Origin of the sequence: Streptomyces ardesiacus, from assembly GCF_003112575.1 — a bacterium.
Classification (GTDB): Bacteria; Actinomycetota; Actinomycetes; order Streptomycetales; family Streptomycetaceae; genus Streptomyces; species Streptomyces ardesiacus.
Genome location: NZ_BEWC01000004.1, coordinates 227,080 through 280,806 on the forward strand (window position 1 = coordinate 227,080; position 53,727 = coordinate 280,806).

57 protein-coding genes and 3 pseudogenes (2 of these 60 cut by a window edge) are annotated in these 53,727 nt (G+C 73.6%); 24 read left to right on the plus strand and 36 right to left on the minus strand.

Features of this window, described 5'->3' with window-relative positions; genetic code table 11:
* A protein-coding gene (locus Sdi02f_RS15985; protein WP_108933526.1) for a carboxylesterase/lipase family protein crosses the window boundary here: on the plus strand, positions 1–1,284 show its 3' portion. 225 nt of this gene lie to the left of the window's left edge; only the last 1,284 of its 1,509 coding nucleotides appear in the window; its start codon lies beyond the left edge, outside the window; the stop codon is at positions 1,282–1,284.
* 36 nt (positions 1,285–1,320) lie between these two features.
* Here Sdi02f_RS15985 and Sdi02f_RS15990 read toward each other — a convergent pair.
* From Sdi02f_RS15990 to Sdi02f_RS16000, 3 genes and pseudogenes are all read right to left on the minus strand, one after another.
* Positions 1,321–2,301 (minus strand): annotated as a pseudogene (locus Sdi02f_RS15990) (ATP-binding cassette domain-containing protein); the annotation flags it as partial.
* Positions 2,302–2,487: 186 nt separating this feature from the next.
* The gene (locus Sdi02f_RS15995) at positions 2,488–3,711 is read right to left on the minus strand and encodes an MFS transporter (protein ID WP_108933527.1); all 1,224 of its coding nucleotides are present in this window, start codon (positions 3,709–3,711) and stop codon (positions 2,488–2,490) included.
* Between the two features lie 56 nt (positions 3,712–3,767).
* Complete coding sequence (locus tag Sdi02f_RS16000) at positions 3,768–4,343, minus strand: helix-turn-helix domain-containing protein (protein WP_053664713.1); 576 nt, start codon at positions 4,341–4,343, stop codon at positions 3,768–3,770.
* 172 nt (positions 4,344–4,515) lie between these two features.
* Between Sdi02f_RS16000 and Sdi02f_RS16005 the strand changes: the two genes are divergently transcribed.
* Together Sdi02f_RS16005 and Sdi02f_RS16010 are read left to right on the plus strand one after the other, a co-directional pair.
* Complete coding sequence (locus Sdi02f_RS16005) at positions 4,516–5,163, plus strand: FMN-binding negative transcriptional regulator (protein ID WP_108933528.1); 648 nt, start codon at positions 4,516–4,518, stop codon at positions 5,161–5,163.
* Between the two features lie 41 nt (positions 5,164–5,204).
* The gene (locus Sdi02f_RS16010; RefSeq protein WP_108933529.1) at positions 5,205–5,912 is read left to right on the plus strand and encodes a B3/B4 domain-containing protein; all 708 of its coding nucleotides are present in this window, start codon (positions 5,205–5,207) and stop codon (positions 5,910–5,912) included.
* 34 nt (positions 5,913–5,946) lie between these two features.
* Here the strand turns inward: Sdi02f_RS16010 and Sdi02f_RS36425 are convergent, their stop codons facing one another.
* From Sdi02f_RS36425 to Sdi02f_RS16020, 3 genes and pseudogenes are all read right to left on the minus strand, one after another.
* The gene (locus Sdi02f_RS36425) at positions 5,947–6,552 is read right to left on the minus strand and encodes a dihydrofolate reductase family protein (RefSeq protein WP_053639554.1); all 606 of its coding nucleotides are present in this window, start codon (positions 6,550–6,552) and stop codon (positions 5,947–5,949) included.
* Between the two features lie 177 nt (positions 6,553–6,729).
* Positions 6,730–6,984: pseudogene (locus Sdi02f_RS36865) on the minus strand (SDR family NAD(P)-dependent oxidoreductase); the annotation flags it as partial.
* On the minus strand, positions 6,917–7,933 hold the full coding sequence (locus Sdi02f_RS16020) for a zinc-dependent alcohol dehydrogenase family protein (RefSeq protein WP_031082324.1): 1,017 nt from the start codon (positions 7,931–7,933) through the stop codon (positions 6,917–6,919). The gene Sdi02f_RS16020 and the pseudogene Sdi02f_RS36865, both read right to left, overlap by 68 nt.
* A 211-nt stretch (positions 7,934–8,144) precedes the next feature.
* On the opposite strand from Sdi02f_RS16020, the gene Sdi02f_RS16025 reads away from it, so the two are divergent.
* A complete protein-coding gene (locus tag Sdi02f_RS16025; protein ID WP_030400483.1) occupies positions 8,145–9,017 on the plus strand; it encodes a helix-turn-helix transcriptional regulator in 873 nt (290 codons plus the stop codon).
* Between the two features lie 36 nt (positions 9,018–9,053).
* The gene (locus Sdi02f_RS16030) at positions 9,054–9,941 is read left to right on the plus strand and encodes an aminoglycoside phosphotransferase (RefSeq protein ID WP_245962200.1); all 888 of its coding nucleotides are present in this window, start codon (positions 9,054–9,056) and stop codon (positions 9,939–9,941) included.
* Between the two features lie 14 nt (positions 9,942–9,955).
* Here the strand turns inward: Sdi02f_RS16030 and Sdi02f_RS16035 are convergent, their stop codons facing one another.
* The 6 genes from Sdi02f_RS16035 to Sdi02f_RS16060 form a co-directional block, all read right to left on the minus strand.
* Complete coding sequence (locus tag Sdi02f_RS16035) at positions 9,956–11,713, minus strand: lysyl oxidase family protein (RefSeq protein ID WP_108933531.1); 1,758 nt, start codon at positions 11,711–11,713, stop codon at positions 9,956–9,958.
* 255 nt (positions 11,714–11,968) lie between these two features.
* A complete protein-coding gene (locus tag Sdi02f_RS16040) occupies positions 11,969–12,877 on the minus strand; it encodes a class I SAM-dependent methyltransferase (RefSeq protein ID WP_053639509.1) in 909 nt (302 codons plus the stop codon).
* A gap of 61 nt (positions 12,878–12,938) precedes the next feature.
* On the minus strand, positions 12,939–14,033 hold the full coding sequence (locus Sdi02f_RS16045; RefSeq protein ID WP_108933532.1) for an alcohol dehydrogenase catalytic domain-containing protein: 1,095 nt from the start codon (positions 14,031–14,033) through the stop codon (positions 12,939–12,941).
* A gap of 1 nt (position 14,034) precedes the next feature.
* A complete protein-coding gene (locus Sdi02f_RS16050) occupies positions 14,035–15,438 on the minus strand; it encodes an aldehyde dehydrogenase family protein (RefSeq protein ID WP_108933533.1) in 1,404 nt (467 codons plus the stop codon).
* A gap of 9 nt (positions 15,439–15,447) precedes the next feature.
* Positions 15,448–16,200, minus strand: a complete 753-nt coding sequence (locus Sdi02f_RS16055) for a (5-formylfuran-3-yl)methyl phosphate synthase (RefSeq protein ID WP_030400477.1) — start codon at positions 16,198–16,200, stop codon at positions 15,448–15,450.
* Between the two features lie 250 nt (positions 16,201–16,450).
* Complete coding sequence (locus Sdi02f_RS16060) at positions 16,451–16,960, minus strand: 2'-5' RNA ligase family protein (RefSeq protein WP_234342042.1); 510 nt, start codon at positions 16,958–16,960, stop codon at positions 16,451–16,453.
* Between the two features lie 201 nt (positions 16,961–17,161).
* Here Sdi02f_RS16060 and Sdi02f_RS16065 point away from each other — a divergent pair, with 201 nt between their 5' ends.
* Positions 17,162–17,881: a VOC family protein gene (locus Sdi02f_RS16065; RefSeq protein ID WP_030400475.1), complete on the plus strand. Its 720-nt coding sequence runs from the start codon at positions 17,162–17,164 to the stop codon at positions 17,879–17,881.
* Positions 17,882–17,920: 39 nt separating this feature from the next.
* Here Sdi02f_RS16065 and Sdi02f_RS16070 read toward each other — a convergent pair whose 3' ends face one another.
* Positions 17,921–18,478: a GNAT family N-acetyltransferase gene (locus tag Sdi02f_RS16070; protein ID WP_108933534.1), complete on the minus strand. Its 558-nt coding sequence runs from the start codon at positions 18,476–18,478 to the stop codon at positions 17,921–17,923.
* A 52-nt stretch (positions 18,479–18,530) separates the two neighbouring features.
* Here Sdi02f_RS16070 and Sdi02f_RS16075 point away from each other — a divergent pair.
* Positions 18,531–19,121 (plus strand): annotated as a pseudogene (locus tag Sdi02f_RS16075) (TetR/AcrR family transcriptional regulator); the annotation flags it as partial.
* A gap of 57 nt (positions 19,122–19,178) precedes the next feature.
* Here the strand turns inward: Sdi02f_RS16075 and Sdi02f_RS36435 are convergent.
* Positions 19,179–19,451, minus strand: coding sequence for a DUF4190 domain-containing protein (locus Sdi02f_RS36435; protein ID WP_037798692.1), 273 nt, complete (start codon positions 19,449–19,451; stop codon positions 19,179–19,181).
* A gap of 93 nt (positions 19,452–19,544) precedes the next feature.
* Entirely contained in the window at positions 19,545–20,711 is a 1,167-nt protein-coding gene (locus Sdi02f_RS16085; RefSeq protein WP_108933568.1) for a nuclear transport factor 2 family protein, read from the minus strand.
* Between the two features lie 94 nt (positions 20,712–20,805).
* Between Sdi02f_RS16085 and Sdi02f_RS16090 the strand changes: the two genes are divergently transcribed.
* Entirely contained in the window at positions 20,806–21,744 is a 939-nt protein-coding gene (locus Sdi02f_RS16090; protein WP_108933535.1) for a LysR family transcriptional regulator, read from the plus strand.
* Positions 21,745–21,760: 16 nt separating this feature from the next.
* Here Sdi02f_RS16090 and Sdi02f_RS16095 read toward each other — a convergent pair whose 3' ends face one another.
* A complete protein-coding gene (locus Sdi02f_RS16095) occupies positions 21,761–22,366 on the minus strand; it encodes a TetR family transcriptional regulator (RefSeq protein ID WP_245962201.1) in 606 nt (201 codons plus the stop codon).
* 49 nt (positions 22,367–22,415) lie between these two features.
* Between Sdi02f_RS16095 and Sdi02f_RS16100 the strand changes: the two genes are divergently transcribed.
* On the plus strand, positions 22,416–22,880 hold the full coding sequence (locus Sdi02f_RS16100) for an SRPBCC family protein (protein WP_030400469.1): 465 nt from the start codon (positions 22,416–22,418) through the stop codon (positions 22,878–22,880).
* 22 nt (positions 22,881–22,902) lie between these two features.
* Here Sdi02f_RS16100 and Sdi02f_RS16105 read toward each other — a convergent pair whose 3' ends face one another.
* Complete coding sequence (locus Sdi02f_RS16105; RefSeq protein ID WP_031082300.1) at positions 22,903–23,460, minus strand: TetR/AcrR family transcriptional regulator; 558 nt, start codon at positions 23,458–23,460, stop codon at positions 22,903–22,905.
* 125 nt (positions 23,461–23,585) lie between these two features.
* Here Sdi02f_RS16105 and Sdi02f_RS16110 point away from each other — a divergent pair, with 125 nt between their 5' ends.
* Entirely contained in the window at positions 23,586–24,833 is a 1,248-nt protein-coding gene (locus Sdi02f_RS16110) for an MFS transporter (RefSeq protein ID WP_108933537.1), read from the plus strand.
* Positions 24,834–24,941: 108 nt separating this feature from the next.
* Positions 24,942–25,484 (plus strand): MOSC domain-containing protein, encoded by a 543-nt coding sequence (locus tag Sdi02f_RS16115; protein WP_030400466.1) that lies wholly within the window; start codon positions 24,942–24,944, stop codon positions 25,482–25,484.
* Positions 25,485–25,666: 182 nt separating this feature from the next.
* On the opposite strand, the gene Sdi02f_RS16120 is transcribed toward Sdi02f_RS16115, so the two are convergent.
* From Sdi02f_RS16120 to Sdi02f_RS16155, 8 genes are all read right to left on the minus strand, one after another.
* Positions 25,667–26,470, minus strand: a complete 804-nt coding sequence (locus tag Sdi02f_RS16120; protein WP_030400465.1) for an SAM-dependent methyltransferase — start codon at positions 26,468–26,470, stop codon at positions 25,667–25,669.
* A gap of 67 nt (positions 26,471–26,537) precedes the next feature.
* A complete protein-coding gene (locus tag Sdi02f_RS16125; RefSeq protein ID WP_030400464.1) occupies positions 26,538–27,077 on the minus strand; it encodes a GNAT family N-acetyltransferase in 540 nt (179 codons plus the stop codon).
* A gap of 40 nt (positions 27,078–27,117) precedes the next feature.
* On the minus strand, positions 27,118–27,951 hold the full coding sequence (locus Sdi02f_RS16130; RefSeq protein WP_108933538.1) for a PIG-L family deacetylase: 834 nt from the start codon (positions 27,949–27,951) through the stop codon (positions 27,118–27,120).
* 145 nt (positions 27,952–28,096) lie between these two features.
* A complete protein-coding gene (locus tag Sdi02f_RS16135) occupies positions 28,097–28,759 on the minus strand; it encodes a histidine phosphatase family protein (protein WP_030400462.1) in 663 nt (220 codons plus the stop codon).
* A 67-nt stretch (positions 28,760–28,826) separates the two neighbouring features.
* Positions 28,827–30,068, minus strand: coding sequence for a D-mannonate dehydratase ManD (gene manD, locus Sdi02f_RS16140; protein WP_030400461.1), 1,242 nt, complete (start codon positions 30,066–30,068; stop codon positions 28,827–28,829).
* A 69-nt stretch (positions 30,069–30,137) separates the two neighbouring features.
* Positions 30,138–30,926, minus strand: coding sequence for a pyrimidine reductase family protein (locus Sdi02f_RS16145; protein WP_078869328.1), 789 nt, complete (start codon positions 30,924–30,926; stop codon positions 30,138–30,140).
* Positions 30,926–31,801 carry a dihydropteroate synthase gene (gene folP / locus Sdi02f_RS16150; protein ID WP_030400459.1) on the minus strand — a complete coding sequence of 292 codons (876 nt, stop codon included), beginning with the start codon at positions 31,799–31,801 and terminating at the stop codon, positions 30,926–30,928. Before folP ends, Sdi02f_RS16145 begins: the two co-directional genes overlap by 1 nt.
* A 234-nt stretch (positions 31,802–32,035) precedes the next feature.
* Positions 32,036–32,716 (minus strand): hypothetical protein, encoded by a 681-nt coding sequence (locus tag Sdi02f_RS16155; RefSeq protein WP_051849588.1) that lies wholly within the window; start codon positions 32,714–32,716, stop codon positions 32,036–32,038.
* 127 nt (positions 32,717–32,843) lie between these two features.
* Here Sdi02f_RS16155 and Sdi02f_RS16160 point away from each other — a divergent pair, with 127 nt between their 5' ends.
* From Sdi02f_RS16160 to Sdi02f_RS16175, 4 genes are all read left to right on the plus strand, one after another.
* Positions 32,844–33,281: an Hsp20/alpha crystallin family protein gene (locus tag Sdi02f_RS16160; protein ID WP_030400457.1), complete on the plus strand. Its 438-nt coding sequence runs from the start codon at positions 32,844–32,846 to the stop codon at positions 33,279–33,281.
* A 200-nt stretch (positions 33,282–33,481) separates the two neighbouring features.
* Positions 33,482–33,877, plus strand: coding sequence for a DUF2267 domain-containing protein (locus Sdi02f_RS16165; protein ID WP_051783299.1), 396 nt, complete (start codon positions 33,482–33,484; stop codon positions 33,875–33,877).
* Positions 33,878–34,166: 289 nt separating this feature from the next.
* The gene (locus Sdi02f_RS35900; RefSeq protein ID WP_030400455.1) at positions 34,167–34,454 is read left to right on the plus strand and encodes a DUF6355 family natural product biosynthesis protein; all 288 of its coding nucleotides are present in this window, start codon (positions 34,167–34,169) and stop codon (positions 34,452–34,454) included.
* A gap of 141 nt (positions 34,455–34,595) precedes the next feature.
* Complete coding sequence (locus Sdi02f_RS16175) at positions 34,596–35,513, plus strand: endo-beta-N-acetylglucosaminidase H (protein ID WP_108933539.1); 918 nt, start codon at positions 34,596–34,598, stop codon at positions 35,511–35,513.
* Between the two features lie 21 nt (positions 35,514–35,534).
* Here the strand turns inward: Sdi02f_RS16175 and Sdi02f_RS16180 are convergent, their stop codons facing one another.
* On the minus strand, positions 35,535–35,888 hold the full coding sequence (locus Sdi02f_RS16180; RefSeq protein WP_174843354.1) for a hypothetical protein: 354 nt from the start codon (positions 35,886–35,888) through the stop codon (positions 35,535–35,537).
* Positions 35,889–36,016: 128 nt separating this feature from the next.
* Between Sdi02f_RS16180 and Sdi02f_RS16185 the strand changes: the two genes are divergently transcribed.
* The 3 genes from Sdi02f_RS16185 to pntB all read left to right on the plus strand — a co-directional run bounded on the left by Sdi02f_RS16185 (position 36,017) and on the right by pntB (position 40,618).
* Positions 36,017–37,495 (plus strand): FAD-dependent monooxygenase, encoded by a 1,479-nt coding sequence (locus Sdi02f_RS16185; protein ID WP_108933540.1) that lies wholly within the window; start codon positions 36,017–36,019, stop codon positions 37,493–37,495.
* Between the two features lie 97 nt (positions 37,496–37,592).
* Positions 37,593–39,161, plus strand: coding sequence for a Re/Si-specific NAD(P)(+) transhydrogenase subunit alpha (locus Sdi02f_RS16190; protein WP_055469649.1), 1,569 nt, complete (start codon positions 37,593–37,595; stop codon positions 39,159–39,161).
* Positions 39,158–40,618, plus strand: coding sequence for a Re/Si-specific NAD(P)(+) transhydrogenase subunit beta (pntB, locus tag Sdi02f_RS16195; protein WP_030400450.1), 1,461 nt, complete (start codon positions 39,158–39,160; stop codon positions 40,616–40,618). Before Sdi02f_RS16190 ends, pntB begins: the two co-directional genes overlap by 4 nt.
* A 29-nt stretch (positions 40,619–40,647) precedes the next feature.
* Here the strand turns inward: pntB and Sdi02f_RS16200 are convergent, their stop codons facing one another.
* From Sdi02f_RS16200 to Sdi02f_RS16225, 6 genes are all read right to left on the minus strand, one after another.
* Positions 40,648–41,007: a DUF488 domain-containing protein gene (locus Sdi02f_RS16200; protein WP_053664696.1), complete on the minus strand. Its 360-nt coding sequence runs from the start codon at positions 41,005–41,007 to the stop codon at positions 40,648–40,650.
* The gene (locus Sdi02f_RS16205; protein ID WP_079007869.1) at positions 41,004–41,522 is read right to left on the minus strand and encodes an STAS domain-containing protein; all 519 of its coding nucleotides are present in this window, start codon (positions 41,520–41,522) and stop codon (positions 41,004–41,006) included. Before Sdi02f_RS16205 ends, Sdi02f_RS16200 begins: the two co-directional genes overlap by 4 nt.
* 80 nt (positions 41,523–41,602) lie before the next feature.
* Positions 41,603–42,361: an IclR family transcriptional regulator gene (locus tag Sdi02f_RS16210; protein ID WP_053664694.1), complete on the minus strand. Its 759-nt coding sequence runs from the start codon at positions 42,359–42,361 to the stop codon at positions 41,603–41,605.
* A 45-nt stretch (positions 42,362–42,406) separates the two neighbouring features.
* Positions 42,407–43,225: an SAM-dependent methyltransferase gene (locus tag Sdi02f_RS16215; protein WP_030400446.1), complete on the minus strand. Its 819-nt coding sequence runs from the start codon at positions 43,223–43,225 to the stop codon at positions 42,407–42,409.
* Entirely contained in the window at positions 43,222–43,491 is a 270-nt protein-coding gene (locus tag Sdi02f_RS16220) for a DUF397 domain-containing protein (protein WP_030400445.1), read from the minus strand. The genes Sdi02f_RS16215 and Sdi02f_RS16220 overlap by 4 nt, the downstream gene beginning before the upstream one ends.
* Complete coding sequence (locus Sdi02f_RS16225; protein ID WP_030400444.1) at positions 43,488–44,360, minus strand: Sco1979 family transcriptional regulator; 873 nt, start codon at positions 44,358–44,360, stop codon at positions 43,488–43,490. Before Sdi02f_RS16225 ends, Sdi02f_RS16220 begins: the two co-directional genes overlap by 4 nt.
* A gap of 225 nt (positions 44,361–44,585) precedes the next feature.
* Here Sdi02f_RS16225 and Sdi02f_RS16230 point away from each other — a divergent pair, with 225 nt between their 5' ends.
* From Sdi02f_RS16230 to Sdi02f_RS16240, 3 genes are all read left to right on the plus strand, one after another.
* A complete protein-coding gene (locus tag Sdi02f_RS16230; protein ID WP_051783265.1) occupies positions 44,586–45,029 on the plus strand; it encodes an ATP-binding protein in 444 nt (147 codons plus the stop codon).
* Positions 45,030–45,139: 110 nt separating this feature from the next.
* Positions 45,140–47,623: an SCO7613 C-terminal domain-containing membrane protein gene (locus Sdi02f_RS16235; RefSeq protein ID WP_108933541.1), complete on the plus strand. Its 2,484-nt coding sequence runs from the start codon at positions 45,140–45,142 to the stop codon at positions 47,621–47,623.
* A 153-nt stretch (positions 47,624–47,776) separates the two neighbouring features.
* Entirely contained in the window at positions 47,777–48,427 is a 651-nt protein-coding gene (locus Sdi02f_RS16240; RefSeq protein ID WP_030400441.1) for a YceI family protein, read from the plus strand.
* Between the two features lie 73 nt (positions 48,428–48,500).
* Here Sdi02f_RS16240 and Sdi02f_RS16245 read toward each other — a convergent pair whose 3' ends face one another.
* Positions 48,501–49,490: a helix-turn-helix transcriptional regulator gene (locus Sdi02f_RS16245; RefSeq protein WP_030400440.1), complete on the minus strand. Its 990-nt coding sequence runs from the start codon at positions 49,488–49,490 to the stop codon at positions 48,501–48,503.
* Between the two features lie 121 nt (positions 49,491–49,611).
* On the opposite strand from Sdi02f_RS16245, the gene Sdi02f_RS16250 reads away from it, so the two are divergent.
* On the plus strand, positions 49,612–50,298 hold the full coding sequence (locus Sdi02f_RS16250; protein WP_108933542.1) for an alpha/beta fold hydrolase: 687 nt from the start codon (positions 49,612–49,614) through the stop codon (positions 50,296–50,298).
* A gap of 72 nt (positions 50,299–50,370) precedes the next feature.
* Here Sdi02f_RS16250 and Sdi02f_RS16255 read toward each other — a convergent pair whose 3' ends face one another.
* Together Sdi02f_RS16255 and Sdi02f_RS16260 are read right to left on the minus strand one after the other, a co-directional pair.
* Positions 50,371–50,745, minus strand: coding sequence for a VOC family protein (locus tag Sdi02f_RS16255; protein ID WP_030400438.1), 375 nt, complete (start codon positions 50,743–50,745; stop codon positions 50,371–50,373).
* Between the two features lie 196 nt (positions 50,746–50,941).
* Complete coding sequence (locus Sdi02f_RS16260; RefSeq protein ID WP_234353276.1) at positions 50,942–51,742, minus strand: endonuclease/exonuclease/phosphatase family protein; 801 nt, start codon at positions 51,740–51,742, stop codon at positions 50,942–50,944.
* A 184-nt stretch (positions 51,743–51,926) separates the two neighbouring features.
* Here Sdi02f_RS16260 and Sdi02f_RS16265 point away from each other — a divergent pair, with 184 nt between their 5' ends.
* Entirely contained in the window at positions 51,927–52,898 is a 972-nt protein-coding gene (locus Sdi02f_RS16265) for a LysR family transcriptional regulator (RefSeq protein ID WP_051783297.1), read from the plus strand.
* Between the two features lie 31 nt (positions 52,899–52,929).
* Here the strand turns inward: Sdi02f_RS16265 and Sdi02f_RS16270 are convergent, their stop codons facing one another.
* Complete coding sequence (locus tag Sdi02f_RS16270; RefSeq protein WP_030400435.1) at positions 52,930–53,517, minus strand: TetR/AcrR family transcriptional regulator; 588 nt, start codon at positions 53,515–53,517, stop codon at positions 52,930–52,932.
* Positions 53,518–53,643: 126 nt separating this feature from the next.
* Between Sdi02f_RS16270 and Sdi02f_RS16275 the strand changes: the two genes are divergently transcribed.
* Positions 53,644–53,727, plus strand: partial view of an amidase gene (locus Sdi02f_RS16275; protein WP_108933543.1) — the 5' portion only. The gene runs 1,359 nt beyond the window's last position; 84 of the gene's 1,443 nt are visible here — the first part of the coding sequence; its start codon is at positions 53,644–53,646; the stop codon falls past the right edge of the window.

Below are 53,727 nucleotides of genomic sequence, written 5' to 3' on the forward strand. Positions count from 1 at the left end.
GACGAGGACATCCTCACCGTCAACGTGTGGACGCCGGCCTCGCGCAGTGGCCCCTTGCCGGTGCTGGTCTGGATACACGGCGGTGCCTACACCTTCGGCTCGTCCGCGCAGCCGGACTTCGACGGATCCGTGCTGGCGCGGGCCGGACTGGTCGTGGTCACGCTCAACTACCGCATCGGTTTCGAGGGCTTCGGCCACGTCCCGGCGGACGGGCCGGCCGCCTGCCCGGACAACCGGGGACTGCTCGACCAGGTCGCCGCTCTGCGGTGGGTGCGTGAGAACATCGCCGGCTTCGGCGGCGATCCCGGCAACGTCACCGTCGCCGGCCAGTCCTCCGGGGCGGCCTCGGTCGCCTGTCTGATGGTGATGGACCGCGCCCGCGGCCTGTTCCGCCGCGCCATCGCGCACAGCCCCGCCAGTCCCTGCTGCACGCGTGACATGGCGGTGGCGACCACGCGGGAGGTCGCTGCCGCCGCCGGCTGCCCGGCCACGGCCGCGGGTCTGCTGTCCGCCACTCCGCAGGCGCTGGTCGCCGCGGCCGACCGGGTGGTCGACGACTACCGGCGCGACCCCGCCTCCGGTTCCCGTCACTACGACCCCTCGCTCTACGCCCCCGTGCTCGACGGCGACGTCCTGCCCACCGACCCGCTCACGGGCATGGCGACCGGCGCGGCCCGGGACGTGGACCTGCTGGTCTGCCACACCACGCAGGAGTACTGGCTGCTGGACGCCGTCGGCAGCAGCGCCAAGGTCACCACCGAGGCACAACTCGCCCGGTTCGCCGAAGACTTCGGCCTGCCCGACGGCCTGGTCGCCGGTTACCGCGCCGACCTGCCCCAGGCTCCGGTGCTCGACGTCTACCTCGCCGTCTACGGCGATCTGCTCTTCGGTGAGTACAGCAACCGGCTCGCCGAACTCCACGCCCGGGCCGGCGGCCGGTCGTTCCTGTCCCGTTTCGACCGGCGGCGCACCGGCCCGCACGGTGTCGTGCGGGCCTGGCACTGTGCGGATGTTCCGTTCGCCTTCGGCAACCTGGACGACGAGCGCCTGTCCTTCCTCATCGGCGGGACGCCCACCCCTGCCGACCGGGCACTGGCACGCCGCATGGTGCGCGCCTGGGCCGACTTCGCGGCCACCGGCGACCCGGGCTGGTCACCGGTGGGCGACGCCACCGCCGAGGTCAGGACGTGGACGGCCGACGGCGACACCGATGCCGAGGACCGGTCCACCGCCGGGGTCCGGTCCCTGTGGGCCAAGGCCGACTTTCCGCTCCTGCGGCCGTGAGTCCGCCCGCGGCGGGCCCTCCTCCAGGGCCCGTGGTCACCCGGCTCGGACGCGCGCCGTCCCCGGCAGTTCCAAGTGCTCGCCCTCGAACCGGGACCGCAGCGCGCGATCGTGCGTGACCAGCACGATCGCCCCCGGAAACCCGGTCAGCGCCTCCTCCAGCTCCGAGACCAGCCGGGCCAGATCCACGCGGCGACGCTGGCCGTACGACAACTCGCCGATGCGCAGACGCAGTTCGGCCGGACGGAACAGGCCCAGGGCGAGCAGGGCGTCGGCGTGTTCGTCGGCGCAGCCCACCCGGCCCCGTCCGAACGCCTCGGTCACCCTGAGGTCCGCCGGCCAGGGAGTCTCCTCCTGGCGCAGATGACCCACCCGGCCCGGCACCCGCACCGCGCCCTCGTCCGGCCGTACTTCACCGGCGAGCAGCTTCAGCAGCGTCGTCTTGCCGGCGCCGTTGGGGCCAGTGACGAGAAGGCGTCCGCGACGGCCGAGGTCGAGGGAGCCCAGGCACAGGCGATCCCCCACGCGTACGCCCGACAGGTGGACGACGGGCGGCTCCGGGGAAGCGGTCCCGGTGCCCGCCGGGGTCTCCCCCGCCGTGGCGAGGCGTGCCGTGAAGGCAAGCGGATCCGGCGGCGGTGCCACCGGGTTCCCGGTGAGCCGCTCGACCCGCTCGCGGGCGTTGCGGATGCGGGACATCGCGCCGTGCGCGCGGCCTCGGGCCCGGAAACCGCCGTGGCCGAAGTTGGCCGGCGACGCCTTGCGCGGGACGGCGTGAAGGCGGACGGCGTGGCCGACGGCCAGCCGCTCGTTGCGCGCCAGCTCGCAGCGCCACTCCTCGTACTCCTGGAGCGGGCGGCGGCGCTCGGCCGCCTTCGCCGTGCGGTAGCCGTGGTAGCCGTCGCCGTAGCGGGTGACCTTTCCGGCCTCGGCCTCCAGGACGGTGGAGGTCAGGCGTTCCAGGAAGACCCGGTCGTGGGTGACCGCGAGCACCGTGCCGCGGTGCGCCCGCAGCCTGGCCGCGCCGGTCGACGGTCGGGCCGGATCGGGTGGACGGCTGCACGGCGGGGCGCGGCGACGGCGGAGCGGTGCTCCACGCCGTCGGCGCCGGTGATCTCACAGGGAACCCGTCTCGCCTTGTAGCCGGGCGGACGGACAGCCGGGCGGCCGGCGGGTGCCCACGGCTGCCGTGGGCGGGGCGGCCTACTGGGAGCGGACGTCGGAGCGCGCCCGCGGCGCCCCGGACGGCTGCGTGCGGGTGAGGGCGACCGCGAGGACCGCGACTCCCATCACCACGGACATCACGGTGAAGCCGGCGGCGAAGGTGGCGGCCTGCGCCGCCAGGCCCAGCGCCAGGGAGCCGAGCCCGGTGCCGGCGTCGTAGCCGATGTTCCACGCCACCGATGCCGCGTGCCGGTTCTCCGCGCCCGCGAGGTCGAACGACCGGACCAGGGTGAGGCTCTGGAGCCCTCCGTAGGCGGCCCCCAGCAGGAGCAGCCCGGCGAGCAGGGGGAGGGCGGCCGCGCCGTCCGGGCCGACGGCCAGGGCGGTCAGCGCCAGCCCCGCGCACGCGGTGGCGGCCAGGAGGGCGGTGATCGGCCGCTGGGCGATGCGGTCGGCGAGTTCCCCGCAGCCCCAGCGGGCCACGGCGGCGGTGGCGGTGAGGGCCAGCAGCCCCGTGGCCGCGAGCGCGGGGGTGTCCGTGAACTGCGGCGCGAAGGTGAGCACCGCCCCGCCCGCCGCGGTGACCAGGAGCAGGACGGTGAGCGGGAGGAGGATGCGCCGGAGCACCGTGGCCGTGCGGTCGGGGTGCTGGGCGGGGCCCTCCTGGGCGGGCGGGCCGTCCGTGCGGGCCTCGACGGCGCGGCCGAGGGCCCGGGTCCAGGGCAGCGCGAGGACGGGGAGAACACCGCAGGCGATGATCGCGGGGAGGGCGAAGGTCCCCATCAGCCAGGGCGCCGCCGGAGTGAGGACGACCTGGGGCAGCGCGACGGCGAGGCCGTAGAGGCCGATGGCCGCCCCCTGACGGCCGCGCGGGGCCAGGGCGGCCGCGGCGGTGGCACCGCAGACGGTGACGATGCCGAAGCCCGCTCCGCGCAGGGCGGTCGTCACCAGGATGGGCAGCAGGTGGTCGCTGAGGCTCTGCAGGAGGGCGGGCAGGCCGAGGAGGAGCGCGCCGAGGGCCAGGGTGCGGGGCCAGCCGATCGCGCGCAGCGTCGCCCTGACGCACAACTGGGCCAGTACGGTGGCGCCCATCAGGACGGCCGTGACGAGTCCGGCACCGAACTCGTCGGCGCCTCCGGCGACGGCCCAGGCCGGTGAGACGGGCAGCAGGAGGGCGAGGCCCGCGAAGCAGAAGCCTCCCACCGTCAGCAGGTGGGGTATGCCGGGGGTGCGCAGGACGGATTCCGTCGCTCGTTCAGACATGGATGTCGGCTGTCCTTGGTCGTCGGGGCTGTGGGGGCGCACGGGGAACGCGGCGGTCAGCCCGGGCCGGGCGGCAGCTGGACGGTCATGACCAGGTGGCAGGTCCGGTCGCCCGCGCCGCGGTAGGTGTGGCTCACGTCGCCGTCGAAGGTGGCGGTCTGCCCCGCTGCGACAGGGTGCTCGACGCCGTCGACGACCAGGACCATGCGCCCCTCGGTGACGCTGACGGTTTCGACCACCCCGGCCTGGTGGGGGTGGCTGGGGTACTCCTCCCCGGGCTGGAGCCTCCAGCGCCAGACCTCGACGGGAGCCGGGCCGGAGGTCGTCAGCATCAGCCGGGCCTCGCTGCCCCGCGGCCCCGCCCACAGCGGCATCACGGTGTCGCCGGACACGACCCGGACGCGCTCCTGCGCCGGCCCCTCCATCAGGGCGGACACCGAGACACCGAGGGTGTCGGCCAGCCTCACCAGGGTGGCGAAGTTCGGGTTCCCCTGCGCCTTCTCCAGCGCGACCAGGGACCCCTTGCTGACCTTGGCACGCCGGCCGAGTTCGTCCAGGGACAGTCCGGCGCGGGTGCGGGCCGCGCGGACGTTGTGCGCGAGCGTCCGCAAGGCCGCCTCGGTCTCGGCCATCGCTGTCACCCTCCCGGGGTCGGTCAGTGTGCTGCACCGCGCGGTCGTTCAGTTGACGCACTGCGGTCGGTGCGTTGTACGGTGCAGTCGTTCCGCTGATGGTAGGGGATGCGCCGTCCGTGACGGATCCGCCGCCGGCCCCGCCCGACTCCCGCGTCCGGAGGACCCTTCGATGTTCATCCAGCCCTGGGACGCCGCCCTGGACGACGCCGAGTGGCAGACCTGGATCGCCGACGGCCACGACTTCGGCCTGCTCGGCGTCAACGGCCCGGCCGGTGAGGCACCGGTCGTCGTGCCCACCCACTTCGCCGTCGAGGGTGCCTGCCTGCTCATCCACCTCGCCCGGCCCAACCCGGTCTGGAAGGCGGTCGAGGCCGCCCCGCACGTCACCTTCACGGTGATCGGCGACTACGCCTTCGTCCCCGGCCCCTGGCGCGCCAAGCCGGGCGTACCGCCCACCGAGGGCGTCCCCACCAGCTACTACGCCGCCGTCCAGTTCACCTGCCGGGCCACGATCGTCGACGATCCCGAGGCCAAGGCCGAACTGCTGCGGCGCCAGATCGCCCACTTCCAGCCCGAGGGCGACCACGCCCCCGTCGCCCCCGGCCGGCCGCCGTACGGGCGGATGCTGCCCGGTATCCGCGGCCTCCGCCTGGACGTGACCGACGTCCGGGCGAAGTTCAAGTACGACGACCACAAGCCCGTCGAGCAGCGCGCCGACACCGCCCGCCGGCTCACCGAGCGCGGCGCGGGCCTCGACGCGCCCACCGCGGCCCAGCAGCTCCGCCGCCTCGACCGCATCGGCCCCTGGCGGGCCTGACCCCGCACCCGCCCGCTCTTCCGGATCGGATCCCTCTCACGATGTGCACCTTCCGCCTCAGCCCCACCGTCGCCGACGCCTTTCCCGGCACCCTCGTCGCCGTCGTCACCGCCACCGGCCTGCGCGGCCGCGAGCCCTGGCCCGCCACCGGCACCGCCCTGGCGGATCTGGAGCAGCGGCTCGCCGAAGGCACCTGGGCCCCCGCCGACGAAAGCGACCCCCGCATCGAGGCATGGCACAGCGCCTACCGGAGCTTCGGCACCAACCCCCGTCGCGTCCGCCCCAGTGTGGACGCCCTCGGACGCCGCCTCGCGAAGAAGGGCACCCTGCCCCGGATCAACCCGGCCGTCGACTCGTACAACTCCGTCTCCGTCCGTCACGGTCTTCCCGCCGGCGCCTTCGACCTCGACCACGTCACCGGTGCCGTCGACATCCGCCACGCCGACGGCACGGAGACCTTCACGCCCCTCGGGGAACCCGGCACCGTCGAGCACCCGCGGGCGGGCGAGATCGTCTACACCGACGCCGCGGGCGTCCTCACCAGGCACTGGAACCACCGCGACGCCCACCGCACCCGCGTCACCGAGGACTCCGCACACGTCGCCTTCGTCCTCGAAACCCTCCGCGCCGCCTTTGACGCACACCTCGTCGAGACCGCCGCCGGTGAGCTGCGGGACCTGCTGATCCCGCACGCCGACCGGACCGAGGTGCACCTCCTCACCCCGGAACGGCCGCAGGCGGCCCTGTGAACCGAGGTCCGGTCCTCCGGGACCCTCCGGAGCCCTAGTAACTGTCGTACTCCGGCTCGCCGTTGGTCCGGTAGACGCCGATGACGGTGCCGCCCTTCGTCGTCGAGACACTGACCGGCTCCAGCGCGGTGGGAACGGCTCCGCCGGCGAACAGCCGCTTGCCGGTCCCGATGATCACCGGGTGGATGGTCAGCCGGTACTCGTCGACGAGGTGGTGCCGCATGAGGGTCTGGGCCAGGTCACCACTGCCGACGACGAAGACGTCGCCGCCGTCGGACGCCTTCAGCGCGCGTACGGCGTCGGCGGCGTCGCCCTCCAGCAGCGTGGAGTTCTGCCACTCGACGGACGTCAGCGTCCGGGAGGCCACGTACTTCCGCATGCCGTTCATCCGCGGGGTGAACGGGTTGCCGGGATCGGCGGTCGGCCAGTAGGACGCGAAGATCTCGTACGTCCTGCGGCCGAGGAGCATCGAGTCGCACTGCTCGTACCAGCCCGCGACGGCCGCACCCACCTCCTCGTCGTCGGTCGGCTTCTGCCAGCCGCCGTGCTCGAAGCCTCCCTCGCCGTCCTCGTCCGGCCCGCCCGGCGCCTGCATGACGCCGTCCAGTGTCAGGAACGTGCAGACGATGATCCTGCGCATGGTGTTCTCCCTCCGTAGCGTGTACGAGGGGGCAGACCGTACGACCGCGCGGAACTCATCGGTCGTCGGGCGTCCGCTCCACCGATGGCGCATGCGGCACCCCGCCCCGACGGGGCGGACACGCGCTACTGGGCGGTGCAGCCGCCGTCGACGCGAAGGGCGGCGCCGACTGAGGTCCCGCGCCGCTCGGTGCACCGCGGCCTCGTCCGCGTCGGCCAGGGCGACGGCGGCGCCGGAGGCGGCGAACGCCCGGGCCGCGGCCGGGCCCATGCCGGAGCCGGCCCCGGTGACGAAGGCGACGCGTCCGGAGAAGTCGTAGGTGGGGTCCACGGGTGCTCCGAGGGTGGGCGGAGAGGGGGGCGGCTCAGGGCTTGAGGAGGGTCTTGACAGCGCGGCGCTCGTCCATCGCCCGGTAGCCCTCGGCGACCTCACTCAGGGGCAGCGTGAGGTCGAAGACCCGGCCCGGATCGATCGCCCCGGTCAGGACGCGGTCGATGAGGTCGGGCAGGTAGCGGCGTACCGGGGCGGGGCCGCCGCGCAGGCCGACGTGGGAGAAGAACAGCTCCTGCCCGTCGACGGCGACCTCGTGCGGCACGCCGACGAAGCCGACGTTGCCGCCGGGGCGGGCGGAGTGCAGCGCCTGCCCCATGGCCTGGGCGGTGCCGACGCACTCCAGGACGCTGTCGGCGCCGATCCCGCCGGTCAGCTCCCTGATCCGGGCGACGCCCTCCTCGCCGCGCTCGGTGACGATGTCGGTGGCGCCGAAGGCACGGGCCAGCTTCTGGCGGGGCTCGTGGCGGCTCATGGCGATGATCCGCTCGGCGCCCCTCTCCTTGGCGGCGATCACCGCGCACAGGCCCACCGCGCCGTCCCCGACGACCACGGCGGTGGAGCCGGGCCCGACCTCGGCGGCCTCGGCCGCCCACCAGCCGGTGCCCATCACGTCGGAGACGGCGAGCAGGCCCGGCCACAGCTCCTCCTCCGGCACCCCGTCGGTGGCGACCAGGGTGCCCTGCGCGTTGGGGATGCGCACGTAGTCGGCCTGGCAGGTGGTCATGAACTCGCGGTGCAGGCAGTTCGACTGGAAGCCGTTCGCGCAGTTGGCGCAGGTGTTGTCCGAGGTGGCGAACGAGCCGACCACGAACTGGCCCGGCCGCACCGAGGTGACCTCGCTGCCGACCTCCTCGACGAACCCGACGTACTCGTGGCCCATGGGGTGCGGCTCGGCCGTCGGCTCCAGGCCGCGGTAGGGCCACAGGTCCGAACCGCACACGCAGGTCACCGCCGTACGGATGATCGCGTCGGTCGGGGCGAGGATCTTCGGGTCGTCCAGGGTCTCGAAGCGGATGTCGCCGGGGGCGTGGATCATGGCGCCGTGCATGGGGATGTCCTTCGTGTTCCGAGGCGGACCGCCGAGAGGCACGGCGGTCGCCGGGTGTGGAGCGGGGCGGTCTTCCGTCCGGCCGGCGGCGGCCGGGCGCAAGCTCCCCGCTCTCCAGGCAACCCGTTTCCCGCGCGCTCTGCGAGGCACCGTCGAAGGGTGTACCACCAGTACATCCCTGCGACCGCGCGCGGGACGTACGGTCGAAGGCGTGGACAACCAAGCAGAGGTCCGCGAGTTCCTCACCTCGCGGCGAGCCAGGATCACCCCCGAGCAGGCGGGACTGCCCGCCGGCAGCCGGCGCCGGGTGCCGGGGCTGCGCCGCAGCGAGGTCGCCGCGCTGGCCGACATGAGCGTGGAGTACTACGCGAAACTGGAGCGCGGCAACCTCGCGGGAGCCTCCCCCGCCGTTCTCGAAGCGCTGGCCCGCGCTCTCCGGCTCGACGAGGCCGAACGCGCCCACCTGCTCAACCTCGCCCATGCCGCGGACGGCTCGGACGTCCTCACGCGCCCGCGCCGCCGCACCCCGCAGTGGAAGGCGCACCGGAGCCTGCAGTGGGTCCTGGACGCCGTCACCGCCGGACCGGCCTTCGTCCGCAACGGCCGTATGGACGTGCTCGCCACGAACCGGCTGGCCCGCGCGCTGTACGACGACGTGTACGCCACGCCGCACAACCAGGCGAACCTGGCCCGCTTCAACTTCCTCGACCCCGCCTCGCGCCGCTTCTACCCGGACTGGGACACGGCCGCCGACATCGCCGTGTCGATCCTGCGTACGGAGGCGGGCCGCAATCCGCACGACAAGGACCTCCACGACCTCGTCGGGGAGCTGTGCACCCGCAGTGACGACTTCCGCACCCGCTGGGGTGCCCACAATGTCCGCCACCACGGCACCGGGAGCAAGCTCTTCCACCACCACGCCGTCGGCGATCTCACGCTCGCCTACGAAGGGCTGGAGATGGCCGCCGAACCGGGCCTCACCCTCACCGTCTACACCGCCGAGCCGGGCTCGCCCTCCGAGGAGGGCCTGCGTCTCCTCGCGACGTGGGCCGCCACCCGGGACGCCGTCGCGGCGGAAAAGTAGGTGCGCCCGGCACGGGAAGCCGTCAGGATGCCCGGTGTGACCGAGCTGCCGGGCGACACCGTCCCCTCCCGTGCCGTCCTCGACGCGTTCGGTGTCGAGGGGGTTCCTGTTCCGCTGCCGGGCGGGCAGGGGCGGAGCGTGCTCGTCGGCGGCGCCGTGTTCAAGCCCGCCGAGGGGTCCGACGACGAGGTCGAGTGGGCCTCCGCCCTGTTCGAGAGCCTGGCGCCGGACAGTGGCTTCCGGGTCCCGCTGCCGCTGCGGGCCGCGGACGGCCGGAGCGTCGTGGGCGGTTGGACGGCCAGTGAGTTCCTGACCGGAGAGCCCGGCCCGAGCGGGCACTGGGCGGGTGTGCTCGCGGCCGGCCGTGCCTTCCACGCCGCCCTTGGCGCGGTGCCCCGGCCCCCCTTCCTCAGCCGGGCCACGCATCCGTGGGCGGTGGGCGACCGGGTCGCGTGGGGCGAGCAGGACGTCGACGTGATCGACGATCTCGCCGCGCCGTTCTCGGTCCTCCGGGAGCTGCGGCGGCCGGTGCGGCAGGACGGCGCCCAGCTCGTTCACGGCGACCTCACCGGCAATGTGCTCTTCGCCGAGGGCGAAGCGCCCGCGGTGATCGACTTCTCGCCGTTCTGGCGGCCTCCGGCGTTCGCGGAGGCCGTCGTGGTCGTGGACGGGCTGCTGTGGTTCGATCTTCCGCCCGGCCTGCTGACCGGTGGCGGCGGCACACCCGACTGGCAGCAGATGCTGATCCGCGCGCTGATCTTCCGGCTCGTGGCGCAGAGCGAACTGACGGGGCCGTCGGCACCGGCTCGGCCCGGTGAGCGGGAGCGGTACGCGAGGGCGGTCGACGCCGTGGTGCGGGCCGGCGACCCGGCCGGGCCGGCGGTCACGGTGCGCGACCGCCGGCTCCTCCGCCCGGGGCGCTGACGCCCCGGGCGGGGTCAGTTGGCGTTCACCAGGTCGTGGGCCGGCACCGTCACGGTCCGGGCGTCCGGCTTGCCGCCGAGCACGATCTTCCGCAGCGCGCTGTTGTTGCCGAGGTCGGTCTCCTTGAGCCGCTTCTCGGGGTTGGCCAGCACCTGGATGTAGTAGGTGCCGTTGGGGACGTCCGTGATGTCGAAGGACTGGCCCGGCAGGTCCTGGGAGTACGTGTCGCCGGAGCCGACGTCGAGCACCTCGCGGACGGAGATGGAGTTCTCCTCGCCGCAGGCGGTGGACAGATCGGTGTTGAACGGGTGCCAGTTGGCGTTCTTCACCGTGTAGTCGATGGCGTCGGTGTTGGCCAGGCAGAAGGCTTCCTTGCCGCTGCGCACGGCCTCCTTCTTGTCGGCCTTCAGCAGCCGGTAGCTGGCGAAGTCGGTGAAGTGCCAGTGCATGTGCCCGGGACGGGGGTCCCATTCCATGGTGCCGGTCGGGGTGTAGCCGACCTGCTTGCCCTTGGCGTCGTAGAAGTACTGGTAGGCGTCCATCTTGGCCTTGCCGGGCGTCCGGAAGCCGTCCACCACCAGTTGCGCCGGACCGGCGTTCCAGACGTTGGCGCTGAAGGCCAGGTAGTCCTTGCCGGGGATGTCCTTCTCCCCGTCGGTGACGACGATGCCGTAGGCCGGCAGCGAGCGCAGGTCGGGCTTGGGGACGTCGGGGACGGAGGGGATGCCCGCGGGTCGCTTCGCCAGCGGCTGCAGCGCCAGGGCCTTGCGGGAGCCGTCGGTCTGGCCGCTCTTGTCGCCGACCGGCAGGGAACGCGCGGCCTGCTGCTTCTTCAGGGCCCACGGCAGCGCGGGCGGCGCCGCCCTGAGCGGCCCGTGACCGGCGTTGTACGAGGGGCCGGCGCCGCTCGTGACCGGCGCGGCGGCCTGGGCGGGGGTCGGGGCGTGCCCGGGCCCGTGGCCCGCGTGCGCGGCCGGGGCCTGGTGGGCGGCCCCGTGACCGGCGTGCTCGCCCGCCGTCGCGGACCGTGCCGCCGCCGACTGGGCGGCCCACTCCTCGTCGTCGTAACTGCGTTCCACGACGGTCACCTTGACGGTGGCGGGCTTGTCGGCGATGCCGAAGAGGTCGCGGTACTTCTTGGCCACCCCGACCTTGGCGGTGTAGGTCCCGGGCGCCAGCGCGACGGGCTCGCTGTAGGAACCCCCGTAGGTGTTGGCCGCCCAGCCCTTCTCGACGCCCCACACGGAGCCGAGGGTGAACGGGTTGGTGGGGCAGCTCTCCGGATACTTCGAGGTGGCGGGCGCGTCGGGGCGTACCCGGCCGCTGGCGTTGTTCGGGCAGAAGTCCTCGGTGCGGCCGAGGACCTTCTTGCCCGCCTTGTCGGTGATCGTGATCTGCGCGAAGCCGGGCAGCCCGGAGAAGTCCTTCACCGTGCCCTTCGGCAGTGTCCTGGCCTTGGCCTTCCCGCCCTCGTACACGGTCTGGGTGACGGTCACCGGGTCCTTGTACGACTTCCGGGTCACCTTCAGCTCCAGCGGCCTGCCCTCCGCGGTGAGGTAGGTGCCGAGGTCGAGGTAGACGCCCGGGTCCTCCTTCCAGGAGGTGAGCGTGAGCGAGCCGGTCGCGGCGACGAGGCTCAGCTTCGGCCCCGTCGCCGCCTTCGCCGGCTCCGCGGTGGCGGCCACGAGTGAGCCGGTCACGGCCATGGCGGCGACCGCCGTGGTGCCCACGAGCAGGGGGCGTCGCAGCCGGATGGTGCGTGTTCTGGTCATCGATCCCTCGTCCTTCGGGTGCTTGGGGGGTGCGGTGGGAAGGAAGCAGGCGGGCACGTGCTGTGCCCGCGCTGTGAGAGGGAGCGGTCGGACGTCCGGTTGTCCGGAAGGCGGGAAACCGCGGGAGGTTGGCCGGATCGCGGTGTGGTGGACGACATCAGGCTGAAGTCGTGGAAACGGGCCGCCGGGTGACGGCTCATGGGGTAGGGAACGACGGCCCACGGGGGAGGCAACGACCCGGGGCGCTCGCGGGCGCTACGGCCGCGGTCTGGCGCCGAACACCCAGCGGTTGCCCCCCAGTGCGTCGTTCGGCTCGGGCAGTGGACCGCGTCCGTGCCGGCGGGTGAAGTCGAAGGGGCTGTGGACCGCCGTCGTCCAGCCCTTGTGCGCCAGGGCGGCGGCGGAGTCGGGTCGCGGTTCCAGGCTGAACAGGTCGAGCAGGTCGATGCCGAGTTGCTGGTGCGTCGCGGTGTAGAGCGGGCTGTCGCGGTGTTCCAGCAGGTCCTTGTCGAGCTTGACCTCGTAGGCCAGGGCGCTTCCCCGCGCGCTCAGCCGGTCCACCGCACCGATGAGGTGCGTCTCGGCCGCGCTGGGGAGGTAGAACAGCAGCCCTTCGACCAGCCAGACGGTGGGCGCCGAAGGGTCGAAGCCGGCGTCGGTCAGCGCACCGGCCCAGTCGGCGCGCAGGTCCGCCGGGACCGGGACGCGCCGCGTCCTCGGTGCGGCCGACAGGGCGTCGAGCACCTGGTGCTTGAAGGCCAGCACACCCTGCCTGTCTATCTCGTAGAGCACGCATCCGGGCGGCCAGTCGAGACGGAAGGCGCGTGCGTCCAGTCCGGCCCCGAGCAGCACCACCTGCCGGGCGCCGCCCGTGTGCAGCGAATCGAGCAGGAAGTCGTCGAGGACTCTGGTTCGCAGGCCGAAGTAGCGGGCGAACCGCCCCCACAGCGGGTCCGAGTCCCCGTCCGGGACCTGTCGCAGGCGGACGGGCCAGCCCGCGGACGCCGGTGCGGCGCGCACGAAGTGCTCGGCGTAGTCGTCCTGGGCCAGGCTGTCGGCGCGGTGGGTCTCGATCGCCCGGGCCGCGGCCACCAGGAGCGCGGTCACGCCGACGCCTCCCGCCACGCCTTGCCCGTCGGTGTCTCGTTGTGCGGTGTCGGCCATGTCTTCTCCAAGTCGATGGCGGGTACGGGGCGGCGGCGCGGGCGGCCGGTCGTCAGTCCCGTCACCCGCCGGGTATCAGGACGGGTTTGACGACGTCGCCCGCGTCGCAGTCGTGCTCGGCCTGGTTGATGTCGGCGAGCGGGTAGGTGCGGATCAGCTGGTCGAAGGGGAACAGCCCGGCCTGCCACAGCGCCGTCAGCCGGGGGATCAGGAGCCCGGGGACCGCGTCGCCCTCGCAGATGTGCACGAGGGCGCGCCCCCGGTCCAGGGTTCCCGGTTCGAGCGGCAGCGCGGTGTGGAGCCGTGCCACCAGGCCGAGACGGCCGGCGGGGCGCAGGGACCGGAGCGCCTCGTTGATCAGCCCGGCGGAGGCTGTGGTGTCCAGCGCGCAGGAGGCACCGCCGTCGGTCAGTCGTCGGATGCGTGCGGGCAGGTCGGCCGTCGCGGCGTGCAGCGGGATCGCGCGGAACTGTTCGGCCAGGGCCAGGCGTCCCGGGTGGCGGTCGACGGCCACCACCACCGCCCCGGCCGCCGTGGCCGCCATGACCGCGGCGAGTCCCACGGCGCCCGCGCCGAACACCGCGAAGGTGTCGCCGGGGCCGGCGCCGAAGGAGTTGAAGACCGCGCCGGCCCCGGTGAGGAAGCCGCAGCCGAGCGGCCCCAGCAGTTCGAGGGGCAGCGCGGGGTCGACCCGCACGGCGTTGCGGGCCAAGACGGTCGCGTACTCGGCGAACGAGGACTGGCCGAACCAGCGGGGGGCCAGCGCCCCTCCGGCCGCGTCGGTCAACCGGGAGGCCTGCCCCTCGCGTCCGCCGAAGAGGTTCAGGGAGGCGAAGGAGTCGCAGTGGGCGGGGGCGGCGCCCAGGCAGGCACGGCAGTGGCCACAGGAGTCGAAGCTCAGCACGATGTGGTCGCCGGGGGCCAGGCCCGTGTCCGGACCGCCCGTCTCCACCACGACTCCCGCGCCTTCGTGTCCGAGTACGGCCGGCAGCGGGGAGCGGCCCGCCGAGCGGCGGACCGCGAGGTCGGTCCGGCACATCCCGCAGCCGGCGATCCGCACCACGACCTCCCCCGCGGCGGGACCCTCGTGCTGCGTCACCTCCTCCAGTTCGAACCGGGCCTCGTGGGAGCGCAGTACGGCCGCACGGAACTTCACGTCAGGTCTCCTCCAGGCGGTGCACGACGAAGGGTCTGAGGTTGCCCCGCAGGCCCCACGGCCCGCCCGCGACACCGACGCCGCTCTCCTTGGTGCCCGCGAAGGGCTGGGCGAGGGACAGTTCGGCGTGGTGGTTGATCCATGCCGTCCCGCACTCCAGGCGCTCCGCGACGGCCTCGGCCCGTTCGGGGTCGGCCGACCACACGGAGCCGCCCAGTGCGTAGCGGGTGGCGTTGGCGGCCTCGACGGCGTCGTCCACGCTGTCGTAGGGCAGGACGGGCAGGACCGGGCCGAACTGCTCCTCCGTCACCACGGGGCTGTCGGGGGGCACGTCGGCCAGGACGGTGGGTGCGAAGAAGTACCCCGGCAGGCCCGGACGGCGGCCTCCGGCGGCGGCCCGCGCACCGGCCGCGAGCGCCTGTGCGGTGCACCGCTCGACCCGGGAGAGCTGGGCGGCGTTGTTCAGCGGTCCCAGGTGGGTGGCCGGGTCGAGCCCCGGTCCGACCACGGCTGTCCTCGCCCGGTGCGCGAGGGCCTCGACCACCTGGGAGTAGAGCCGGGCCGGGGCGTAGACGCGCTTGACCGCCATGCAGACCTGGCCGCAGTTGCGGAACGCGGCCCAGAACAGACGGTCCGCGATCCGCTCCACGTCGACGTCCTCCAGGAGGACGGCCGCGTCGTTGCCGCCCAGCTCCAGGGTGACCCGGGCCAGTGAGGTCGCCGCGCCCGCGGCGACGGCCCGTCCGGTGGGCGCGGAGCCGGTGAAGGTGACGTGGCGGATCCCGGGATGAGCCACGAGGCGGGCGCCGAGCGGTTCGTGACCGGTGACGATCGTGAGCACGCCCTCGGGCAGCGCCCGCGCGACGACGTCCCCGAGCAGCCGCGTGGCGAGGGGTGTGTACGGGGAGGGTTTGAGGATCACCGTGTTGCCCGCGGCGAGGGCCGGCGCGAACTTCGCCGAGGCGAGCTGGAGGGGGAAGTTCCACGGGACGATCGCGGCGACGGGACCGAGCGACCGCCAGCGGACCTCACTGCGTACGGGCCGGCCGTCGGTGATCGGCTGCGCGCCCTGGTCCAGCTCGGCGTAGTAGCGCAGCCTCGCGGCCGTACGGGCGACCTCCGCGGACGACTCGGCCAACGGCTTGCCCTGTTCGCGGGTGAGCAGCGGAGCGAGCGCGGCTCCGGCCGCCTCCACCGCGTCGGCCGCCGCCAGCAGCGCGGTGGTACGGGCGGCCCGGTCGGCCCGCCAGCTCCGCCAGGCGGTGTGCGCCCGCTCGACCAGGGCGTCCAGCGTGTCCGGGTGCTGGTCGGGGGCTTCGTCGAAGGCCTCGCCCGTCGCCGGGTCGACGACCGCGAAGCGCCGGTCGCGGCCTGCGGACGCTCTTCGGGGCCGTGTTGTCGGCATGCCGGCCGCTCAGTTCGCGGGAGCGGCGGCCGTGTGTGCCCGGACGTGCTGGTCCATCTCCGCCCGGAAGGCGGCCACCAGGTGCGGCCGGATCCGTCCTGAGGTGCGGTCGCCCCCCTCGCAGACCGCGCCGCGCACTCCGACGATGTCGGTCCCCATGCGTGCCAGCTCCGCGAGGTCGCCGCTCTTGACGCTGCCCGCCAGTGCGGCGAGCAGACCGGCCTCGTGGGCCTGTCGCACGAAGTCGGCGCAGAGCGGGGGCGGAACGTGGTCGAACAGCCGGGTCCCGTCCTTGACCGCGGTGTCGAGCATGGCGGCGTCGGACCCGGAACGGCGGGCGATGTCGGGCAGTGCCAACGGGTTGACGCAGCCGATCCGGTGGGCGTCGGCGTAGCCTGACGCGACGACGAACGCGTCCGGACGGAAGTCCTTGACCGCCCGGACGACGCCGCGCATGACCTCGACGGCCTGCTCGGGCGTCGTGCATCCGTAGAGGCCGACCTTGATGTAGGTGGCTCCGGAGACGGCAGCGCCGAGCGCCGCCTGGGCGACCGTACCGGGCTTGTAGGGGACGTCTCCCACGGTGGCGGACACCGGCGTGTCCGCCGGGACCGCCGCGCGGATCTCCCGGATGACCCACGGGTAGTTGGCCCCGAGGGAGCCCTCGTCGGGCTTCTTGACGTCGACGATGTCGAGGTGCTGGGCCGCCTTCGCGCATTCGAGGGCTTCCTCGACACCGTCCGGAGAGATGAGAAGCAACAAGGTGGGATCCTTCCCCTCCATGGACACCTGCCGGAGCAGGTGTGCGGATCCGCCCGGGTCCCGTGCGGTGGGCACATCATTTCCGGGGCCGTCGGCGCGTGGCAGGGCGCGCGCGGTGACGCACGGGTCATTGCCCGGACCGTCTCGCGCCCCGCGCAACGCGCCGTCTGCGCGGCGGACCCGCGGGGCCCGCGGCCGTGCTTCCGGCGCCGCGCCAGGGACCCCGGCGGGATCCGGACGGCGTCACCCCCTAACGGAGGAGCGGCAGTTCGGCGAGGCCCTGCCAACCCGTCCGGGTGAGGCCGACCACGTGCACGGTGTCGACCACGGCGGTGATCGGCAGCTCGGCGGCGGTACGCCGGCAGATGGCGGCGGCGGCCCGCGGAGGCGCGTCGAGAGCCACGGTGACGTGCACCGGGGGGCGGGGGCCGAACCGTCCGCCATAGGGCACCTGCGCCGGGAAGGCCGTACGGACGGCGTCGGCCACCCGGTCCAGCCCGGGGACCGGCACACCGACGAACCCCGCGGTTCGTTCGGGCGCGGCCAGTGTGACGGGCAGCGGGCCGGGCGGCAGGGCGGCCCGCAGCCGGTGCAGCTCCGGCTCTCCCACCTCGTCCGCGGGCAGCCAGGGGTAGAGCAGCGCGGCGTGCGCGGGCACGCCGGGCCGTACCACCGACTCGTCCACGGCGGCGGCCAGCCGCAGCAGCGGCTCGGCCTGCGGCAACAGCGCCAGCACCGCCGTCGTCCCGGTCCGGGCCACCTCGTCCGCCTCCCCCGCGTCGCCGTCCGCCCTGTCGCTCCGACCCTACGGCTTGCCCGCGGGAAACTCGGATGCGGTGGCCGCGCGACCGCCCCTAGGCTGCGGCCGTCGGGCGGGCGTGCCGCCGCACCGGTCCTTCCCGTGGCCGGCGACCTTCCGGGTACGACCGTACGAACGTCATGGATCGAGGGTGCGCCGCGTATGACCAGTCAACTGTCCGCGATCTGCTTCACCACTTCCCTGCCCGCGCAGCTGGCGCGGTTCTGGGCGGGGGTCCTGGACTGGGAGTCGGCGGCCGGGCCGGAGGGCGACGTCGCGGTCCTGCCTCCGGACGGCACCGGGTACCGCATCCGGTTCGTGCCGGGCCGGGCACCGAAGACCGTCCAGAACCGGGCGCACTTCGACCTCACCAGCACGTCCCCGGAGGAGCAGCGGCGCACGGTGGCCAGGGCCCTGCACCTCGGCGGGAAGCACATCGACGTGGGCCAGCGTCCCGAAGAGGGCCATGTGGTGCTCGCCGACCCGGACGGGAACGAGTTCTGCGTCCTGCCCGCGGGCAACGCGTTCCTCGCCGGCATCGGCCCGGTCGGAGCGCTGGCCTGCGACGGCACGCAGGAGGTCGGCTACTTCTGGAGCGAGGCGCTGCGGTGGCCGCTGGTCTGGGACCAGGACCAGGAGACCGCGGTCCAGTCGCCGGCCGGTGGCACGAAGATCACCTGGGGCGGTCCGCCGGTGGCGCCGCAGTCCGGGGTCAACCGGCTCCGTCTCGAACTCGCGGTCCCCGCCGACGCCGACTTCCCCGCGGAGATCGACCGCCTGCTCGCGCTGGGCGCGACGCGTGCCGGCGGTGAGAGGGCCGGCGGCGGAGCGTTCCTGCTCGACCCGGACGGCAACGAGTTCACGGTGCACCGCCTCGGCTGAGGGGTCGCCCGTGCGGAGCGGGCACGGCGTCGCCCTGCTTCACCGCTCCCGTCCCCGCGCCTTCCACTCGGGGGCCAGCAGCGCCCAGACCTGCTTGTCGTGACGCACGCCTTCGTACGGCCACGCCTCGCGCCGCATGCCTTCCAGGGTCATGCCGAGCCTCTCGGCCACCGCGGCGCTGCGGTCGTTGTCCGCCCGGCAGTGCCATTCGGCCCGGTGCAGGTGCCGAGTGGTGAAGGCCCAGTCCAGCAACTGGCCGCAGGCCCGCGTGATCAGCCCCCGGCCCTCGGCCGACGGCTCCAGCCAGCAGCCGATCTCGCAGGTGCCGAAGGCGGCGTCGAACTGGGTGAACATCACGCCGCCGAGCAGGACCCGCCCGTCCCACAGGCCGTACAGACGGGCACCGTCGGCGGCCTGGCGGGCGGCATACCGCTCGAGCGTGGCGCGCGCTCCGTCGATGTCGTCGGTGACGAAGGCGGGCCCGACCCAGGGGCGGATGTGCTCACGGGCCCGGTCCAGGTGAGCCGCGAACTCCTCCGCCTGCCACACCTCCAGTGGACCGAGGCGAGCAGAACCACCCAGCGGCACCGAGAACATGAGGACCTCCCCCGTTTGCACAACAAGTGTTACGTCAATGTACCGTGGCGGCATGCCACGCACCAAGGGAGATCACGAGGCCCGGCGGCGGGACGTCTCCGCAGCGGTCTGGCAGGTCATGGCCACCCGCGGTTTCGCGGGCCTGACCCTGCGCGCCGTGGCCGCCGAACTCGGCGCGACCACGGGCCTGCTGACGCACTACTTCCCCGCCAAGCGCGACCTGGTCGCCTACGCCCTCGACCTGCTCGAACAGCGCACTCGCTCCCGTCCCCGCCGCCGTTGCGGCCAGGGCCTGGCCGCCTTCAGGGACGCCCTGCTGGACATCCTGCCGCTGACCCCCGAGGCCACGGACAGCAACCGCGTCTGGGTCTCCTCCTGGGACGCCGCGCTCAGCGACCCGGCCCTGGCCGCCGACTACGCCCGCAAGTACGCCGAGAGCCGGGACAGGCTGCGCGCCCGGGTGGCGGCGGCACAGGAACTCGGCGAACTGCCCCCGGGCGACCCCGCACGGATCGCGGCCGGCGCCCAGTCCTTCGTCCTCGGACTGGTGGTCCAGGCCCTCTTCGACCCGGCGGAGTTCACGCCTCGGCGGCAGGTCGGACTGCTGGACGGCTACGTGGCCGCTCTGGCCACCGGAAACGGGCCCGCGTCGCCTCCGGGAGACGGTGCGGGCCCGCGGTGCGAGTCCGGTCGGGCGGTGTCAGCCGAAGTGCCAGGAGAAGGCTCCGCCGTTGTTGGCGGCGACGGCGAACATCACGATCATGAGCACGATGTCGGCCACTCCGAGGCCGAGGGCCCACTTGGCCATGGCCGATCCGGTCTGCCGCAGCGCCACGGCGCCGAAGACGATCGCGAGCGGGCCCAGGACGATCGGCAGGATGAGTAGTCCGACGATGCCGCAGACCAGTCCGGCGATCGCCAGTCCGCTGGTCCTGCCGCCGTTGCGGGTTCCCGTTCTGCTGTAGGTCGACATGCCTTCTCCCGATCTGTCGTAGATCAGCCGGTTTCTCCTTCGGTGGCCTTCGAGTTGCCCCTCGGCGTCGTTTCACACCTGCGGCACGGGCTTTCAACGGCGCCGGTGGTAGGCCTTGTTCGCGATGCGCCAGCCGTCGCCGGAGCGGATCAGCAGGAAGACGTCGGTGAACGTGTCGGCACCGTGCCGCAGTGTCATGGTGGCGGTGGCGACGGTGCCGTGGACCTCGACGGAGTCGATGCGGCGGGTGCGGGTCGCTTCGTCCGGGGCCGGGCGGCCGTGGAAGAGGGCGCCGTATGCGTCCAGGTCCCAGGAGACGAACGCACCGTCGCGGATTCCCTCGATGCGGGCGGTGGGCAGGAACGCGTCGTGGAAGTGGCGGGGGTCGCCGGTGGCGTGCCCGCGCACATAGGCGCGCAGCGGTTCGAGGACGGCCTGCTCCACGGTCGGCGCGGCGGCGGCGACGGCGATGTCGTCGCCCGCGTCGGCCGTGGGGTCTACCAGCGGGCCGGGGGTGCGCAAGGGGGCGTCCGACGCGTCGGCCAGCAGCGCCATGTCCTTGGCCAGCGCACCGATGGTGAAGTCGGCGGTGCGCGGGGCCGGTTCGCCGGTGAGGAAGGGACGCTTGCGGGCCACGAGCCCGCCGAGCGGGCCGAGTTCGAGGACGTCCAGGACCTGGTCGCGGGGCAGGCCCAGCGCCTCGCCCTGCCGCAGTGCGTCACGCAGGGCGAGGAGGGATCCGGCCAGGCTGCCGTTGGCGACGAGTTTGAGCGCCGCGGCGGTGGCGGCGTCGTCGACGGGATGCACGGTACCCAGCGTTTCCAGGCCCGGCCGGGCCCTGTCGAGCCTGTCCCGGTCGGCGGCGGCGAGGATCCGGAGCGTGCCGCCGGCCGCGGCCGCGACGGAGCCGATCACCGGCGCGTGGACGTAGGACCGGCCGAGTCGGCGCGCGAACTGCGAAGCCCGGGCGGGAGAGACGGTGCTGGTGTTCAGCACGATGGCGTCCGGGCGCAGCGAGTCCCGGACGTCGTCGAGGACCTGCCGGCAGGCCGCGCCGTCGAAGAGCGACAGGAGTACGAGGCCGGCCCCGGCCACGGCGGTGCCCGGAGTCGTGGCCACCTCGACGGTGCCCGGTGTGCGCCCGGAGCGGGTCCAGCCCATGACGGGGCGGCCCTGTGCGGTGAGACGGGCGGCCATCGCCTCCCCCATCCGTCCCAGGCCGAGGACGGCGACGGTGCGGGGCGTTCGTGGTGCGTTCATGACCACCACGGTGGTGCATCAACACCCCTGCGACAAGCGCAGGTTCCGCAACCCTGCTCTGCGCAGCACGCATGGCTGCCGTCATACTTGCCCGATGGACCTGACCGTCTGGCAGACCTTCGTGACCGTGTGCCGTCTCGGGTCGCTGTCGGCGGCCGCCGACGAGCTGAACCACACGCAGTCGGCCGTCTCCCGGCAAATCGCGGGACTGGAGCGGCAGTTGGGGGTGAGGCTGGTGGAGCGCCATGCGCGGGGCGTGCGTCCGACGACGGCCGGCGACGTGTTCCGGCGCCACGCCCTGGCCACTCTCAGGGAGGCCGACCGTGCGGTACGGGCCGCACGGGACGTGCGCGACGGGGCGCTCGGCCGGCCGTTGGCCGTCGGCGCGGCCCCGTCACTGGCTTCCGGGCTCGTCCCGGAGGCCGTCCGCGGCCTGCTCGTCAAGACCGGACGCATCCGGTGGAGTCTGGTCCCCGGCCTGAGCGGACGGCTGCACCAGCGCGTGTCCGACGGGGACCTCGACCTCGCCGTCGTCACCGACGCGCCTCCCGGGCTGCCCCATGACGCACAGGTCGAACGCCGCTTCCTCGGCCTGGACGACATGGTCGTCGTCCTGCCCCTCGGCCACCCGCTGGCCGGTGGCGGCCCCGTGCACATCGGGGCGCTGGCCGGCGAGACATGGACCGAGGACAACGACGGCTCGGCGGCGCTCCTGCGCCAGCACGCGGCCCGCGCCCGAGTCGCTGTCCGGATCGGCCTGGTCGCCGCCGATCTGCCCGGCAAGCTGGCCCTGGTGGCGACCGGTCACGCCGTCGCGCTGATACCCGGGGTGCTGACGAGCGCGCTGCGGGCCGACCTCACCACGATGCGCCTCGTCGATCCCCCGACGCGGGGCATCTACACGATCACGCCACGCCGCGATCCCCACCCGTGCGCGGCGGCTCTCCACGACGAGCTCGCCGCCGCGTTCGCCGCACCGGACGGCTTCCGGCGGGCCGCCGCGGCCACCGCGCCCGGGGAGACGGGACCCTGACGGCGGCCCTGCCCCGTCACTCGGAGCCGTAGTACATCCGGAGGAACTCGTCCATCGCCGCGTCGACACCGGCGCGGTCGCCGGTGGCGAGCAGGTCGAGCAGCAGGCCCCTGACGGTGGCGAGGCCCAGTCTGGCCCGGTTCCGCGCCGCGGCGGGCGACGCCCCGGCCTCGGCCTCGGCCGCCGCCAGGGGCCCGAGCCAGGAGTCCACCAGTCCGTCCAGGAACGGGGCCGCCTCGGGCCGGCCGCGCAGGGCCTGTGCGCAGATCTCGAAGAAGAGCCGCTCCTGGCCGGCCGTCGCGGGATCCGTCAGCTGCCGCCACAGCAGCCGTGCGACGTCGGCGGGTGAGCGTCCCGGCTGCGCGCGGAGCCGGGACAGCAGCTCCCGCTGGCGTCGCTCCGACGCCCGGACGATCTCGACGAGCAGCCGCTCCTTGGAGCCGAAGTAGTGGATCAGCATGCGATGGCTGACCCCGATCGCGGCACCGAGGCGGCGCAGGCTCAGGTCGGCGATGCCGTGGGCCACGACGTGGTCGACGGCCGCGTCCACCAGCTCCGCGCGCCGGTCGCCCCGCGCCCCGTGCCCGGCGTCCGGCGTCGCCCGGGCATCGTCCCCTGTCATCACGTCACGAGCGTACCCATGGGCACACACCGCGTGTACCGTGTGGTACATGAAGCCTGTCACCGTGTCGATCGGCGTGCCCCAGACACCCGAGCAGGTCTACGACTTCCTCGACGTCCTGGCTCACCACGAACGGTTCACGGATCACTACCTGTCCGACTGGCGCTGCGGCGGCCCCGCCCGCGGTGTCGGCTCGCGCGTCACGGTCACCGCCTCGCTGGGCGGCACGAAGACCGACGTCGCCATCGAGGTCGTCGAGGCCGACGCGCCCCGGCGCATCGTCGAGCGCAACGTCAGCGCGGGCGGCCGGCGGCTGGCCCACGGGACCTACGTCCTGGAGCCGCTGCGAGCCGGCGGGACACGTGTCTCGTTCACCTACGCATGGGTGCGCGCCCCGCTCCCCGACCGCCTGCTGGCCCCCGTCGTGCGCGCCACGATGCGGCGGGGCAACCGCACGGCCATGCGCCGCCTGGCCGCCGAGCTGAGCCGCCACGTGTCCGCCGCCGGGAGCTGACGGCGGCCGGGGCCGGTTCCGTTCAGTGGTGCCGCTCGACGAGCGCCCGGACGACGGCGGCGACCTCCTCGCGGTCGGTGGGCCGCAGGTCGACGGAGTTGTGGATGGAGAATCCCTCGACCAGGGCGTCCAGGGCCCGCGCGGTGAGCGGGTCGAAGTGCCTGGCCAGGGAGGACCGGCTGGCCTGCATCCAGGAGCGCATGACGGCGCGCACCTCGGGGTGGCGGGTGGCGAAGGCGTAGAGCTCGTAGCTGAGCAGGAGGTTGCGGTCGGTCCCCCAGACCTTGCCGCAGATGATCTCGACGACCGCGTCCTCGGCCTCCCGGCGGGTGTGCGCGGCCTCCAGCAGGGCGCCGTAGCGGGTGGAGACGGTCTCCGCGAGCCGGGTGAAGGCGTCGGTCAGCAGGTGCTGCATGTCGTCGAAGTAGTAGGTCAGCGACCCGAGCGGCACGCCCGCCGCCGCCGCGATCTTGCGGAAGGTCACCTTGAGGGCACCGTGCTCGGCGATGACGTCGAGCGCGGCGTCGAGGATGCGTTCGCGGCGCCGGGGGTCGTTGGGGCCACGGGTGCTGCCAGTCATCGCCGTTGTCCGCCTTGTCTTTCTCGGCCGCCGAACCGGTGTGTACATTTGTGCATACTCGGTGGGCGCCGCGGGATCGTCGCCTGCCTGCCCCTCATTGTCTCCAACACCGGCGGAGCCCCTCCTTGACCGACCGCGCTGTAGACCGACGCCGCCGGGCGCTGTACCTCTTCTTCTTCCTCAACGGCATCGCCATGTCCTCCTGGGTCACGCGCACCCCGGACATCCGTGACCAACTGGACGTGTCCACGGGGCAGATGGGGCTGGTGCTGTTCGGTCTGTCCGTCGGCTCGATGACCGGCATCCTCTGTTCCGGCCGCTTCGTGTCGCGCTTCGGGACCAGACCCGTGACGGCGCTCGCCACGCTGTTCGTCGTCGTGAGCGTGCTCGTCGTCGGCGCGGGCAGTGCCCTCGGCTCCGCGCCCCTGGTCACCGCGGGGCTGTGCGTGTTCGGCGTGGGCGTCGGATCGGGCGAGGTGGCCATCAACGTGGACGGTGCCGACGTGGAACGGATCACCGGCACGACGGTTCTGCCCACGCTGCACGGCTGCTTCAGCCTGGGCACCGTCATCGGCGCTCTGGCCGGCATGGCGGCCACCGCAGCGGCGTTCCCCGCCCACTGGCACCTGCTGGCGGTGGCCGCGGTGACGGCGGCGATCTTCGTGTACGCCATCGGTGCCGTCCCCGCCGGGACCGGGGTCCGGGCCGCGGCGCCCGCTTCGGACTCCCCGCGGCCCGCGGGGCCGCAGGTGTGGAAGGACCGGCGGCTCCTGATGATCGGGGCCATCGTCCTGGCCATGGCTCTCGCCGAGGGCGCCGCCAACGACTGGCTGCCGCTGCTCATGGTCGACGGCCACGGCCTCGACGCCGCCGTCGGCTCGCTGGTCTACGTGGGATTCGCGGCGGCGATGACGCTGGGGCGCTTCGGCGGCACGTTCTTCCTCAACCGTTACAGCCGGGCGACCGTCGTGCGGGCCAGCGCGGTCTCCGGCGCCGTCGGTCTGTGTCTGGTCATCTTCTCCGACAACACCGTCGTGGCCGCGGCCGCCGTCCTGTTCTGGGGACTGGGCGCCTCCCTGGGCTTTCCGGTGGCCCTGTCGGCGGCGGGCGACTCGGGACCCGACGAGACCGCCCGGGTCGGCCTCGTGGCGACGATCGGCTACATCGCCTTCCTGGTGGGGCCGCCCACCCTCGGCTTCCTGGGCGACCACTACGGGCTGCGTCCGGCGATGGTCGTGGTCCTGGCGTTCGTCGCCACGGCCGTCCTCGCGGCCCCGGCCGCCGGTACCCGCGTGTCCCGGCGCGCCGGGGACGATGCCGCACTTCCCGCCGAACTCGCCGTGGAGCGGCCGGGGCAGCGCACCGAGGGGTGAACGCGCGACCGGCGCACGTCGCCGGCGCCTCCTCCGGAGCAGGCGGCCCCCGCCGGGGGGTTAGGGTCGTGACCGGTCAGCAGTGTCACGCGGGAGGGGACGTCGGGAATGAGCGCAGTGGTGACGGCGGTCAGCAGCAACGGCACGTACTCGTTCACCAAGCCGAACCGGGAGAGCATCACGCTCCTCGCCGGGCTCGGTGTGGAGGGCGACGTCCACGCCGGTGTGACGGTCAAGCACCGTTCGCGGGTCGCACAGGACCCCACCCGGCCGAACCTGCGCCAGGTCCACCTCATGCACGAGGAACTCTTCGCCGAGGTCGGCGCGGAGGGGTTCGAGGTGACGGCCGGTGACCTCGGTGAGAACATCACCACCCGCGGCATCGATCTGCTGGGCCTGCCGGTCGGCACGGTGCTGCGCGTCGGCGAGGAGGCCGTGCTGGAGGTGACCGGCCTTCGCAACCCCTGCCTGCAGATCGACACCTTCCGGGACGGGCTCCTGAAGCAGGTCGTCGGCCGGGACGAGGCCGGGAACCTCGTGCGCAAGGCCGGAATCATGAGCATCGTGCGGCACGGTGGCACGGTGCGCCCCGGCGACGCCATCACCGTGGAGCTTCCCAGCGAACCGCACCGCCCCCTCGACCGGGTCTGACGCCTTCGGCCGGCCGCCGGGCGCGACGGGTGCGGTGCCGGTCTCTTCCCTCTGCCGGAAGACCTGGGGCGCGCCACCGCCGGAGGGGACCCGCCGGTCCCGCCCTGCCGTCCGGTGCGCTCGGTCGCACCGGACGGCTTTCGGCGCTGTGACGCCCCCCTGAGGCGGAAGCTGCGGCGGCGTCAGTTCTTGACCGCGACTCCGCAGACGGACACCTCGGCCGTGGGCTCCTCGGGCCGGTCGGCGTCCGGACGCCAGGTGGCGGTGGACACGACGCCCGGCTCCACCAGGGTCAGTCCGGCGAAGTAGGCCGCGATGTCCTGCGGGGACCGCAGGTGGTAGGTGTTGGCCGACTGCCCGTTGTACGCCTCGACCGCCCTGTTGAGCGCCTCGTTGCCGTTGGTGCCGTCGCTCAGGGCCAGGTAGCTGCCCGGGGGAAGCTCCGAGAGCAGCGCGTTCACCAGTTCCCCGGGGCGCTCGGCGTCGGAGATCTGCCCCATGATCCCCAGCATGGTCAGCGCGACCGGGCGGCTGAAGTCCAGGGTCTTGGCGGCCTCGGCCAGGATCCGTTCCGGGTCCCGCACGTCGGCGTCGATGTAGGCGCAGGCACCCTCCGGGCTGCTGGTGAGCAGGGCCTGTGCGTGGGTGAGGACGAGGGGGTCGTTGTCCACGTACACGATGCGGCTCTCCGGCGCGATGCGCTGGGCCACCTCGTGCGTGTTGTCCGCCGTCGGCAGTCCCGTACCGATGTCCAGGAACTGGCGGATGCCGGCCTCGCCCGCCAGGAACCGCACCGCGCGGGCCAGGAACCGCCGTTGCACCTGGGCGACGGCGGCGAACTCCGGAAACGTCGTCAGGATGACGTCGCCGGCCGCGCTGTCGACCGGGTAGTTGTCCTTGCCGCCCAGCAGGTAGTTCCAGACGCGGGCGGAGTGCGGACGGTCGGTCTGCAGTCTGGCCCTGACTTCTTCACTCGGATGACTCATGGGCAAAGCTTCACACAGAGTTGACCATCTGGGGGTGAAGTGCCGCGCACCCGTACGGCATTGGGGTTCAGTCGGACGGCGCGGCCGGGGGCCGCAGGCCGAGCCACTGCTCGGCGTCCCAGGCCCGGAACCGCTCGACCTCGCCGAACCCCAGCTTCGCGGCGAGGCGCATCGAGGCGGTGTTGGCCGTCTGGGTGGTGAGCACCACCGGCTCGCCGGGAAGGACGCCGTCGAGCCAGTCGAGCGCCGCCGCGCACGCCTCGGCGGCATACCCGCGGCCCCAGGCCCGCGGCAGGAACAGGTAGCCGAGGTCGACCATCCCCACGGCGGCCGGGCGTTGGTGCTCCGGCGCCCTCCTGAGCAGGACCTGACCGATCATCGCCCCGTCGAGCTCGACGACGAAGCACCCGGGCCACCGCCCCGGCACCCCGGGCGTCTCACGCTCGAGCTCCTCGCGCGGCCGGGGCCCGCCGAGGTAGGTGTGCACCTGCGGCGACGCCAGAAGCTCGACGAACGCCGCACGGTCCCGGACCTCGGACTCACGCAGCAGGAGTCTGTCGGTCCTGATCGGCTCGGGCGGCCAGGCGACGGGCCCCAGGTCTGACATGCGCGCAGGCTAGCAGCCCCGGGACCCCGCCGGCCGGGGATCAGCGCAGTCCGGCGAAGAGGTCGTTCTCCGGTACCGCCGCGCCCGTGGTGTCGCGGACGCGGACGAAGGTCTCCACGCCCATCAGCTCGCCGAACCTCTCCTTGCCCATCCTGAGGAAGAAGATGTTCTCGCCCTGACTGGCGTGCGCGGCCAGCGCGTCGAACTTCTGGCCGCTGAACGCGGTGGTGTCGACCCAGGTGGTGATCTCCTCGTCGGGCAGGCCGATCTCGGCCGGCGCGGCGGCCTCGGCGGGGTCCGGCTCCGGCATCTCCTCGCCGAACTCGCGCATGAGCTCGCCGAAACGCCCCGTCATCGAGCGGGGTGCCGTCGTCCAGTACACCTTCGGCGCCCCGTCGGTCATCTCCAGTGCCGCCATCGTGATGCGGTGTGCCTGGATGTGGTCGGGATGGCCGTAGAAGCCGTTCTCGTCGTAGGTGACGACGACATCGGGCCGGTAGTGCCGCATGAGGTCGGCGAGCCGCGCGGCTCCTTCCGCCACCGGGGTCTGCCAGAAGGAGCCCGGAGCTTCGTTGCTCGGCCAGCCCGCCATTCCGGAGTCGGCGTAGCCCAGCAGTTCGAGGTCGCTCACCTTGAGGACGTCGCAACTCGCCCGCAGTTCGCGGCGGCGCATCAGGGCGACGGCCGCCGGATCGTGCCCCGGGTCGCCCGGCTTGACACCCCCCGGTCCGTCACCGCACCCCCCGTCGGTACACGTCACGAGCACCGTGCGGATGCCCTCCGCCGCGTACCGCGCCAGGACGCCGCCCGTTCCGGTGGCCTCGTCGTCGGGGTGGGCGTGCACGGCCATGAGCGTCAAGGGTCGGTCCGTCATGAAACTGTTCCTCCTGCAGACATGCGTCTGGATACGGGTGGCGAGTACGGCGGGTGTTCGGCTGTGCAACAGCGCGGACCGTCCCCGCTGTTCCCGGCCGGTGCCCTCCGGTCCGCGGGGTCCCTCCGTGCTCCGCCGCCGGGCGTCAGGGCGTGGAGACGGCGGACCCCGTGGGGTCGTCCGGGCCGGGTGTGCGGGGAAGGGGCCCGACGGAGCTGCCCTCCCAGAGCAGGGCCCGCCACCCCTGGTCGGGCGATCCGGTGAGGACGACGATGCCCGTGTTGGCCAGGGGGTGCTCGGCCGCGTAGGCGACGTCCACGTTGTCCGCCCGGGCGGCCACCCACATGCGGATCACTGCTCCGTGGCTGACCAGCGCCACCGTCTCCGCGCCGTCCCGGTGCGCCTCGGCGACGACGGCGTCGAACCGGGCCAGCGCCTCCACCCCGTTCTCGCCTCCGGGCATACGGAGCCGCACGTCCCCCGCGGACCAGGCGAAGGCGGTGTGCATGTAGAGGTGCGCCGCCTCCTCGTCGCCGCGCATCTCCAGCTCCCCGGCGGTCAGTTCCCGGATGCCGGACCGGACCCGCACCTCCAGCCCCGTCGCGGCGGCCAGGGGTGCGGCGGTCAGCTGCGTGCGCACGAGTGTCGACGCGTACAGGGCGTCGATCTCCTCCGAGGCCAGTGCGTCGGGCAGGGCCGCGGCCTGTTCCTGACCGAGGGAGGTCAGGCCGGGGCCGGGCTCCGCGGTGTCCAGGAGGTGCTTGAGGTTGGACGGGGTCTGGCCGTGCCTGATGAGCAGGAGACGCATGCTGGGGGACTTTCCGGAGGACGACGGGACATCCCCACTGTGCCACGCCCCGCCGGCGCCCCGGGCCTCACCAGTCGTGGACGGTGCCGTCGCGGAGGCGGTTCACGGGCAGGTAGGCGGGCTCGTAGGGGAAGCGGGACGCGGCCTCGTCGTCGAGCTCCACCCCGAGGCCGGGGGCGTCGCCGGGGTGCAGGAGACCGTCCTCGAAGCGGTAGGAGGTGCGGAACACCTCGAGCGTCTCCGGGGCGTGGCGCATGTACTCCTGGATGCCGAAGTTGTGCACGGCGAGGTCGAGGTGGAGGGCGGCCGCCATGCCCACGGGCGAGATGTCGGTGGGGCCGTGCATGCCGGACTTGACGCCGTGGACGGCGGCCATGTCGAGCAGTTTGCGCACGGCGGTGATGCCGCCGGTGTGCGTCACCGCCGAGCGGACGTAGTCGATCAGGCGTTCCTGGAGCAGCGTGGTGTAGTCGTGGACGGAGTTGAACACCTCGCCGATGGCCAGCGGGGTGGTGGTGTGCTCCCGGATCAGCCGCAGTGCGCGCTGGTCCTCCCCGGGGGTCGCGTCCTCCAGCCAGAACAGGTCGTAGGGCTCGAGGTCCTTGCCCAGCCGCGCGGCCTGGATGGGCGTCATGCGGTGGTGCCCGTCGTGCAGCAGCGGAAGCTCGGGGCCGAAGGTGTGCCGTACGGCTTCGAACACGGTGGGCATGTGGCGCAGGTAGGCGCGGGTGTCCCAGGTCTCCTCGGTGGGCCGCGGGTGAGCGGCGCGGGTACGCCGGGCGGGCTCGTAGTCGTAGCGCTCGCCCTCTCCGGCGGCGGAGGCGGCGACGCCGTACACGGAGTCGAGGCCGGGGATGCCGCTCTGGATCCGGACGGCACGGAACCCGTCGGCCAGGTGCGCGCGCACGGAGTCGAGCAGCTCGGGTATGTCCCGGCCGGAGGCGTGTCCGTAGGCCAGCGCGCCCGTGCGGCACGCGCCGCCGAGGAGCTGGTACACCGGCATGCCCGCCGCCTTGCCCTTGATGTCCCACAGGGCGGTGTCCACGGCGGCGACGGCCGCCATCGTGACCGGACCCCGGCGCCAGTACGCGCCCCGGTACAGGTACTGCCAGGTGTCCTCGATGGCGTGCGCGTCCCGGCCGAGCAGCAAGGGGGCCACGTGCTCGCGCAGGTAGGCCTCGACGGCCAGCTCACGACCGTTGAGGGTGGCGTCCCCGAGGCCGGTGAGCCCGTCCTCGGTGGTGATGCGCAGGGTGACGAAGTTGCGGCCGGGGCTGGTGACGACGACATCGGCAGCGGTGATCTTCACGTGGGTTTCGTCCTCGGGGGTCTCGGCGACGGTGGTCGGGGCGGCGTGACGCCCGCCCCGGCCACCCTTTTACGCGTCGCCGTCGTCGTCAACGGCCGCCCCTGGTCCCGGCCGCCGGTCCGGCCGCACGAGATAGCGCAGGAGCAGGGTGTCGTCCTCGGCGACCGCGGAGGCCAGGCGCAGGTCGGTGGGCGGCACGGGCGGGCCGGCGGCGATGCGGCCGGCGGGGCCCGCCGTCAGCAGCGGGGAGACGGTCAGACGGAGCTCGTCGACCAGCCCGGCGGCGGTCAGCGCCCCGAACAGGTGCGCCCCGCCCTCGCAGTCGATGCGGCGCAGCCCGCGTGAGGTGAGCGCCGAGACCGCCGCGGCGAGGTCGACCGTGTCCTCTCCGGCGACGACGACGTCCGCTCCGGCGTCCTGCCAGGCCCGCCGGACGGGCGCCGGCGCCGACGCGCAGGTGAGGACGACGGTGGGGACGCGCGCCCGGGTGATGACGGGGGCGTCGGGGGGCAGGCCCCGTCCGCTGGTCACCACGGCGGTGGGCGGGACGTCGGCCAGGCCGTGACGGCGCCGGCGGGCGAGGGTGTGCTCGTCGGGGTGGACGCCGCGGAATCCCTCGACCATGGCGGTGGTGGCGCCGATCAGCAGTACGTCGGCGAGGTCGCTGCCCAGTTGCAGCACCTTGCGGTCGGGCGGGGTGGACAGGGGCCTGGCCAGACCGCCGACCTCCACGGCCCCGTCGGCGCTGGCGACGAAGTTGACGGCCAGCCAGGGCTTCCCGGCCGGATAGGTGTAGAGGCGTTCGAGGGCCTCGTCGTCGAGGGGCCGGGCGTGTTCGGCGGGCCAGATCTGGTGCATCAGGCGATCCAGGTGCCGGTGCGGGCGGGGGGACGGCTGCCGTTGATGCCCGCGGCCATCTCGACGGTCTGCCTGGTGGGGCGGACCTGGTGGGCCCGGAAGACGGCGGCGCCGTCCCGGGCGGCGATGGCCGTGGCCGCCAGGGTGCCGGTGAGCCGGTCCTGGAGTTCCACGTCCAGCATCTCGCCGACGAAGGTCTTGTTGGACAGGGCCATCAGGACCGGCCATCCGGTCTGTGTGAACTCCCGGACGTTGCGCAGCAGCAGGAGGTGGTCGGCGGTGTTCTTGCCGTAGCCGGTGGCGTCGATGAGGATGCCTCCCCGGGGCACGCCAGCGGCTTCGGCCCGTTCCGCCAGTGCGACCACGGCGGTACGCACGGCGGCCACCACGTCGGGGTAGCCGGGGCGGAAGGGTTCGGCGCGGGGTGGGCGGCCGCCGGTGTGCGTGCACACGTAGCCCGCGCGGTGTGCGGCGGCCACCTCGATCAGCTTCGGGTCGGCGGCGGCCCATGCGTCGTTGAGGATGTCCGCGCCGGCCCGGCAGGCGGCGTCGCCGACTTCGTGGCGCCAGGTGTCGATGCTGATCAGGAGGTCGGGGTAGCGGTCGCGGGCCCATTCCACCAGCGGGACGACACGGGCGGCTTCCTCGTCGGCCGTGACCTCCTCGCCCGGGCTGGCCGCCACCCCGCCGAGGTCGATCATGTCGGCCCCCTCGGCGACGGCCCGGGCGACGGCTTCCCGGGCGGCTTCGGCGGCGAAGGTGGCGCCCCGGTCGTAGAAGGAGTCCGGTGTGCGGTTGACGATCGCCATCACCAGGGGCCGGTCGCTGACGATGCGGCGGCCGCGGAACTCGAGGTCGACTGCTGCGGCTTTCATACGGTCGTGGCTCCTGTCGTCGGTCGGGCGGGGCGGGCGCCTTGCCGGTCGGCCGCGCGGACGGTGGTGACCCCGCCGTCACGGCCCCGGCACACCGGGGCGCGGCGGCGGGCACCGACGATCAGTATCCGCCGGAGCGGCCCCCGCGTCGTGGTCATGGCCGTTTCCGAGCCGGGCGGCGCCGTTGTCGTTGCCGGTCCGGTCGCTCCGCCTCGCGCACGGCGGCGACGCGCTTCACGCCCTCTCCCCCGGCGTGCCCTCCCCCGGCGCCCCGTCCTGCGCCGTCCCCGCGCGCCGGAGCCGGTCGGTGCGCCGGGTGACGGTGTCGACGCGGTCGGCCAGTTCGGGGTGGTGCGCGCCGAGGTGCTCACGGGCGCCGGAGAGCGGCCCAATGAGACCGGCGGCGTCGTCGCGGCCCAGTGCCTGGACGAGCGGTGCCCGGGCGTCGGCCGGGAGACCCGTCAGCGCGGTGATCTGACCGGCGAGCTGGCGCAGGTCCGCGGCGTTGCCCCGGGCCCAGGAGGTGACGGCCCGGTCGGCGGCGCGGCGGTCCCGGGTGGCCTGGACGCGCTCCTCCCCGGTGCTGCCGGGGGCGCCGGGCCGCAGGCGCAGGTACCGGCGTTCGGCGGCCTGCCGGCTGGCGACGCCGAGCGGGCGGGCCAGGTCGGCCCAGCTCGCCCCCGCCTCGCGGGCGGTTTCGATCAGTCCCGTCTCCCACCCGGCGAGCTGGTCGCGCACCTCCCGCAGGAGCAGCAGTGCGGCAAGAGCCTGGTCGGAGCTGATCTCGCCGCCGGTCTGCCCGCCCTGCCGCGGGGTCTGGGCGCCGTGGACGGCCTCCTCGATCGCCGCCAGCGCCGCCTGCGCGGCGAGGAAGGACACGGGACGGGGTGCGGCTTCCCGCGGGTCTTCGGCCATGGTCACCTCCCGACCGTGGCGTCATCCGATTGACGACGCCAGCAGTTGTCATCGTTTCGATGACATGCTACAGAAGAAGCAAGAACCAGCGCATGAGCGGAACTGCTCGAACTGGAGGTGTTACACGATGCTGATGCGCACCGACCCCTTCCGTGAGCTCGACCGGATCACCCAGCAGTTGCTCCCCGGCACGTCCGGAACCTGGTCGCGGCCGTCCGCGATGCCCATGGACGCCTACCGCGACGGGGACGTGTACGTGATCGCCCTCGACATCCCCGGTGTCGACCGGGACGCGATCGACATCGACGTCGAGCGCAACATGCTGACCGTCCGGGCCGAGCGCCGTCCCGCGGCCGGCGGCGACGCGGTGCAGATGGAACTCGCGGAGCGCTCCTTCGGCGTGTTCTCACGCCAGGTGATGCTCGCGGACACCCTCGACACCGAACGCATCAGTGCCGACTACGACGCGGGCGTCCTCACCCTGCGCGTCCCGATCGCCGAGCGGGCCAAGCCGCGCAAGATCTCGATCGGCGCCGGCCCGGACCCCAAGGAGATCTCCGGCTGAGCCGGGGACCGTGTCCCCCGGCGGGCGGAGGGCGGCAGGTCCACGCACCTCCCGTCCTCCGCCCGCCGAGGAGACGAGACGGGGACGTGTGTTCCCGCAGTCAGCCGGCCGACCAGGCCCTCACCACCCCGCATCCCAGAAAGGCGCCCTTCACCGTGCAGTCCAAGGCGGCGCCGGCGACGGTTCCCACCGAGCCGGCCATGTCGTACGTCCAGATGCTGGAGCAGGTCCGTTACCACGGCGCCTATCCCACCCGGGAGCGGGCCGAGGAGGTCGTCTCCACCGTTCTGGCCGCCCTCGGCCGTCGCATCACCGGAGAGGAACGCGTCGAACTGGCCGCCCGTCTCCCGCGTGAGGCGGCGCGGATCTTCGCCGCCCAGATCCCGGAAACCGACCCGATGACCGGCTGGGGCTTCGTCAGGGACCTCGCCACCCGCACCGGCGGCACCCTCGCCACCACGCGCTGGGACGTCGGCTCGGTCCTGGGCGTCGTCGCCCGCCTCGCCGGCCCGGTCCTGCTCGACCGCATCCTGGCCCACCTGCCCTCCGGCTACGCGATCCTCTTCGGCCGGGCGGAACTCACCCAGGCGGCCTGACCTCCGCCGCGCTCCCGGCGCGCCGGCCCGCGGACACCGCACGGGCCGGCGCGCCGCCGAGGGCGATGGCGGCCCCCACCGGGGTGCGCGGCCCACGCCGTGCGCGACGAGATCCGGCGAACCGGCCAAGATCAACTGATCGGCGCAACCACGAATCGTTTCGCCGGGTGAACGGTGCGGACGACGGCCGAACCGGCCGCCGGGAGCTGTGAGTCTGGGCGTCGTACCGACGACGGATCGACGGGCACGGGCACTCCGGACCGGCGATCCCCGACCGCCAGGAGTTCCCTTGTCTCTTCGTCGCCTCGTCACCAGCGCCTTCGCCTCGCTCTCGCTGGCCCTCGCCTCCGTGGGCGCCCTCGCCCTGAGCGCCGGTCCGGCCGCCGCGAATCCCTGCGGCTTCTACGAGACGTCCTCCGACGCCTACTACAACCACTGCACCTCGGACGGCTCGCACATCGTCATCGAGATCGACGACTGGGGGCCCAACAGCGAGCGGTGCGTGGGCCCCGGCGTGACCTGGATCGGCTCCGCCTCCGACATCGACGGCGCCTGGTACACCGGCCGCACCTGCTGAGCCGGGAGGGCCGCCGTGCGGGGAAGAGGTGAAGAATTCCGGCACGGCCCCGGGCCCGGGTTCCCTCGTGGGAAGACTGGAAGCACCAGCTCGGCGCCCCGAACAGGCGGGGCGCCGAACCGCGTTGGGAGGCCATCACCCATGTTCACCCCGATACGGAGAAGAGCGCGGAGGGCGGCGCTCGCGCTCTCGGCCGCCGCGGCCCTCGTCCTGGGCACCACCGCGGCGAACGGCGCACCGGCGGACCCGGCCCCCGCGAAGCAGGGGCCGACCTCGGTGGCCTACGTCGAGGTCAACAACAACAGCATGCTCAACGTCGGCAAGTACACCCTGGCGAACGGGGGCGGCAACGTCTTCGACGTCGCCGTGATCTTCGCGGCGAACATCAACTACGACACCGGCACGCAGACGGCGTACCTGCACTTCAACGAGAACGTGCAGCGCGTCCTCGACAACGTTGCCACCCAGGTACGGCCCTTGCAGCGGAAGGGCATCAAGGTCCTCCTCTCGGTGCTCGGCAACCACCAGGGCGCCGGTTTCGCCAACTTCACCTCCCAGCAGGCCGCTTCGGCGTTCGCGAAGCAACTCTCGGACGCGGTGGCCGAGTACGGCCTCGACGGCGTCGACTTCGACGACGAATACGCCGAGTACGGCACCAACGGCACCGCCCAGCCCAACGACAGCTCGTTCGTGCACCTGGTGACGGCACTGCGCGCGAACATGCCGGACAAGGTCATCAGCCTCTACAACATCGGCCCGGCCGCCGCACGCCTGTCCTACGGCGGTGTCGACGTCTCCTCCGCGTTCGACTACGCCTGGAACCCGTACTACGGCACCTGGCAGGTACCCGGTGTCGCGCTGCCCAAGTCGAAGCTGTCGCCGGCGGCCGTCGAGATCGGCCGGACCTCCCCGGCCACGGCGGCCGGCCTCGCCCGGCGCACCGTCGACGAGGGGTACGGCGTCTACCTGACGTACAACCTCGACGGCAGCGACCGCAGTGCCGACGTCTCGGCGTTCACCAGGGAGCTGTACGGCAGCGAGGCCGTCCACACGCCGTAGGGGTGCGGGCACCGGGGTCCCTCACGGACCCGCGGGTCCGGCGGCCGCGCCGGGGGCGGGCGCCGGGCCCCACGGCGCCTCCAGTGCGGCGCGCAGCGCGGTGACCGGGTCCCGGCCGATCCGCTCGGCGAGGGTCTCCTCCAGCCGCTGCAGGACGAGGCCCGCCTCCCGGTGCGCGCGCCGTCCCTCCGAGGGCCGCCGGATCAGCCCCCGCCGGGCGGGGTCGGGGTCGGGGGCCTGCTCCAGCAGTCCGATGCGAGCCGCGTCCCCGGAGGAGCCGGCCCCGCCCGACCGTGTCCGGGGCCGGCGGCCGGAGCCGGAAAAGGAATGGACCGCCCGAGCCGCCCGCCTGTAGCGTGCGGTGGACCGTGACACCGCCCGAGGAGGTGAGACCCGTGAACGCTGTATCGACATGGGTGCTCCCCCTTCCGGTCATGGCCGGCGACTGACCCAGGTGTCGCCGGGAGCGCCTCGACCACAAGGCACTCCCGAAGGGCACCACCATGACATCAGGGCAGTACACCGCGCAGCCGTCGTCCCACGGCACGGCCGAACCCGACTTCGACGTGATCATCGCCGGCTGCGGGCCGACCGGCGCGATGCTCGCCGCCGAACTGCGGCTGCACGACGTGCGCGTGCTCGTGCTGGAGCAGGAGACCGAGCCCGCGTCGTTCGTCCGCATCGTCACCCTCCACATGCGCAGCCTCGAACTGATGGCGATGCGCGGCCTGCTGGACCGCCTCCTGCGGCACGGACGACGGCGCCCCGTCGGCGGAGTCTTCGCCGCCTTGCCCGGGCCCGCGCCCGAGGGCCTGGACTCGGACCACGCCTACCTGCTGGGCATCCCGCAGCCGGTCGTCGTCCGGCTGCTCGAGGAACACGCGGCCGGCCTGGGCGCACGGGTCCGGCACGGGGCCGCGGTCGCCGACTTCGAGCAGGACGACGAGGGGGTGACCGTGGCGCAGGCCGGCGGCGAGCGGCTGCGGGCGCGCTACCTCGTCGGCTGTGACGGCGGGCGCAGCACGGTGCGCAAGCGGCTGGGCGTCGGCTTCCCCGGCGAGCCCTCGCGCAACGAGACGCTGATGGGCGAGATGCGGGTGAGCGCGCCGCCGGAGGAGATCGCCGCCGCGGTGGCCGCCGTGCGCGAGACCGAACCGCGTTTCTGGCTGCGGCCGTTCGGCGAGGGGATCTACAGCGTCGTGGTCCCCGCCGCCGCAGGGGGCACTCGCGCGCAGCCGCCCACCCTGGAGGACTTCCGGCAGCGGTTGCGCGCCGTCGCGGGAACGGATTTCGGCGTGCACTCCCCGCGCCGGCTGTCCCGTTTCGGGGACGCCACCCGGCTGGCCGAACGCTATCGGGCCGGGCGGGTGCTGCTCGCGGGCGACGCGGCGCACATCCATCCGCCCATCGGCGGCCAGGGACTCAACCTCGGTGTCCAGGACGCGGTCAACCTGGGCTGGAAACTGGCCGCGCAGATCCGCGGCTGGGCGCCGGACACCCTGCTGGACACCTACGAGAGCGAACGCCGGCCGGTCGCCGAGGAGGTGCTGGACAACACCCGCGCCCAGACCGAACTGCTCTCCCCCGAACCGGGTCCGCGGGCCGTGCGGCGGCTCCTCACGGAACTGATGGGCATCGACGAGGTGAACCGCCGTCTCGTCGAGAAGATCACCGCGACCGGCGTCCGTTACGACTTCGGCGCGGGCCCCGGCCTGCTCGGCCGCCGCCTGCGGGACATCGAGGTGGCACAGGGCCGCCTCTACGACCTGTTGCACCGCGGACGCGGTCTGCTGCTCGACCGCACCGGACGCCTGACCGTGGGCGGCTGGTCGGACCGGGTCGATCACCTGGTGGATCCCACCGCCGCGCTGGACGTTCCGTGCGTCCTGCTGCGCCCCGACGGCCACGTCGCCTGGACCGGCGACGACCAGCGGGACCTGGACGGCCACCTCTCCCGCTGGTTCGGCCGTCCCGTCGGCTGACGCGACCGGGCGGCGGCGGAGACGGGGCGTTTTCGGTGCCCCGGTGCCCTCCCCTGGGTACGGAACCGGGCAACAACGCCTCGACGGGAGAGTGGACATGACTGGACAGCACCCCGCTCACCAACCACCTCAGCGCGTCGGCGTCGTCGCCGAGTCCCTGCCCGGGGAGACCCGCGTCGCCGCGACACCCTCGACGGTGCGCCTGCTGCTCGGCCTCGGTTACGAGGTCGTCGTCGAGCCGGGGGCCGGCGCCGCCTCCGGCTTCGGCGACGATGCCTACGCCGAGGCGGGGGCGGGGACCGGCGAGGCGTGGACCGCGGACGTCGTCCTGAAGGTCAACGCGCCGACCGCCGAGGAGATCGCCGGGCTGCGTGCCGGGACGACCCTGGTGGCCCTCCTCTCCCCGGCGCAGCGGCCCGAGGTGCTGGAGGCGCTCGCCGCCCGTGCCGTCACCGCGCTCGCGCTCGACGCGGTGCCGCGGATCTCGCGGGCGCAGTCGATGGACGTGCTCAGTTCCATGGCGAACATCGCCGGGTACCGGGCGGTCATCGAGGCCGCGCACGTCTTCGGGCGCTTCTTCACCGGTCAGGTCACGGCGGCGGGCAAGGTGCCGCCGGCGAAGGTCCTCGTGGCCGGGGCCGGTGTCGCGGGGCTCGCCGCCATCGGTGCCGCCTCCAGTCTGGGCGCGATCGTCCGCGCCACCGACCCCCGCCCCGAAGTCGCTGACCAGGTGCGGTCGTTGGGCGGCGAGTACCTCGCGGTGGACGTGGCCCAGGAGGAGAGCACCGACGGCTACGCCCGGGCGACCTCGGCCGACTACGACCGGGCCGCGGCCGAGCTGTACCACGAACAGGCCCGCGACGTGGACGTCGTCGTCACCACCGCACTGATCCCCGGGAGGCCGGCCCCGCGGCTGCTGACGGCCGCCGACGTGGCGGCGATGAGACCGGGCAGCGTCGTGGTCGACATGGCCGCCGCCCAGGGCGGCAACGTCGAGGGGACCGTCGCGGGCCGGAGCGTGGTGACCGACAACGGCGTGACGATCATCGGCTACACGGACCTGGCGGCCCGGCTGCCCGCCCAGGCGTCGCAGCTGTTCGGCACCAACCTGGTCAACCTGCTCCGGCTGCTCACCCCCGGCAAGGACGGCCGGCTCGTCCTCGACTTCGACGACGTGGTGCAGCGGGCCGTCACCGTGGTCCGTGCGGGCGCGGTCACCTGGCCTCCCCCGCCGGTCGCCGTGTCGGCGGACCCGCCCGTCCCCGCGCCCGCGGCGCCCTCCGCCGCACCGGTGAAGACCGGGCCCCGGCTCACCGCGGCCGGGCGCTCCGGCCTGGTCGGCCTCGCCATGGCGGCGACCTTCCTGGTGGTCGCCTTCGCTCCGGCCCAGTTGGCGGAGAACTTCACGGTGTTCGCCCTGGCGGTGGTCATCGGCTACTACGTGATCGGCAAGGTGCACCACTCCCTGCACACGCCGCTGATGTCGGTGACCAACGCCATCTCGGGGATCGTGGTGATCGGCGCCCTGGTGCAGATCGGGCACGAGAGCGCGCTCGTCACGGTGCTGTCCTTCGTGGCGATCCTGCTGACGAGCGTGAACATCTTCGGGGGTTTCGCCGTCACCCGGCGCATGCTGTCCATGTTCTCGAAGGGCGGTTCGCGATGACGTCCATGACCGCCTCGCGCGCCGCCGACCTGGTCGCGGCCCTGCTGTTCGTCCTGAGTCTCGCCGGCCTGTCCCAGCACCGGACCGCACGCGCCGGCGTCGTCCACGGCATCGCCGGGATGGCGCTGGCCCTGGTCGCGACCGTCGTGGTCTCGGCGCAGCGCGTCTCCGCCGGTCCGGTGGCGCTGATCCTGCTGGCCACGGTGATCGGTGCCGCGCTGGGCCTGTGGCGGGCGCGGCGCGTGGCGATGACACAGATGCCGGAGCTGATCGCGGTGCTGCACAGCTTCGTCGGCCTCGCGGCCGTCCTGGTGGGCTGGAACAGCTATCTGGAGGTCGAGGCCCACGGCTCGCGGGGCCGGATCGCCGCCGATCTGGTCGGCATCCACCACGCCGAGGTGTTCATCGGCGTCTTCATCGGCGCGGTCACCTTCACCGGCTCCGTGGTCGCGTATCTGAAGCTGTCCGCGCGGATCAGGTCCCGGCCCCTGATGCTGCCGGGCAAGAACGCGCTCAACCTGGGGGCGCTGGCCGCGTTCGTGGTGCTTACGGTCTGGTTCACCCTGCGTCCGGGCCTTGCGCTGATGGTGGCGGTCACGGTGCTGGCGCTCGCCCTGGGCTGGCACCTGGTGGCCTCCATCGGTGGCGGCGACATGCCCGTCGTCGTCTCGATGCTCAACAGCTACTCCGGCTGGGCCGCGGCGGCGGCCGGGTTCCTGCTGGACAACAACCTGCTCATCGTGACCGGGGCCCTGGTCGGTTCCTCCGGTGCGTATCTGAGCTACATCATGTGCCAGGCGATGAACCGGTCCTTCCTCTCCGTGATCGCGGGCGGCTTCGGCATCGAGGCCCCGCCGGGCGGCGACGAGGAGCAGGGCGAGCACCGCGAGATCCGGGCGCAGGAGGCGGCCGGGCTGCTCGCCGGTGCCAGGTCCGTGGTGATCACCCCGGGCTACGGCATGGCCGTGGCGCAGGCCCAGCATCCGGTCGCGGAGCTGACGCGGCTGCTGCGCGAGCGCGGGACCGAGGTGCGCTTCGGCGTCCACCCGGTCGCCGGGCGGCTGCCGGGGCACATGAACGTGCTGCTGGCCGAGGCGAAGGTGCCCTACGACATCGTGCTGGAGATGGACGAGATCAACGACGACTTCGCGGACACGTCGGTCGTCCTGGTCATCGGGGCGAACGACACGGTCAATCCCTCGGCGGCCGAGGACCCCGCGAGCCCGATCGCGGGGATGCCGGTGCTGCGGGTCTGGGAGGCGGAGCGGGTGGTCGTGTTCAAGCGCTCGATGGCCTCCGGGTACGCGGGGGTGCAGAACCCGCTGTTCTTCCGGGACAACAGCAGCATGCTCTTCGGCGACGCCAAGCGGAGCGTCGAGGAGATCCTGCGGGCACTCGGCACCGCGACCGGGCCGGGCCCGGCGGCCCCGGAGCAGGGGGTGACGGCGACGCGGTGACCGGGGGCCGGCCGGTGCGGCGGACGGTGTCAGGCCCTGTCCAGCCACTGGGCCAGGGCGGCGGCCTCGCTGTGGTCGACGTCCTTGGTGGCCGTCAGCAGGGTGACCTTGTCGTGTGCCGCCAGGTCGCGCAGCCGCCGCAGCGCGGTTTCGTGGTCGGAGTCCTCCAGTTCGGCGTAGTAGCGGCGCCGGAACTCGTCGTACCGCTGGGGGTCGTGGTGGTACCAGCGCCGCAGGTCGGCCGAGGGGGCGACGTCGCGCAGCCACTCGTCCAGCTCGGCCCGCTCCTTGCTCATGCCGCGGGGCCACAGGCGGTCGACGAGCACCCGCTTGCCGTCCTGCGGCGTGGCTTCCTCGTAGATCCTCCGGTATGCGACCCGTGCGGTCATGATCCACCCTTCCTCGGCGACCGGGCAGCCGTCCCTCGTGCCCGCGGTGTCCGCGCTTCCGGTTCCAGTGAACCGCCTCGGCCGGGCCAAACACGGCGGTGGCGGCCACTCAGCTCCGCGCGGGCGGCCCAGTCGGCCAGTCCCTCCCCGTCGGGGGGCTGGGCGACGGCCTGCTCCACGGAGTCGTGGAAGGAGTAGACCGTCCCCAGGCCGCCGAGGGCGAAGACGTGCAGGAGCCGCCGGTCGGAACAGGCGATCCGCAACGAGCCGTGGTGGCTCCGGATGCGCTTGGTCACCGCCACGATCATGCCGAGGCCCATGGAGTCGAGGAAGGGGGTGCCGCACAGGTCGAGGACGAAGTGCCGGTGTCCCTCGGCCAGGCGCCGGCCCACCTCGGCCCGGACGAGGGGCGCGAAGGCTATGTCGATCTCGTCGTCGGCCCTGACGACCGTCCAGCCGTTCGTCACCCGGCAACCGACCCGCGCGTGCGGCCCTGCGACGCCCTGCTCACTCACGTACCGCTCCCCTGAGCTGTCCGATTTGCCCGTCTCATCCAGGAAAGCGGTACGGACCCCGCGTGGCAAGGTTCCGGTTTTCAGATGGTGAGCGAGAGGCCCCGGGAGACCCGTTCCGCGGTGTCGAGCAGCCTGGCCACGGCGTCGTCGAGACAGGCCGTACGGCTGACGTCCACGGAGATGCCGAGCGATCCGACGGTGTCGCCCCGGCGGACGGGCACCGCCACGCACGCGGTGCCCAGCCGGTACTCCTCGACGTCGGTCACGGCCGGCCCGCGCGGGGAGGCGTCGAGGCGGCGCAGCAGTTCGGCGCGACGGGTGACGGTGCGCGGGGTGAGGTCGTTCAGTACGTGCCGGGAGAGGTAGTCGGCGCGGGCGTCCGCGTCCAGCTCGCGCAGCACGCTCTTGCCGAGCGCCGTGGCGTGTCCCGCGTCCTCGAAACCGACCCACAGATCGACGCGGGGCGCCTTCGGGCCGTCCACGATCTCCGCGACCCGGATCTCGCCCTCCTCGTAGAGGGTCAGGTAGGCCGCGGCCGACAGGCCGTCCCGCAGCTCCGTGAGCGTGGGACGGACCCTGCTCAGCGCCGCCTGGTCCCGGCTCCCGGCGTGCAGGGCGCCCAGCTTCTCCCCGAGGACGAACGTGCCGTCCTCGAGTCTGCGCAGGTAGCCGTCGTGCACCATGGTGCGCAGCAGGTGGTAGGCGGTGCCCGGGGCCAGCCCCGTCTCGCGCGCCAGTTGCTTGGCCGGCACGCCGCCGTCGTGGGCGCCCACCGCTTCCATCAGCCGGAAGGCCCGCCGCACCGAGGCGATGAGCGTGGGGCCCTGCTGACCGCTCATTCCTCCACCCTGCGCCCCACCGCGACGATCCGGCAAGTGGGTGCGCTACGGCTTGATGCCGACCCCCGCCCACAGACTGACCTGCGCGTCGGTGGGGGCCTCGGCACCGAGGGGCCGGTCCGGACGCCAGCGGTGACCGACGGTGACGCCGGGGTCGAGGAGGTCGAGCCCGGCGAAGAAGCGGGTGACGTCCTGCCGGGGGCGGAACTGCACCGGCGTACCCGCACTGGTGTAGATGTCCGTGACCCTCTGCCAGGTGGGCGGGTCGAAGTCCGGCGTGCAGTGGCTCAGCGCGAGCGCACTGCCCGACGGGAGGGCGGCCATGAGCCGTTCGACGATGCCGTACGGGTCGCGGGCGTCGGTGATGAAGTGCATCAGCGCGTTCAGGGACAGGGCGACCGGCTGGGACAGGTCGAGCACGTCGGCCAGTTCGGGCGCTTCGAGCAGGGCGTCCGGGTCGTTGACGTCGGCCTCTATGTAGGTGGTGCGGCCCTGGGGGGTGCTGCGCATGAGGCGCTCGGCGTACTTCAGCACGAGCGGGTCGTTGTCGGCGTAGACCACCCGGGCCTCGGGGACCACGGACTGCGCCACCTGGTGCACGTTCGGCTCGGTGGGGATGCCGGTGCCGATGTCCAGCCACTGGCGGATGCCGTGCTCCTGCGCCAGTACCCGCGTGGCACGGTGCATGAAGGCGCGGTTCTCCCGGGCACAGGTGAAGATGCCGGGGTAGGCCTCGGCGACCGCTTCGGCGGCCTGCTTGTCGACCGGGAAATGGTCCTTGCCGCCGAGGTAGTAGTCGTACATGCGGGCCGAGTGCGGCCTGCTGGTGTCGAGCCCGCGTGCGGCGTGGGTGCTGCTGCTCATGCTGTTCCCTCCGGAAGACCGGCCGTGAGGTGGTCGGCCATGCCCTGCTTGACCCCCTGGACGAACGCACCGATCTCTTCGGGCGTGTAGATGAGAGCGGGGCCGGCCGGGTCCGTCGACTGGCGCACCGCGACCCGGCCGTCGGCGAGTTGCTTGGTCTCCACGCACTGGCCGCCGTTGGGTCCGCTCCACGGGCGTTCCCAGCCCTGTTCGCCGAGGTCGCAGGCCGGCATCCCGTTGTAGACGGTGACTTCGGTGGTGCTCATGAGTACTCCTTGCGCATGCGGTTCAGGAGTGCCCTGCTCTCCCGTGTCGAGGTGAGCAGCGACATCCGGTTGTGCGCCTCCAGATGCGCCACGACGTCCTCCCGTTCGTCGAGGTACATCGACGCGGAGAGGATCTCGCTGTAGACGACGTCGGGCAGCTCGGGCTCCTCGAACCGGAAGTAGGTGAAGGGGGCGCAGGCCCCGACGTGGGCGCCGACGGCGAAGGGCAGGATGTCGATGCTGACGTGCTCCAGCTCGGACACCTCCAGGAGCCGGTCGATCTGCTCGCGCATCACTTCCGGTCCGCCGACGGCCCGGTGCAGGACCGCCTCCTCCATGACCACCCAGAGGGTGGGGGCGTTCTCGCGCTCCAACAGGCTCTGCCTGCGCAGCCGCAGACTCACACGGCGCTCCAGCTCGTCGTCGGAGCCGTTCGGAAAGCCTCCGCTCAGTACGGCGCGGGCGTAGGCCGGGGTCTGGAGCAGCCCCGTGACGTAGTGGGGTTCGTAGGTGCGCAGCGTGCCGGCGCCGGTCTCCAGGCTGACGTAGGCGGTGAACCAGCTCGGCAGTACGTCGCGGTACGCGTGCCACCAGCCCGGTTTGTTGGCCTGCTCGGCGAGCGCGACGAACTCGTCCGTCTCCTGCTGCGAGCTGCCGTAGGTCTGGAGGAGCTTTTCGACGTAGAGCGGTTTGAGGGCGACTTCGGCCTTCTCCAGCCGGCGGATCGTCAGGGGTGTCACCCGAAGTGCCTTGGCCGCGTCGGCCAGTGAGGCGCCCGCGTCCTGCCGCATGTCCTGGAGCCTGCGTCCCAGGATCATGCGCAGCACCGTCGGGGCGCTGGTGCCCGCGCCGGACCGAGCTTCGCTCACGCCCCCACCTCCTGATGGGCTGTCACGGGCGCCATTGTGACAGCGACTTGACGACGACACCAGACTGAACGGGGCTTCCTGAAATTATCAGGGATTCGGTTGCAGCCTGAACTGGGCGGCGAGCATAGTGGCGTCTGTGAGCCCGTACGACCGACCGCCCTCCCGTCCGCGCCCGCCCAGGCCCGCTCCCCCCAACGCGCCCGCCCCCACCGGAAGGCGATCACCGTGACCCCCCACACGAGCCCTTCGCCCGGTCTGTTACCACCGGCGCTGCCGGACCGGGAACACTGGTTCGAGCTTCCCTCGCTCCGCATCAGCGTGCGGACGGCGCGTGACACGGTCCGCCGGCGGCTGCGCGACTGGGGGCTCCCCGGCGACGTGTGCACCGACGCGGTGCTGCTCGTCTCCGAACTGGCGACCAACGCCGTGATCCACTCGGGCGGCACACGCGTGCTGTGCGGACTGTCGGCCTCGCGCCGGCGCCTGCGGATCGAGATGCACGACGACGGACACGTGCCGGCCGGCCCGGCCGGTTCGCGCTCCGCCACCCTCGAGGAGAGCGGACGGGGGCTGCTGATCGTGCAGCAGCTCGCGGACTCCTGGGGGACCGCCCGGTCGGACCGCACCGGCGGGAACACCGTCTGGGCGGTGCTCCCGGTCGAGCCGTGACACCCCGCCGGGACGCTCCGGAGGGAACCCCGCGTCCCTGAGTGTCCCTGAGTACGGGATGAGTATCCGCGCTCATGCCCCGGCGTGTGCCGGGGGCCACACTCCCAGGCATGACGAACCTCCCGCCCCCGGCCGAGGAGTTGCGCCTCCTCGACGCCGAGCTGCGGCAACTCGACCTGCGCCGTGCCGTCCTGCTGCGACGCCGTGAGTGGCTGGTCCACACGCTGCGGACCGGCGCCGCCCGGCAACCCGGCCGGGGTGCCGGGGCCACGCCGTGGAGTGATCCGCCGCGCGCCGGGGCGGCCGCCGGCCCCGCCCTGCGTCCGGAGGCCTCCGCGCCCGGCGTGCAGAACGTCCTGCTGGTGCTCGGCGGTGTGCTGCTGACGGTCGCCGCGATCGCGTTCACCCTGGTCAGTTGGGGCCATCTGGGGATCGGGGGACGCGCGCTGGTGCTCGGCGCGCTGACCGTCGCGGCACTGGGTGCACCCGCGGTGCTGCTGCGGCGCGGACTGCGGTCGACCGCCGAGGCCGTGTCCGCCCTGGGGACCGCCCTGACCGTGCTCGACGCCTACGCGCTGCACGAGGTGGCGTTCACGGGCGTGGACGGTGTCGGGTACACGGCGGCGGCGTCCGCCGTGCTGGCCGGGCTGTGGGCCGCGTACGGCCTGCTGATGGCGGCTCCCGCCCCGGCCGGGGAGGCGGCGCGGGACGGCTCGGCGGCCGCGGGCGCGCGCCCCGGACTCCGCCACCCCCTCCCGCTCGCCGTGGCGACCGCCCACCTTCCCCTGCTCCTGTGGGCTCTCGCCGCCGGCGCGGGCCCGCACACGGTCACGGCCGTGCTGCTCGCGACCGCCGCCGGCGGCACCGCTGTCGCCCTGCGGGCGGCCCCGGTGCCGGTGCGCGTGGTCGCCGTGGTCGGCGCACTGGGCATGGGCGTCGCGGGGGTCCTGTCGGCCGGATGGCTCTGCTGGAACGCGTCGGACCCCGGTACGGCCGCTCGGGCGGCGGTGCTCCTGGCCGGGGCGGCGGGCCTCGCCCTGGCCGTCGGCCGGTTCGTCCCGCACGCGGACGCCGCCAGGGGCGCCGCGCTGGCCGCGGGCCTGTGCCTGGTCGCGGGGGCGGGCGGGGTGCTGCGGGCCGCGGTGCCGGGCGAGTGGATCGTGCCGGGGTGTCTGGCCTGCGCGATCGCTCTCCTGGCGGTGCACCGGACGCCGCTTCGCCGGCCGCTGCGGCAGGGGCTGGCGCTCGCTTCGGCGGCTGTCCAGTGCGTCGCGGTGCTGTGGGCGGTTCCCCTGGTCGCCGGGACCCTCCTCGGTCCGGCGGCCCGGAGTGCGCGGCCGTGGTCCGGCCGGCCGGAGAACGTCCGGGACGCCGTGTTCTCGGCGCTGCCCTGGCCGCCGTACGCGGGCACCGTACCGCTCGTCCTCGCCGCCGTGGCCGCCGTGCTGCTGGTCGCCGGACGGAACACGGTCCGGCACCGCGCCGCCGCGGTGGTGGCGCTCGTGCTCGGCTGGGCGGCCGTCCTCGTGCTGCCGGTGGTGCTCCAACTGCCGTACGTGGCGGGGCTGGTGGCGCAGGGCACGGTGGTCGCGGCGGCGCTGGCCCTCGCGGGGTGGGCCGGCCGCGGCGAGCAGCGGCCGTCGCCGCCGACCCTCACGGCCCTCCTGCTGGCGCTCGTCACCTCGGTCGGTCTCGCCTTCCTCGCGCTGGCCTCCGAGCCCGCGACGATCGGTGTCCTGGCGTCGCTGACGGTCCTGTTCGGGGTCGCCGGCCGCCGCCCGGGGCTCGCGCCGTTCACCGCGCCGGCCGCCCTCGGCCACGCCACGGCACTGGCCTGTGCGGTCGGTGCGTCCGCCGGCTGGCAACCGCAGCACACGGCGCTGCTCGTGCTGGTCGTCCCCGCCGTCGCCGTCCTGCTCGCCTCCCGTACGGGTGGCTCCGGCGCGGCCGTGCCGGTCGAGGCGGCGGGCGCGGCCGCGGGACTGCTCGCCCTCGCCCTCGCCGTGACCGATCCGCCGATGCTGGCCGTGGTGCTCTCGCTCGGCGGTGTCCTCACGGCGGCCACCGCGCTGCGTCCGGAGCGGCGGCCGGCCGGCTGGGCGGCCGCCGCGCTGTTCCTGCTGGCCGCCTGGGTGCGCCTGGCGGCCTGGGACGTCACCACACCGGAGGCGTACACCCTGCCGGTGACCGGGCCCGCGCTGGTCGTCGGGTACCTGCGCCGGCGCCGCGACACGGCCGCCTCCTCGTGGACGGCGTACGGGGCGGGGCTGGCCGTCACCCTGGTGCCGAGTCTGCTCGCCGCCTGGGACGACCGGCACTGGCTGCGGCCCCTGCTGCTCGGTGTCGCCGCGCTCGTGGTGACCCTGGCGGGGGCGCGGCACCGGCTGCAGGCGCCGCTGCTCCTCGGCGGGGGTGCGCTCGCGCTGGTCACGCTGCACGAGCTTGCCCCGTACCTCGCGCAGGTCGTCGGCGCGCTCCCCCGTTGGGTGCCGTTGGCCCTCGCCGGTCTGCTGCTGCTCGTGCTCGGGGCCACCTACGAGCAGCGGCTGCGGGAGGCCCGGCGGCTGAGGGACGCGCTCGGGCGGTTGCGCTGACCCCGCCGCGCGCACAAGTGAGGGACCCGGTGTCGAACCGGTGCAGCTTTGCGGCCGGGGTCATGGAACCCGGACGAGGCCGCCCATCTTGCCCCGGGCCGCTGATCGGCTTCGTGATAACACGAGGTGATCGATTCGAAAGGCCTACGACTCATGGGTATCTTCAGCCGTCTCCAGACCGCCATCGCCGAGCCGCCCGCGGCCGGCGGCCACGACTGGCCCGCCGAGCGGCCCGCCCCAGCGGTGGCCACGCTCGATCCGGCCCTTCGCGCGCTGACCGGGCACTGGACCATCGACCGCCCCCACAGCCGGATCGGGTTCTCCGTGCGGCACGCCATGGTCACGACGGTCCGCGGCGCCTTCACCGACTACGACAGCAGGCTCTACTTCGACGGAGCCCGCCCCAGCGAGTCCCGGGCCGAGATCGTCATCCGCGTCGCCGGGGTCGACACGGGTGTGGAGCAGCGGGACGCCCATCTCGTCGGCAAGGACTTCTTCGACGTGCGCCGCTACCCCGAGATGACCTTCCGCAGCACCTCCACCACCCACGAGGGGGCGGAGAGCTTCCGCATGACGGGAGACCTCACCATCCGCGACACGACCCGGCCCGTCGAGCTGCAGCTCGACTACCTCGGCTCGGTCGTGGACCCGTTCGGCTACGAGCGGGCCGGCTTCGACGGCACCACCACCATCGACCGCAGGGACTGGGGCCTGGTCTACAACCAGCGGCTCGAGGCCGGCGGCAGCATGGTGAGCGAGAAGGTCCGCCTGCAGTTCGACATCTCCGCGATCCGCACCACCTGAGCCGGGCCGCCGGGCCGTCCCGACCGGCCGGGTCCGGGTACGGAGTCCGGGACGCCGACGGCCGCGCACGCCCTCACCCGGTCGACGGGGGCGGGCCGGCCGGGGGGCGGTCCGCCACGGCGGCGGTGAAGCGTGCCGCGAGTGCGGCGACGGCCGCACGCAGTTCCTCGCCGCCCTCGACCCGGAACGCGAACGGCACCCCGGCGAGCCACTCCTGCGCGTACATGTCCGGGTTGCGGGTGCTGCCGACGAGGACGCAGCCGTCGCCCAGGGGTTCGAGCCGGCCCATGGGCGGGCGTATCCACGGGGCGACCTCGGACGGCGGGGCGTCGAAGACCACCCGGGTGGTGAACTGCCATCCGCTGCCCAGGTTCTCCTCCAGGGCCGTCACCGGATCGAAGGCCGCCGGTGGCTCGAACCCCCGCGGGGTGTGCCGGACCCCGCCGATCCGGTCGACCCGGTAGGTGCGGACGGCGTCCGCGCGGTGGGAGTGGCACAGCAGGTACCAGCGCCCGTGGCGCACGACGAGGGACCACGGGTCCGCCTCCTCGTCCCACGTGTTGCCGGCCTCGCTGCGGTAGGTGAGCAGCACGCGGCGCCGGTGTGCGACGGCTTCGACGAGGGAACTGGTGACGGCCGGATCCGGATGGGCCGCGGACGGGTCGGGGGCGGCGGCCGCGTACTCCCGCAGCAGCGCCGCCTGCCGGCCGACGCTCTCCGGCAGCGCCTTGACCACCTTGCCCAGCGCGGTCCCGACGAGGTCGTCCGCGTCCGCCGTGGCCGGCCGGCCGCTCAGCGCCGCCATGACGAGGCCGAGTGCCTCGGCCTGCGTGAAGTGCACGGGTGGCAGCCGCGTCCCGCGCCCCAGCCGGTAGCCGCCGTGCGGGCCGCGGGACGACTCCACCGGGACGCCCGCCTCCCTGAGGATCTCGACGTACCGCCGCGCCGCCCGCTCCGTCACGCCCAGCCGCCCCGCGAGTTCGCCGGCCGTCGTGGCGGGGCGGGTCCGGAGGATCTCCAGGGCGCGCAGCGCTCGCGCGGTGGGGCTGACGTCGTTCGGCACGGGCCCAGGCTAGTTCGCGCCGTGGAGCACGCGGGAGAGGGCCGGGGGACCGTACCGGCAGTGGATCGTCCGGATCTCCTCCTACGGTGGGGTCCCTCGGCAGAAACGAAGGGAACCGATCATGGACATCCTGCTCATCGGCGGCCTGTGGCTGGACGGATCCGTGTGGGACGGCGTGGCGTCCTCGCTGGAGTCGCTCGGCCACCGCCCGGTGCCGCTCACCCTCCCGGGGCAGGGCGACGGTGCGGCGTCCGCGACGCTCGACGACCAGGTGGCGGCGGTGCTGGCGGCGGTCGACGCGGCGTCCGGCAGGCCCATGGTGGTGGGGCACTCCGCGGCCTGCACCCTGGCCTGGCTGGCCGCCGACCGGCGCCCGGAGCGAGTGGCCAAGGTCGCGCTCATCGGCGGTGTCCCGACGCAGGACGGGCAGCCGTACGCCGATTTCTTCGAGGTCAGGGACGGCGCGATGGCCTTTCCGGGCTGGGAGCCCTTCCAGGGGCCGGACGCCGCAGACCTCGACGAGGAGGCGAGGCGTGCGGTGGCGGCGTCCGCGGTGCCGGTGCCCGAGGCCGTGGCCAGGGGCGTGGTGCGGCTGACCGACGAGCGCCGGTTCGACGTGCCGGTCGTACTCGTGTGTCCGGAGTTCACGCCCGCGCAGGCACGCGCGTGGATCGAGGCAGGCGACGTTCCGGAACTCGCCGCGGCCGGGCAGGTCGACTTCGCGGACATCGGCTCGGGCCACTGGCCCATGATCACCCGGCCTGCCGAACTGGCCCGGATCCTGGACGCGGCGGCGCGGGCCGTCTGACCCGGAGGGGGCCCGGCGCGCGACCGGTCCTGCCGGCGCGGTCGGGACCGCCGGCGCCGGCAGGTGCCGGGCTCAGTGGAGGCAGAGGCAGAACGGGTGACCGGCCGGGTCGGCGTAGACCCGCCAGTTGGCGCCCTCGCGGATCTGGTCCGTCCGCTCCAGGACGGTCGCGCCGAGCGCGAGCGCCCGCTTCTCCTCGCCTTCGAGGTCGTCGACGTCGAAGTCCAGGTGGAGCTGCTGGGGGCGGTCCTGGCCGGGCCACTGGGGCGCCTGGTAGCCGTCCACCCGCTGGCAGGCCAGCGGTGTTCCCTCGAAGCCGTGCACCTCGACCCAGTCGGCGTCGTCCGGGTCCGCGACCACCCGGCCGCCGAGCAGCTCCGCGTAGAACTCCGCGAGCCTTCCCGGATCGGCGCAGTCCAGCGCGACCGCCTGCAGCTTTCGAATCACGTCCGCCACTCCTCGCTCTTCGGGCGCTTGCGCCGCGCCCCGCACCGGAGGCTACCCGGGGCGGGGGCCGCCATGCGCGCGGACGCCCCCTCGGGTTCTCTCCCCACCCCCCCCTTGCCTCACGGGTGCACGGGCGGGCCGAAGCGCTCCGTGCGGGGACACGCGCCGGGTATGCCCCGCACCGGATGATGCCGCCTCAGGTCACGTCGAGGTCGGCGTACAGCATGTCGTGGTCGGAGTGCGGGGTGCGGACCACCCGGTGCCCGCGCGGGGCGATGCCCCGCAGGAAGACGTAGTCGAACTTGCTCCGCCAGTCCGTGGTCGGCTCGCAGGTGCCGGCGGGCGCGGGGTGGCACTGCGGATCGGTGTCCGTGGCCAGTGCCCACATGGGGTCGAGTTCGGCGGCGTCCGGTACGGCGTTGAAGTCGCCGAGGACCACGGCCCGGTCGTGCCGGGCGACTTCGGCGGCCAGTACCCGGACCTGGCCCTCGCGGAACTCCTCCTGCCGCCGTTGGGCGAGGTGCGTGTTGAGGACCCGGACGGACCGGCCGCCCACCTCGGTGGTGACCGCGAGATATCCACGGTCCTCGGAGCCGCCGTCGGGGTATTCGACGTTGACCCGGTCGGTGATCGGCGCCGCCGACAGGATGGCCTGGCCGAAGCCTCCCGGATTCCACGGCGCTCCCCCGCAGCGGCCCCAGTTCTGCAGGACCGAGCCGTGGGCGACGTGGTAGACGAGGCCGTGGAAGGCCTCCAGATAGTCCCGGATCCGCTCGACGTCGCGGGCGCACGCCTCCTGCATGCCGATGACCTGGGGCGCGTGCGCGGCGATCTCCGCGGCCCGGTCCAGGTTGCTCGCGTCGCAGGGGTTGCACAGGTTCCACGTCATGACGCGGTTCGGTACGACGTCCCTGACGGCCTCGACGGGCAGTGACCTGCCGGACGGCGCGCCGCCGGGGGCGCTGGGTCCCACCAGTGCCACGCAGGCCAGCGCCATGGCGCATACCAGCAATCGCGAGCCGCGCCTGTGGAGCACCGCCGCCTCCTCGGTGTGGACGTGTGGACACTCTCGGCAACTGACAACTGACGTTCCCACGCACGAGGTTATGGCACCCGGGCGCGGGCTCCGGCGCCGCGGTGCCGTCCCGCGCACCGGCCGGGCACGCCCTATGCTCGGTCGCATGGACACCGAGGCAGTGCGGTCGTTCGTCCGGGCGGCCGAGCTGGGACAGCTTCGGCACGCGGCCGACGAACTCGGCGTGACGCAGCAGGCGGTCTCGAAGCGGATCGCGGCCCTGGAGCGCGCACTCGGCGTCCGGTTGTTCACGCGGACCGCCCGGGGGGTCGAGCTGACCCTCGACGGACAGGCCTTCCTGCCGCACGCCCGCGCCGTCGTCGCGGACGTCGACCGCGCCGTCGCCGCGATCCGGCGGGGTTCGCGGGCGCTGCGCGTCGACGTGCTCGGCCTGCGGAGCGCGCAGGCCGTCGTCCTGCACGACTACTGGCGCTCGCATCCCGGAACCGAACTCGACGTGGTGACACTCAAGGTGGACGACCCGCGGCTGGCGGTGGCCGCCGTGCAGGCGGGCGACGTCGACGCCTCCTTCCGCTCGGTCACCGACCCGGCCGCGCTGCCGCGCGAGGTGCGGATGATCCACGCGTTCCACTCGCCGCTGGAACTCGTCGTCGGACCGCGGCACCCGCTCGCCCCCGCCCGCGCCGTGACACCGGACCGGCTGCGCGGGCACCGGATCTGGGTGCCCGGCATCGCGCCGGGCAGCGAATGGGCGGACTTCTACGATCAGCTCACCGCGGCCTTCGGCCTCCGCGTGGACGCCACGGGCCCGAACTTCGGCAACGAGGTACTCCTCGACATCCTCGCCGACTCCGACGACGTCGCCACCCTCGTGGGTTCGCGCGACCGGTACGTCTGGCCGGCCGGCCACGACCTGCGCCGCATCCCGATCGCGCGTCCGACGCTCGCCTACCCGCTCTCGCTCCTGCTCCCCCGCGAGAATCCGCACCCGGGACTGGACGCCGTCGTCCGCCACTTCGCGAACCTGGCCCCCCTGCCCGAGGACACCTGGCTCCCCTCCTGGGCGACCGCACCGTGGCGCGACCACGGGTCCGGCACGGGGCGCGCCCCACGCTGACCGCGTCCGAGGGGCGGCCCGGCGTGTGACGCTACGGGCCGACGAGCGCCTCGACGATGCGCATCAGCCGCTCCCCCGCCCGGTCGACGCTTCCGTTCTGCGTGCTCACCTGGGCCCCTTCGAGCACGAAGGTGATCTGGGCCGCGACCTGCTCGGGGTCGGGCAGCCCGGCCTCGGTGCACATGCCGACCAGCCTGCGGGTCTGCCGGCTCTTGTGCTCCTCGATCACCTGCCGCGCCGGGTGTGAGCGGTCGGGCAGTTCGGCGAGCGAGTTGATGAAGGGGCAGCCCCGGTACGACAGCGAGGGCAGGCCGTCGGCGATGAAGCGGGCCAGGCCCAGGATCTGCTCCCGGGGCCGGCCGGGGTGTTCGGCCTCGACCCGGTCGAAGGCCGCCTGGTACTCGGCGGCCAGGATCCGCAGCCACTCGGCGACCAGCGCGTCCTTGGTCTCGAAGTGCCGGTAGATCGCCATCTTCGTGGTCTCGGCCCGCTCGGCGATGGCCTGGACGCCCACCCGCTGGATGCCCTCGCGCTGGAAGAGCTCCTCGGCCGCGTCGAGGATGCGCTCCCGAGGCGGCAGCTTCGCCACCCTGCCCGGCCTTGCGGCGGTCGATGTCATCCCTGCTCCGTGACGTGCGGTCGATGGGGTCCTGCACCGCCTGCTACGGTACCAGCCCGTCCCGTGCGATACCGCTCGGTATCGCACGGGACTCATGAGTACCGTTCTTCGATCCGAGGAGTGACAGTGAGGGTGTCCGAGTACGTGTGCCACGACGCGGTGGGGCTCGCGGAGCTGATGGCGGCGGGCGAGGTCTCGCCCGCCGAGGTG

Excerpts from the sequence above, each read along its gene's own strand:
- Sdi02f_RS15995 (WP_108933527.1), bottom strand. The coding sequence starts at position 3,711 with ATGTCTGAACGAGCGACGGAATCCGTCCTGCGCACCCCCGGCATACCC.
- Sdi02f_RS16000 (WP_053664713.1), bottom strand. The coding sequence starts at position 4,343 with ATGGCCGAGACCGAGGCGGCCTTGCGGACGCTCGCGCACAACGTCCGC.
- Sdi02f_RS16005 (WP_108933528.1), top strand. The coding sequence starts at position 4,516 with ATGTTCATCCAGCCCTGGGACGCCGCCCTGGACGACGCCGAGTGGCAG.
- Sdi02f_RS16010 (WP_108933529.1), top strand. The coding sequence starts at position 5,205 with ATGTGCACCTTCCGCCTCAGCCCCACCGTCGCCGACGCCTTTCCCGGC.
- Sdi02f_RS36425 (WP_053639554.1), bottom strand. The coding sequence starts at position 6,552 with ATGCGCAGGATCATCGTCTGCACGTTCCTGACACTGGACGGCGTCATG.
- Sdi02f_RS16020 (WP_031082324.1), bottom strand. The coding sequence starts at position 7,933 with ATGCACGGCGCCATGATCCACGCCCCCGGCGACATCCGCTTCGAGACC.
- Sdi02f_RS16035 (WP_108933531.1), bottom strand. The coding sequence starts at position 11,713 with ATGACCAGAACACGCACCATCCGGCTGCGACGCCCCCTGCTCGTGGGC.
- Sdi02f_RS16040 (WP_053639509.1), bottom strand. The coding sequence starts at position 12,877 with ATGGCCGACACCGCACAACGAGACACCGACGGGCAAGGCGTGGCGGGA.
- Sdi02f_RS16050 (WP_108933533.1), bottom strand. The coding sequence starts at position 15,438 with ATGCCGACAACACGGCCCCGAAGAGCGTCCGCAGGCCGCGACCGGCGC.
- Sdi02f_RS16065 (WP_030400475.1), top strand. The coding sequence starts at position 17,162 with ATGACCAGTCAACTGTCCGCGATCTGCTTCACCACTTCCCTGCCCGCG.
- Sdi02f_RS16070 (WP_108933534.1), bottom strand. The coding sequence starts at position 18,478 with ATGTTCTCGGTGCCGCTGGGTGGTTCTGCTCGCCTCGGTCCACTGGAG.
- Sdi02f_RS36435 (WP_037798692.1), bottom strand. The coding sequence starts at position 19,451 with ATGTCGACCTACAGCAGAACGGGAACCCGCAACGGCGGCAGGACCAGC.
- Sdi02f_RS16085 (WP_108933568.1), bottom strand. The coding sequence starts at position 20,711 with ATGAACGCACCACGAACGCCCCGCACCGTCGCCGTCCTCGGCCTGGGA.
- Sdi02f_RS16090 (WP_108933535.1), top strand. The coding sequence starts at position 20,806 with ATGGACCTGACCGTCTGGCAGACCTTCGTGACCGTGTGCCGTCTCGGG.
- Sdi02f_RS16095 (WP_245962201.1), bottom strand. The coding sequence starts at position 22,366 with ATGACAGGGGACGATGCCCGGGCGACGCCGGACGCCGGGCACGGGGCG.
- Sdi02f_RS16100 (WP_030400469.1), top strand. The coding sequence starts at position 22,416 with ATGAAGCCTGTCACCGTGTCGATCGGCGTGCCCCAGACACCCGAGCAG.
- Sdi02f_RS16105 (WP_031082300.1), bottom strand. The coding sequence starts at position 23,460 with ATGACTGGCAGCACCCGTGGCCCCAACGACCCCCGGCGCCGCGAACGC.
- Sdi02f_RS16115 (WP_030400466.1), top strand. The coding sequence starts at position 24,942 with ATGAGCGCAGTGGTGACGGCGGTCAGCAGCAACGGCACGTACTCGTTC.
- Sdi02f_RS16120 (WP_030400465.1), bottom strand. The coding sequence starts at position 26,470 with ATGAGTCATCCGAGTGAAGAAGTCAGGGCCAGACTGCAGACCGACCGT.
- Sdi02f_RS16125 (WP_030400464.1), bottom strand. The coding sequence starts at position 27,077 with ATGTCAGACCTGGGGCCCGTCGCCTGGCCGCCCGAGCCGATCAGGACC.
- Sdi02f_RS16130 (WP_108933538.1), bottom strand. The coding sequence starts at position 27,951 with ATGACGGACCGACCCTTGACGCTCATGGCCGTGCACGCCCACCCCGAC.
- Sdi02f_RS16135 (WP_030400462.1), bottom strand. The coding sequence starts at position 28,759 with ATGCGTCTCCTGCTCATCAGGCACGGCCAGACCCCGTCCAACCTCAAG.
- Sdi02f_RS16145 (WP_078869328.1), bottom strand. The coding sequence starts at position 30,926 with ATGCACCAGATCTGGCCCGCCGAACACGCCCGGCCCCTCGACGACGAG.
- folP (WP_030400459.1), bottom strand. The coding sequence starts at position 31,801 with ATGAAAGCCGCAGCAGTCGACCTCGAGTTCCGCGGCCGCCGCATCGTC.
- Sdi02f_RS16155 (WP_051849588.1), bottom strand. The coding sequence starts at position 32,716 with ATGGCCGAAGACCCGCGGGAAGCCGCACCCCGTCCCGTGTCCTTCCTC.
- Sdi02f_RS16160 (WP_030400457.1), top strand. The coding sequence starts at position 32,844 with ATGCTGATGCGCACCGACCCCTTCCGTGAGCTCGACCGGATCACCCAG.
- Sdi02f_RS16165 (WP_051783299.1), top strand. The coding sequence starts at position 33,482 with ATGTCGTACGTCCAGATGCTGGAGCAGGTCCGTTACCACGGCGCCTAT.
- Sdi02f_RS16175 (WP_108933539.1), top strand. The coding sequence starts at position 34,596 with ATGTTCACCCCGATACGGAGAAGAGCGCGGAGGGCGGCGCTCGCGCTC.
- Sdi02f_RS16185 (WP_108933540.1), top strand. The coding sequence starts at position 36,017 with ATGACATCAGGGCAGTACACCGCGCAGCCGTCGTCCCACGGCACGGCC.
- Sdi02f_RS16190 (WP_055469649.1), top strand. The coding sequence starts at position 37,593 with ATGACTGGACAGCACCCCGCTCACCAACCACCTCAGCGCGTCGGCGTC.
- pntB (WP_030400450.1), top strand. The coding sequence starts at position 39,158 with ATGACGTCCATGACCGCCTCGCGCGCCGCCGACCTGGTCGCGGCCCTG.
- Sdi02f_RS16200 (WP_053664696.1), bottom strand. The coding sequence starts at position 41,007 with ATGACCGCACGGGTCGCATACCGGAGGATCTACGAGGAAGCCACGCCG.
- Sdi02f_RS16210 (WP_053664694.1), bottom strand. The coding sequence starts at position 42,361 with ATGAGCGGTCAGCAGGGCCCCACGCTCATCGCCTCGGTGCGGCGGGCC.
- Sdi02f_RS16215 (WP_030400446.1), bottom strand. The coding sequence starts at position 43,225 with ATGAGCAGCAGCACCCACGCCGCACGCGGGCTCGACACCAGCAGGCCG.
- Sdi02f_RS16220 (WP_030400445.1), bottom strand. The coding sequence starts at position 43,491 with ATGAGCACCACCGAAGTCACCGTCTACAACGGGATGCCGGCCTGCGAC.
- Sdi02f_RS16235 (WP_108933541.1), top strand. The coding sequence starts at position 45,140 with ATGACGAACCTCCCGCCCCCGGCCGAGGAGTTGCGCCTCCTCGACGCC.
- Sdi02f_RS16240 (WP_030400441.1), top strand. The coding sequence starts at position 47,777 with ATGGGTATCTTCAGCCGTCTCCAGACCGCCATCGCCGAGCCGCCCGCG.
- Sdi02f_RS16250 (WP_108933542.1), top strand. The coding sequence starts at position 49,612 with ATGGACATCCTGCTCATCGGCGGCCTGTGGCTGGACGGATCCGTGTGG.
- Sdi02f_RS16260 (WP_234353276.1), bottom strand. The coding sequence starts at position 51,742 with ATGGCGCTGGCCTGCGTGGCACTGGTGGGACCCAGCGCCCCCGGCGGC.
- Sdi02f_RS16265 (WP_051783297.1), top strand. The coding sequence starts at position 51,927 with ATGGACACCGAGGCAGTGCGGTCGTTCGTCCGGGCGGCCGAGCTGGGA.
- Sdi02f_RS16270 (WP_030400435.1), bottom strand. The coding sequence starts at position 53,517 with ATGACATCGACCGCCGCAAGGCCGGGCAGGGTGGCGAAGCTGCCGCCT.